The organism is Clostridium sp. AF32-12BH, from assembly GCF_003477935.1.
GTDB lineage: Bacteria > Bacillota > Clostridia > Lachnospirales > Lachnospiraceae > Brotaphodocola.
On record NZ_QUEH01000005.1, the window covers coordinates 174,325 to 231,995 of the forward strand.

Genomic DNA, 57,671 nt, shown 5'->3' on the forward strand with positions numbered 1-57,671 from the left:
ATCCTTGGTGGGCATTATTTTTTTGCCTTTCGGTTCTTAAAGCGTGACCTTTTGTTCTTTCCCAGTAGAGGACAGACAACTCGATATGCACCCTTGGAACGGAGGTCACAGTAAGTGGAACCAGTCAACGGTGCGGAGTATTCTTACTAGTGAAAAATACAAGGGCGATGCTCTGCTGCAGAAGTCCTACACAGTAGATTTTCTGACGAAGAAGACGAAAACTAATGAAGGCGAAGTGCCGCAGTATTATGTAGAAAATAACCATGAGGCAATTATTGATCCGCAGATTTTTGAATTGGTACAGGCTGAAATTGCAAAGCGAAATAAAGGGAAAGAACGCTACAGCGGAGTCAGCATTTTCTCTACCAAGGTGCAGTGTGCGGAATGCGGCGGCTGGTATGGTTCCAAGGTGTGGCATTCCAATGACAAGTATCGCCGCATCATCTACCAGTGCAATAATAAATTCCGAAACAAGACAGGCTGCTCCACTCCGCACCTGACGGAGTACGAAATCAAAGAATATTTTATAAAAGCACTGAACCGGCTGATTACCGAGAAGGACGAGATCATTGCCAACACAGAAATGATACGAAAGATGCTTTGCGATAATTCTGAACTGGAAGCCAAGCGTGATGCCCTGCAGGAGGAAATCGCTGTGACGGTTGAACTTACGCAGAATGCGGTAGCAGAGAACGCACGAGTGGTGAAGTTGCTTTTATCATGCAGCTTGGAGGACTTTTGGAAGAACTTACAGTTGCGAAGGCAAGAGCCGGTATTGAGAAACTGGTACATCTCACACCGCAGACTGCACGTGTGATTGCAGATGGAAAGGAATCTGTAATATCTGCACAGGAAGTAAAGCTTCATGATGTACTGAAGGTGTTGCCGGGCGAAACGGTTCCGGTGGATGGAATGATTATTTCCGGGCAGACATCTGTCAATCAGGACGTTATGACAGGAGAATCACTTCCGGTTGATAAGACGGTAGGTGATGAGGTTTCTTCCGGTACAGTAAATCAGTGTGGTGCTTTTGAGATGCTTGCAACAAAAGTTGGTGAAGATAGTTCCATACAGAGAATGATACGCCTTGTTCAGTCAGCAGATGCAGGAAAAGCAAAGATTGTGGGGATCGCTGACCGATGGGCGACATGGATTGTCGTGATTGCTCTCAGCGCAGCTGTGCTTACATGGCTTATCACAGGAAAAATCATACGTGCAGTGACAATTCTGGTTGTTTTCTGTCCTTGTGCTCTTGTACTGGCTACCCCTACTGCAATTATGGCTGCAATCTGTGCTGCAGCGGAAGCTTCATCGGAGCATCCACTGGGAAAAGCAATTGTCAGATGCTTCACAAGCGAATACTCTTCAAAAATTCCGGAAGCTTCGGATTTTAAGATGATACCGGGCAGAGGTGTGTCGGCAAAAGTGGAAGGTTATCGTTTGCTTGCAGGAAACAAAGCTATGCTAACTGAAAATAATATAACCATTTCACCGAAAATGATAACGCAGGCAGAAGAATATATTAATCAGGGCTGTACGGTTATTTATCTGGCTTTAGACGGTATTTATACCGGTTGTATTGTGCTGTCTGATACAATACGAAGTGAAAGTGCAGGCACAATAAAGGCATTAACAGCATTAAATGTACAGCCGGTACTTCTTACCGGTGATAATGAAAAAGCTGCTGCGGCCATTGCCGACCAGCTTGGTATCTTTGAGGTTCATGCAAACTGTCTTCCAGAGGATAAATTAAAATACATAAATGAATATCAGAACAGGCAGGAAGCTGTCTGTATGATCGGGGATGAAATCAATGATGCACCAGCCTTAAAAGCAGCTGACGTCGGTATTGCTATGGGCGGTGTCGGAAGTGACATTGCTGTGGATGCGGCAGATATCGCCCTGGTGGATGATGAGGTAAAGGAATTTCCGCATTTATTGGCACTTTCTAAAAGAATGATGACAACGATAAAAATCAATATGTCATTTTCCATGGGACTGAATTTCATAGCCATCATTCTGGTAATCATGGGCACGCTTGACCCGGTTGTCGGAGCACTGGTGCATAATGCAGGATCTGTCCTTGTAATTACAAATTCAGCGTTGCTGTTAAAATGGAGGAACATGAGATGACGAAAATTGTTGGACAGCTGATTGGATTATTAATTTTTGGATTTGGACCTTATTATCTGATAAAAGAAAAGGTACGTTCCCCATGTTATAATGTTGGTACGAAAGGCAACACTGGGGGGATGGTCATTGTAGCTGTTTTGGAAAATTACTTCTGCTTCTGCAGAAGCAAAAAATCGCGGAAAGAGTATGGCAGACAGAATGTGTAAAGGAAACTATAAGGGTGAAATTATGACGATAAAAGAAAAAGCGGAATGCATTGTAAAAGATATCAAACAAGAGACGGGGACCAGCCCGGTCCAAATTTTTAAGGACATTGCGGAAAAAGATTATATCAGCATGCACGGGCCAGAGCATCATATTCTGGACGGAGCCAGTCTGCTGGTTGCTTATAAAAATGCAGGCGGAGACATCGACATTGACCAGGCTTTGGACAAACTTATGGCAGAGGGACTCCGGATGCCGGGAGCTATGTGCGGATTATGGGGAATCTGTGGTGCCATCACTTCCATCGGTGCTGCGCTTTCTATCATTGATGGGACTGGACCGCTCTCAACCGACGGAACCTGGGGAGATCATATGCAATTTGTATCAAAGGCAATCGGAGAATTAGGCGCGGTAAATGGTCCGCGATGCTGCAAACGTGACGCAATGATCGCATTTAAGAACGGGATTGCGTATGTCAATCAGCATTATGGTGTCACGTTACAATATGAATCTCAGAAATGTGAATTCACCGACCGGAATGAGCAATGTATCAAAGAAAGGTGTCCGTTTTATGAATAAGAAGAAAGTAGCGTTTATCGGCAGACCGTTCGACGATAACTGGGGACTGGAAGATCCGACTGGAAAAAGTGATGCTGAGTTTCAGATTATTATGGAAGAACTCAGGAAGAAAATCCTGGTTCTAATTGATGCGATGAAAGCAACTGCCGGTTGCTTGCTTCCACAAACCCGGTAAGATAAAATGGAATGTGGAAGGAGTGATTGCGCGTGGAAACAAAAAATATTATTTACAAGCTTCGTACCCAGAAAGGAATGTCGCAGGACGAGCTGGCCGGAAAAATTATGGTAACAAGGCAGGCGGTATCGCGCTGGGAAAACGGGGAAACCATTCCGAATACGGAAACCTTAAAACTTTTATCCAGGGAATTTGACGTGTCGATCAATACCCTTTTGGGGGAACCAAGAGAGCTGATCTGCCAGTGCTGCGGGATGCCGCTTTACGATGATTCCGTCATCGGCCGGGACCAGGACGGTGATTTAAATGAGGATTACTGCAAATGGTGTTATGCCGATGGAACCTATACCTACCATAATATGGATGACCTGATCAATGTCTGCGTGAAACATATGGTAAATGAGAATTTTACAGAGGAGCAGGCACGGGCTTATATGAAAGAACTGCTTCCGACGCTGGATTACTGGAAACGATATGAGAAACTCAGTGATCACGGACAGTTTGAGGAATTTAAGAAACAGCTGATCGAGGAAATCAACGACCTGCACATAGAAGGATTGCCGAAAGTCGAAACATTATATGCACTTGTCGGGAAGGATATCAATCTTGCGTATCCGCTTCCAAATGGCAATGCAGTTCCATTTCTGGATGACCAGAAGACGTATCTCGGAAACCAGCTGGAATGTGAATTTGGCGGGGAACGATGTTTTGGAGTTCTTGCAGGAATGGATTTTCTGCTGATAGCTACTTACGAAAAAGACGGAATAAATCCAGAACTGGTATTATACAAAAAGAGATGATCTCATGCTTTTCAGGCATAAAGAGGTGTAGAAACGAAGTATTTGATATATCCTGTATCCCTGTTTATAATGTATGTGCAGAAAAAGATGAAAAAATTCAGGCTGCCAGTGAACAGGAAATGGAAGAAACCATTCACTATGCACTGGAGCGTGGAATCAATTATTTTGATATGGCATCCGCTGAGGCAAAGCCTTTTGTGGCCTATGGACGGGCGCTCAAAGGCAACCGGGATAAGGCATATTTCCAGATCCATTTTGGAGCCAATTATGAAACCGTTACCTATGGCTGGACAACAAACATGGATACCATCAAGCGGTCTGTGGACTGGCAGCTTCTGGATGCGAAAACATCTCCCTTCGGTCAGGCGCTTACGGAGTATCAGTGCCTGCAATATGCCCTGGATAAGACTGGGGTGCTGACAGTTCTGCCAGGGATTCGTGGAAAAGCAGATTTAGACCGGATTCTTGGTTTTCTGGAAGCTAAACATATTTTGCTTGTAATATAAATCACAAGTTGAGCAGCAGAATGCGTAAGTCCGAACTTATCGCGCATTTTTGCTGCTCAATTTTTTTATTGGCAGTGAATCAGAGCCTATGCTTACATGAGATTTTGATTCACTGCTGGGACAACAAGTAAAATAACAGAATCGAGGAGAAAATTATGAGACGTAATTTAGCAGCAAAACTTTTACCAGTGCTTATGGCCTCTGCCCTGATGGCAGGATGCGGTTCAAGTCAGACGACCGCAGCAGAAACAACGACGGTATCCGAAAGCGATACACAAACAGCTGCATCAGAGGAACATACAGCACCGGATGCCGGTGAAAACGGACAGAAGGGTGACCGAGGACAGAAAGGTGACAGGGGACCGCAGGGACAGAATGAAAATGGTGAGAATCACACGGGTGGTGCACGTGTTGGTGACCGGGGTGGTATGAATCAGAAGGTGGTCCTTACAGACGCCCAACAGGAATTGATCGATGCGACGAAAGGAAAATTCGAGCAGGATTCTTATCAGGATGATGAAAATGGTGTATCCTTGGATTATGCCTTATACGTTCCGGCAAAGATCTGGGCACAGCCGGTTGCGGATGTGCTTTCGCTTGTGCTGGCTGCGGTTCTGTATTTCAGGAAGATTGGAAGTATGGTGCGTTCCCGAATAGAAATTTGCCCGACAAAAAATCCTGTATGACAGGAGATTTGATTTTTGGAAGAAAATTACTGCGCTGTTCTCATAATCATGGTAAAATCAGAAGAGAATTGTAATTGAGGGGAATAAAACAATTACAACGAATCAAACATGGAGAGGGAACAGGGTATGACAGATTTTCAAACGATTCTTATGGGAATGGAAATAGCGGGAATTATCGCGTTTTCCATATCAGGTGCCATGATCGCGATCGACGCAGGCGTCGATGTATTTGGGGTGATGTTACTGGGGCTGATCACCGCACTTGGGGGAGGAACTTTGAGGGACACGCTTCTTGGTATGGTGCCATCCGGAAACTTTTACAATTACCCGGAAATCGTATTGTCGGTCATGACAGCCCTTGCGGTATTCTGGATCGCATATACGCACAAGAGCTATTATGACAGTCATGCGGAGCTGCTTGACCGTCTGAACAATGTGGTGGATTCCATCGGTTTAGGTATTTTTTCTGTTTACGGGGTTCAGGCAACTCTGCAGTCCGGGTGTCCGCGCAATTTCTTTCTGGCGATTTTCATGGGAATGATCACCGGGGTCGGCGGCGGAATCATCCGGGATATGATGGTGCAGCGGATGCCCATGGTCATTTCCAAGCACATCTATGCGGTGGCATCGCTTGTGGGAAGTGCCTGCTATTTCTTTTGCGTACTCCATGGGATGCAGCAGAGCGCGGCGGCGTTGCTTGGAGCCGGACTGGTGTTTGGAATCCGTATGCTGGCAACAAAGCTGAAGCTTAATTTGCCGCGGATCCGGTAGAGCGGCTAATAGAGAATAAAAAACAGAAGTTACATTTTCAAATTCGAAAAAAAGAAAATGTGGCTTCTGTTTTTTGTTGAATTGCATATCGAGAAGGTATCAGTGGAGTGTCTGTTGATCATTGAGTGTGTGATTTATATTAAATACGTCCGCAAAAATGTAGACTAAAAATAAATAACGTCCGTAAAAATGTTAAATTAAGCGAAATAACATCCGAAAAAATGTTCTGTTATATGGTTTAACATCCGAAAAAATGTTATTATAGAATAAATCAGAGTGGAAAGTATATGTTGTATATGAGGAGGTTTCTATGGAAAGAGAGTTATTTGCCCGGCTGGAACGGTGGATGAAGAAACGAAATCGAAAACCATTAATCATACAAGGTGCAAGACAGGTTGGAAAAACATGGATCATGAAAGAATTTGGTGCCAGATTCTATGAAAATACAGTCTATATCAATTTTGATAATAACAAAGCAATGAAAGATGTATTTGAATTAGATTTTGACTTAAAACGGATTCTGTCAGCGATTAAAATTGAATATGGAAAAAGCTTTCAGGCAGAAAATACGTTGCTTATTTTTGATGAGATTCAAGAAGCACCGAAGGCATTGGCATCTTTAAAATATTTCTATGAGAATGCACCGCAGTATTCTATTATTGCTGCAGGCTCCCTGCTTGGCGTTGCATTGCATCAGGGAACATCATTTCCGGTTGGAAAAGTGGATTTTTTGAAATTGTCCCCTATGAATTTCAGAGAATTCCTTTTGGCTATTGGAGAAAACGGATTATATGAAACACTAAAGGCACAGGATTATGAATTAATAAATGCCTATGCCGGAAAATATATGGATTTGCTGAAAAAGTATTATTTTGTGGGCGGAATGCCAGAGGTTGTTCAGACTTATATTGATACAGATGACTTGTATGAAGTACGTGAAATACAGGAGAATCTTCTGACATATTATGAAGAAGACTTTAGCAAACATGCACCAAAAGAAGTGGTTCCGCGGATTATGATGGTTTGGAATTCTATTCCATCCCAACTGGCGAAAGAAAACCGAAAGTTCATGTATGGAGCATTACGGGAAGGAGCAAGAGCAAAAGATTTTGAACTTGCAATTCAGTGGTTGGAAGATGCTGGCTTAATCTTAAAAAGCTACAGAGTATCCAAACCGGATATTCCGCTCATCGCTTACATGGAAATGAATAGTTTTAAAATGTTTATGTTCGATGTAGGTCTTTTGGCTGCGAAAGCAGGTTTATCTGCCAGATTGCTGCTGGAAGGAAGCAGGATTTTTGAAGAGTTTAAGAGGGCACTCACAGAACAGTATGTTGCGCAGGAATTCCACGCATCCGGATATCCACTTTATTATTTTGCTACAGAACGTTCAACCGGCGAGATTGATTTTATTTTGCAGGGAGATCTTGATTGTATCCCAATCGAGATAAAAGCAGAACAGAACCTTCGGGCAAAAAGTTTAAAAGCATTTTGCGATAAGTATCACCCCACCACAGCAATCAGAAGCAGTATGGCTAATTATAAGAAAGAAGACTGGCTGATCAATGTGCCGCTTTATATGCTTGCAGAGTATTTGGACAATGTTTTGTGCGGAAAATGAATGACCCGAAAAAATGTGGAAAATAGATAGAATTAGGGACGAAAAAGTGTAAAGAACGGGCGAAAACAGGCCCGAAAAAATGTATGTATTACGGATATAAAACTTTATACAGGAGAACATTTCATGACGACTCATTTACCCGATTCCCAACCGGAATCACAGCCAAACTGGAAACACGGCACCCCGACCGCCATTCAGGTGCGCGGTGCACGGGTGCATAATTTGAAAAATGTTGATGTAGATATTCCCTTACACAAAATCGTGGGGATTGCCGGAGTGTCCGGCTCGGGAAAATCCTCCCTGGCGTTGGGCGTTTTATATGCGGAGGGCTCCAGGCGTTATCTGGAGGCACTTTCGACTTATACCAGACGCCGTATGACACAGGCAGAGAAGGCGCAGGTGGATGATCTGCGTTATGTTCCGGCGGCTCTGGCGCTGCATCAGCGGCCGGGCGTGCCGGGCATGCGCAGCACGTTCGGCACATCGACGGAACTGCTCAATGTGGTTCGTCTGATGTTTTCGCGTCTGTCCAGCCACGTTTGTCCGAATGGACACCGGCTGGAACCGACCATGAATGTAGCTGCCGGACTGGAACTGGTCTGCCCGGAGTGTGGGGAGCATTTCTATCCGCCATCCGCAGAAGAACTGTCCTTTAACAGCACCGGTGCGTGTCCGGCCTGTGACGGAACCGGCATTGTCCGGGTGGTGGATGAATCGACCCTGGTCCCGGATGATTCGCTTTCCATCGAGGAGGGCGCAGTGCTGCCGTGGCAGACCCTGATGTGGTCGCTGATGAAGGATATCGCGCGGGATATGGGCGTGCGGACGGATGTGCCGTTTCGTGACCTGACGGAGCAGGAAAAAGAAATCGTGTTCCATGGACCGGCGAAGAAGGTCCATATGCTGTATCAGAATTCCAAGACCGGTGCGGCGGGAGAGATGGATTTTACTTATTTTAATGCTGTTTATACGGTGGAAAACGCTTTGGCGAAGGTGACCGATGAAAAAGGAATGAAGCGGGTCGAGAAGTTTTTGCGGCAGGATGTCTGTCATGCCTGCGGCGGTTCCAGGCTTTCCGAGCGGGCGAGGGCGCCGCGCATCGAAGGCATCACGCTGGCGGATGCCTGCCGTATGACGCTGACAGATCTTTCAAAATGGGTGGACAGCATTCCGGCGACACTTCCGAAAGAGATGGTTTCCATGGCAGAAAGTATCTGCGATTCCTTCCGCGGAATGGCGGTACGCCTGCTGGAACTGGGGCTGGGGTATCTGACTCTGGACCGGGAAGCATCCACGCTTTCGACCGGGGAGCGGCAGCGGGTACAGCTGGCACGGTCGGTGCGCAACCGCACAACCGGTGTCCTCTATGTGCTGGACGAGCCGTCTATTGGTCTGCACCCGTCTAATATCGAAGGACTGCGTGGTGTGATGCGAGATCTGATCGCAGACGGAAATTCGATTGTTCTGGTTGATCACGATACCCAGATCTTAAAAGATGCGGACTGGATGATTGAGATGGGACCGGAAGCCGGAGAGAAGGGCGGAAACGTCATTTCCCAGGGAACGATCACGGATGTGGCGGCAGACCCCAATTCCAGGATCGGCGGCTTTTTGTCTGGTGCCAGATCGATGCTGGTGCGGGAAAAAGCAGAATCGGAAAGTATGTTTGAACTGGGAAGTATAGAGATGACGACAGACCAGATCCACACGGTAAAGCCACTGACCGTGAAGATTCCGAAAGGGCGGCTGACGGCAGTAACCGGTGTGTCCGGTTCTGGAAAAACGACGTTGATCCTGGAAAGTCTGATCCCGGGTCTGCAGGCGCAGGTGCGTGGAGAGGCACTTCCGACGCATGTAAAAGCCGTGTTGGCTCCGGGCATCAGCCAGGTGAAGCTGATCGATGCGACCCCGATCGGTATCAACATTCGTTCTACCGTGGCAACCTATGCTGGAATCCACGATGAACTGCGCAAGATTTATGCGAAAACGCCGGATGCAAAGAAAGGAACATACAAGGCAGGGGACTTTTCCTACAATACAGGAAAGCTGCGCTGCCCGACCTGCGATGGAACCGGTTCGATCAGCCTGGATATCCAGTTTCTGCCGGATGTGGAGGTTGTATGCCCGGACTGCGGCGGCTCCCGCTACAGCAAGGAAGCTTCCCTGGTGCATCGTGTCCGGGAAGATGGTACATCCAGCACGCTGCCGGAGCTCATGAGCATGAGCGTGGACAAGGCACTTCCTGTATGCGATGACTTAAAGCTGGTGTCCAGACGGCTGCAGACTCTTTCGGATCTTGGACTTGGCTACCTGACCCTTGGCGAGGCAACCCCGAGTCTTTCCGGCGGTGAGGCACAGCGTTTAAAACTGGCGAGTGAGATGGGGAAAGGCCAGTCAGACACGGTCTTTGTCTTCGATGAGCCGACCATCGGCCTGCATCCGCTGGATGTACAGACGCTTCTTGTGGTATTTCAGCGTCTGATTGACAGCGGTGCGACCGTCATTGTCATAGAACATGACCTGGATCTGATCCGTAATGCCGACTATGTCGTCGATATGGGACCAGGCGGCGGAGAAGAAGGCGGTCAGATCGTGGTGTGCGGCACACCGGAGAAAGTGAAGGCGTGTGCGGAAAGTGTAACGGGAAAATATTTGTAGTAAGTAGGGAGTTTCCGGACTGAAAATCCCGTATGATACAGTCGTGGGAGCAGCTTACTTTTTCGTTCAAAAGAAAATCCCACGCAACCGCCGCCAGCCCTGTAACACCAAGTGCGAGCGCATCATCATCGGTATTGAATTTTGCGTGATGCTGCGCATAATTGGTCCCTTTGATTTCTTCATCTTCCAGAATCAGCTGGGCACCGGATTTTGGACAGTCTTCGCTGAAAATCAGCTCTTCGCAGGGCTGGAAGAGCAGGCGTACATTTCCGGGAATCTGATCTTTGAGCTGGAACAAAAGCTTTGCGGCACCAAGCAGCATGGCGATGTGGGCATCGTGCCCGCAGGCATGCATGACATTTGGATTTTTCGAAGCATAGGAGACTCCGGTTTCTTCACAGACAGGGAGCGCATCGATATCGGCACGCAGGAGAATACAGCGGCCGATGCGGCCAGGATGTAAGTCGGCGATGACGCCCGTGTCTGGAGCCATGGGAATGCCGATCCGTTCACGCTGCTCCATAACAGCGGCTACGGTGGTGCAGCTTCCGGCCTCTGCGATATATTTTTCTTTCCGGGCCATAAAACTCACGGCCCTTCCAATCGATTCTTCGGAAACGGAGATGAGATTATCTGCATAATCTTTCAGCATCTGGTAGCTGAGTGCCCCGACCCCACCGATGAGGGCATCACAGACCGAGCTTTCACAGGGATAATCTTTATAAAATACCCCGTCTTCATAGGATTTGATCATGGCAGGACAGGCTTCTGTCTGCACTCCGATGATCCGGATATCCGGTTTGATCGTTTTTGCGGCGACCGCGATTCCGGTGATGAGGGCACCGCCCCCGATCGGCACGACCATGGTGTCGATGTCCGGATTTTGTTTCAGGATTTCGATGCCGATGGTTCCCTGACCGCCGTAAATCTTCGGGTCATCGTAGTAGGCATCAATGTAGGTCATGCCGTGGACGTTGATGTAGTCCATGCCGAGGGCATGGGCTTCGTCATAATTGTTCCCCATGAGAAGCACCTCTGCACCGAAGTAACGGATCTTGTCCAGCTTGCTTTCCGGCGTTGTCCTGGGAACAATGATCTTTGCGTTTGGAATCCCAAGAAGCGATGCGGCATAGCTGACAGAGCTTCCGTGGTTCCCGGAAGAGATGGTCGCAATACCGCGGGACAATTCCTCCGGTGTCAGGGTCAGAAGCTTATTATAAAGTAATGATCTGTTTAAGTCCAGAATAACAAAACAGGCATAAGACCTCACCCCTCTGCCCGCTGGCAACCCTGACGGAGTGAAGTCCTATGCCTGTAACCCGGCACCCGGGGGTGCTGGAAGCATTCTGTATGAAAGTTAATATTTTTATAGCATGAATGGGCTGACTTGTCAATTGCGTGTGTTACTGTTCACATAAGTAAGCCTCGGGAATACTTGCATTTCACTGTTATTGGCAGTATAATACATTTGCTGCGCCGGTTCTGGGAGGAATGCGCATTTCGCGTATCGCCAGTGTCTAGGCTCACCTTTTCGAATATCCCGTAGAACACTCGGCGGCCGGAGCAGACTTGAAAAGATAATATGGTGGAATAAGCAGGGGCGTATAAGCTGCCAACCGGCAGCTTATACGCCCCATTAGAATTACAACAGCTTTTTTATGGCATCTACCAGATAAAAAATCCATGCCAGCACAGTCTATCACCCCGACTTTCTGATACTATAGTATATGCGAAAAACAGGTAAAAAAACGCGATACCTTGTGCGTGACAGAATGCAACGGGACTGCTATAATTAAGAAAAACGCGTTACAGATCGCGGGTATTTCCAGACCCATGAAAAGTCTGGCAAATCAGAATGCAGGAAAGGACGGTGAGGAGTATGAAGCCGAAGATCAGCATTGGAATACAGGATTTTGCTGTGCTGCGGGAACAGAATTGTTTTCTGGTAGATAAGACCGGGTTTATCAAATCCTGGTGGGAGTCGAACGATGTGGTAACGCTGATTACACGTCCGCGGCGTTTTGGAAAAACCCTGAATATGAGCATGCTGAATTGTTTCTTTTCGCTGCAGTATCAAAACCGGGGCGACTTGTTTGAGGGACTTTCTGTCTGGAAAGATCCGGCTTATCAGAAAATCCAGGGAAGTTATCCGGTTATTTATCTGAGCTTTGCAGATGTTAAACAGAATTGCTATGCGGACACTGTGCAGAAAATCCGCCATATCATAGGAGATACTTACCGGCAGCACCGCTACCTTCTGGAACAGAATTGCTTTACGGAAATGGAAAAACAGCAGTTTACCAAAATCATGAACTGCGACATGGATGAGGTGACAGCACAGGACGCTTTAAAAAATTTATCGTATTATCTGCATCATTACTGGAAAAAACGTGTGATCATTTTGCTGGATGAATATGATACACCCATGCAGGAAGCGTATGTTTATGGATACTGGGATGCATTTACCGGGTTTATCCGTGGTTTGTTCAATTCAGCATTTAAAACGAATCCGTATCTGGAACGTGCTGTTATGAGCGGAATCACCAGAGTATCCAAGGAATCCGTATTTTCCGATCTGAATAATCTGAAGGTTGTCACCATTACTTCAGACGAGTATGCAGACTGCTTTGGTTTCACGGAAACAGAAGTATTTGATGCACTGGATCTGGCCGGTCTTGCAGATAAAAAAGAAGAAGTGAAACAATGGTACGATGGGTTCACGTTTGGAAGCAGGAAGGATATTTATAATCCATGGTCGATCACCAATTATCTGGACACGGCAAAGCTTCAGCCGTTCTGGGCATCTACCAGTTCGAATGATCTGGTCAGTAAACTGATCCAAACTGCTTCTGCGGAAATCAAGGAAAAAATGGAAGAGCTTTTGCAAGGCGGTCAGATTACCGTTACATTTGATGAGCAGATCGTGTTTGACCAGCTTGGGAAAAATGAAAGTGCGATCTGGAGTCTGATGCTGGCCAGCGGCTATTTAAAAGCAGAGAATGTGGAATACCGTGGATTGCTGCGAGAACCATGGTATCATCTGAGTATTACAAATCTTGAGACATCCAGCATGTTTTCCAATATGTTCAAGGGCTGGTTCGGAGTTACACAGACCAGTTATAACCGGTTTGTGAAAGCATTGCTTCAGGGCGATCTGGATGCCATGAATTATTATATGAATGAAGTGGCGCTTGCGACATTCAGCTATTTCGATACTGGAAAAGATTCAGACAGTGAGCCGGAGCGATTTTACCATGGTTTTGTTCTGGGACTCCTTGCAGATCAGGCAGAGCGTTATGATATCCGCTCGAACCGGGAAAGTGGGTTTGGACGTTACGATGTGATGATGATTCCAAAAGAAAAGCAGCGAATGGATGGACCGGCTGTGATTCTGGAATTTAAAGTCCACAATCCGCGAAAGGAAGCATCCCTGGAAGAAACGGTGCAGGCAGCATTGCAGCAGATCGAAGAAAAACAGTATGATGCAGAATTATTGGCGCAGGGAATCCGAAAAGAACAGATCCGGCATTATGGATTTGCGTTTGAAGGGAAACAGGTACTGATTGGATGATGGTCAGTACCTGTTTTTGCGGTGGTGCATCTGAATATAGCGGAAAGACATAGGAATAAAAATATAGGGTATCGGAGAGAAAGATGATTACAGATTTGACGAAAGAACATCCGGACCGGACTTTGTGGCGCTTTTTGCTGCCAATGATGTTCAGCGTGATGTTTCAGCAATTTTATAATATTGCGGATAGTATGATCGCGGGAAGGTTCGCCGGGGAAGCTGCTCTGGCGGCAGTTGGGGCATCGTATCCGATTACGGTAATCTATATGGCATTTGCGGTAGGAATGAATTTAGGCGCATCGGTTGTGATCTCGAGGTTATTCGGCGCTGGAGATAAGGCGGGGCTGAAGCGGGCTGTGTCTACAGCGTTTCTTTCGGTTTTGATCCTGGGAGTGACACTGAGTGTGTTTGGATATTTTGGCAGCAGCGCTATGATGCGGTGGATTCACACACCGCAGGATATTATGGCTGATGGCGTTCTGTATCTGAAAATCTATGTGTATGGACTGGTTTTTCTTCTGTTTTATAATGTGTGTACCGGGATTTTTACAGCGCTTGGAGATTCCAGAACGCCGTTGTATTTTCTGATGGGATCCTCTGTTGGGAATATTTTTCTGGATTATTTGTTTGTAGCCCGGTTTGGCTGGGGTGTTTCCGGTGTAGCCTGGGCTACGTTTCTGGCCCAGGGTGTATCTGCCGTGCTGGCTTTTGTAACGTTGTGGCAGCGGCTTCTGGAATTTACAAAAGAAGAAGGACGGCAGCCGCTGTTTGACAGAATTCTGTTCTGGCAGATCATTGTCATTGCCGTGCCCAGCATTCTGCAGCAGAGCGTTTTGAGCGTTGGAAATTTGTTTGTACAGGAAATTGTCAATGGGTATGGATCCTCTGTAGTGGCGGGATATTCTGGCGCGATCAAGTTAAATACGTTTGCGATTAACACCTTTATGACGCTTGGATCCTGCCTTTCCAGCTACACCGCCCAGAATCTGGGTGCCGGAAAACCAGCCCGGATTCCACTTGGCTTCCGGACAGGAGTGAAACTTTCAGAACTTGCGGCGCTTCCGTTTGTCGTGTTGTATTTTGTGTTTAGCCGCAGGATGATGGGGCTGTTTTTGACGGCAGAAAGCGAAGCGGCGATCCGCGTCGGAATGGCATTTTTGAGAATTGTCTCGCCGTTTTATTTTATGATTTCAATCAAGCTGATGACAGACGGAATCATCCGCGGATCCGGTGCCATGGCATATTTCGTGGCAGCCACCGTGCCGGATTTGATCCTGCGTATTGGATTTGCACTGCTTCTGACTCCGAAATTTGGAAGCACCGGAATTTGGATGGCATGGCCGTTTGGATGGTTTGCTGCAACGGCACTGACGATTTTGTTTTATCAGAGGGTTATAAAGGAACATATTGCAGATTAAGGAAACAGGTACTGATCGGGGAGAATCAGTACCTGTTTCTTTGTCAGATATTTAAGTTTTCCATTATCTTATAGAAGCGCCAGAGTGTAGAGCGACTGATACCGAGCTTTTGCGCGATCAGCGTCTTTTTGCCGTGGTAAAAGCGGTCCAGCTCCCTTAATTCTTCAAAGGTCACATTACGTCCTTTGATCAGAATTCCCGGCTGCGCAGCCGGAACAGAAATGTCGGAGTCTGCTTTTGCAAGCGGCGAGTCGTGGAGCAGATGCTGGTAAAAAGCAGTGTCGTCTGGAATAGACAAAGACTCTTTCCCGGTAAATACAGCATCCGGTTCGGAAAGAAGAACCATGCGCTGAATCAGGCTTTCCAGCTGCCGTATGTTTCCAGGCCATGCTTCCAGTGTAAGCTTTTCACAGAATTCTGGAGTATCGTTACAGCTTTTTTCATACAGCTGATTAAAGTATGAAATCTTATTGTGAGCGAGAAGTGGAATATCTTCGCGGCGCTGTGCAAGGGATGGAAGCGGCAGGATCAGCGAGTTGACTAAGTAGTAAAAACCAGAAGTCAGTAATTTGGAGAGATCCTGGTCAGAGCCGAGCATCAGGCGCAGTCGAAGCGCTTTCCGGGTCTGCAAATCGAGCCGTACGGAACCTGTCCGGAGCAGATCAGAAAGCGTTTCCTGCATGGAAAGGGAGAGTCTGTGTGCATTTCGGATATAGAGCGTTCCGGTGTTGGCTGATAACAGATCGTCTGTTGTGAGGAGGGAGGCTTCCCGGCTCACGAAAATTTGTGGATTTTGCGGGTCGAGGTGATGCATGCACCGGGCAAAGGTCTCTTTTCCGGTACCTTCTTCTCCAATCAGAAGGACCGGCATGGAGCGTTTTGCATAGCGAATTCCAAGCGAAATTGCGTGCTGAAACAGCGGGTGCGTTCCGGTCAGTTCAAAAAAGGAAGAAAAATCCCCTTTTTCATTGTCCTTTGCATTGCTTTGCATGCTGGTAAGACCATGTTGATGCATCCGCTGCTTTGCAGAATCTGGTCGGAAGTGTGAGCTTTCAGGAGAAAAGGTTAGTACAGCACCACGGCAGCTGCTGCCGGCAAAGATTGGGTTTATGGAGAGTTGAAATGTCTGATCATTCAGAAAAAAAGAATGATGAGTAACGGATTGACCAAGGGTAAGGCATTTTTGAATCAGCTCTTTTTCCGACTGTGGAAACAGCGGAGCGAACGACTTCCCGCATAGGTAGGCGGAAGAACTGCCAAAGTATGTCTTAGCAGCGGGGTTGCAGACCGTGACTCTGCCGGTTTCATTGATGCTTAAGATTCCGTCTGTAATCGAGTTCAGGATAAGCGTACGTTCCTGGACTTTTTTTCGTTGGAGAATGAAGCCGCGTTGTACTTCCAGTGCCCGTTCATAAGCCTCTTTTACAGAAGCAAGGGAACTTTCGAGGAGAACGCAGTCCAGACCGGCTTCAGCAGCAAGCTGCTGTGTATAAATTCCTCCAATCACAACCTTTACTCCTTCCCTTTTGGCACGCTGAATGCCGGTTCGGATGTCCTGGCTGCTGTTGATCGGATAGAGGCGGATCTTGCAGTGCATGAGGTTTAAAAATTCGCGGACAGACTGTAGGACATCTTCGATTCCAAGATAGGCAATGGATGTGTCTTTGGCATCGTATGCTTGTTTTGCAGACTCGATCGACTGGATCAGTTCGGAGTCCTGGATCGGTATGGTTACGATCGGTATGGAAAGATGAGCGGCTTTGAGAAGCTTTGCTGTGTTTCCGCGGGCAATCAGGACATCGGTATCACTTGGAAGCTGATTTTTGGCATAGTTGACAGCTTCTTCCATATAGCAGTTGACGATGGAAAGATTCTCTGGGGCAGGAAGTGTTTTTCGCAGCATTTCTGCGTAATGGGCGATTGAGGAACCGGCGGTGATTAAGACAATATTAGACATAAATATGCTCCTTGAACAGTTATGTTTCATAATAAGACAATTATAAAACATAACTGTCGAATATACAACGAATTTGAAACGAAAATGGGCGAGAAACAGGGCGTAAGTTGACGGTATTTGAGAGAGCAGATAAAATGAGACCATCCAAAGCACAAAGCGTTGCGGAATGTACTTCATTTTCATGAGGCAACAAAGGCACAGGAAACATCAGATAAAATAAATCAGAAGGGAAATCAGAAAAAATCAGAGAAATAATCAGAAGGAGGAAAACGAGATGTTCCCAATTGACAAAAACGAGAAATTTACATTTGCAAAAGCGGTTTACCATAATTTTCGTCCGATTCCGGTGAAAAAGCCGTGGAGGGATGCAACCGGCGGATTTGGCAGTTTTGTACCGCTTCAGGGCTGGGTGGATATCTATGATTCCGAGGGTTATCATGGAGGAACGTTTTGTTCATCCGGCCTGGTGCAGAACATTCTTCCGCTGATCCTGACTGGCGAGACGAAAACGTATGAGGAATGGTATCATTCCCTTTACTGGAAACTGAGAAACTTCGGATTTCAGAGTGGACAGATTGTCGATCTTGGACAGTTCGATCTGATTATGCTGGAGATTATGGCACGGAGACGTAATTTGCCGCTTCACCGTTTCCTTGGTGCGAAAAAAGACTGGGCTGCAGCATACAAAGGCGGCGGTTCTCTTCTTTCCAGCGATGAGGATCTGGTGGCAGACATGGTGCGCTACGTAGAAGAAGGTTACCGAACCATCAAATTCAAGGTTGGAAGTGACTGGGGAAAGAACATGGAGCGGGATGTCCGGCGCATGGAAAAGGTAAGAGCAGCGGTTGGAGACGATATCGAGATTGCCGTGGATGGAAACCAGGTATGGGATCTGGAAGATGCCGTGAAATTTGCGGATATGATTCGTCCTTATCATCCGGCCTGGTATGAGGAACCGGTACATTCTCACGATATGAATGCGATCAAAGAACTGAGAGAACGTGTTGGCATGATGGTTGGTTATGGTGAGTCGATGCGAAACCGTTTCGCATTTGAAACATATGTAGAAAAAGGTGTGGACCATCTGATGCCGTTGGTGGGCCGGATGAGCCGGATGAGCGACCTGCTTGTGATCCGCGATATGGCAAGAAAGAACGGGCTGCGGTTTTCTTCCGGTGGAACCGTGTGGATCAATGCAGCGTTCGGCGCGCTTTATGAGAAAAACGAGATGCTGGAAAATCATGAGCCAATGACCGAACCGATCGGAGACTGTCTGTCCGTGAAGCCAGAAGAGAAGGGCGGAAAGCTGTGGCTTCCGGACATTCCTGGAAGCCCGATCCGACTGAATCTGGAGAAACTGGAGAAAGACGGAACATTGGAGAGCACCCGGTATTTCTATGCGGATTCCGCAAACCACAATTTCGCGGTGCGTGCAGCATACTAAGATTTTGGGAGGAATGAAATGTGTCGAAGCTTGAGGATATGCTGAAGGATTATCAGATACCTAAGGTGAAAAAGGTAGAGCAGATTTTTGATGCTACCCGTCTCGATGAACCAGAAGAGAAGCTTGAATATCTTTGGAATGAAAAGAAAATTCCGATTAGACCTGGCACCAGGATTGCTATTACCGGAGGAAGCAGAGGCATTGCCGGATATCAACGCATCATGAAAAAAACTGTGGACCTGGTGAAAGCAGCAGGTGGAATACCGTTTATCGTTCCGGCTATGGGAAGCCATGGGGGTGGAACGGCAGAAGGTCAGAAAAAAATGTTGGAAAACCTGGGAATTACAGAAGAAGCTGTGGGAGCACCGATTATTTCTTCTATGGAAGTTGTAGAAGTAAACAGGACGGAACTTGGACTTCCGGTATATATTGATAAAAATGCATGGGAAGCTGACGGTATCATTCTTTTAAATCGTGTCAAAACTCATACTTCTATCCGGGAGGAATATCAGAGCGGTCTTCTGAAAATGATGGCAATTGGTCTTGCCAAGCATAAAGGTGCAGCTATGACGCATAGCCTTGGGACCCCAAATCTGGGGCCCAACATGGTGAGAGTGGGAAAGGCGGCATTGGAAAAGCTTAACGTAGTGGCAGGAATTGCCGTGATTGAAAATGGATATGAACAGCTTGCAGATTTGTATGTCCTTTGCAAAGAGGAAATTTTGGAAGAAGAGCCAAGAATTTTGAAACGGGCAATTACAATGGTACCAAGAATTTTTGTGGATGACATTGATTGCCTGATCGTTTATGAACAGGGAAAAGATGTTAGTGGAACCGGCATGGATCCAGCTATAGTGGGGCGTCCCATAAACCGCAGACCGAATGATGGACCAAATGTGGAGACACTGGGAGTCCTCCGATTGACTGAAAAATCGGATGGAAATGCAAGTGGATGTGGTATGGCAGATTTTATATCAAAAAAACTGCGGGATGCAATCAATGAGGAATATACCTGTGTAAATTCTTTAACGGGTATGCACCCTGAAATTGCTGCAATCCCAGTGACACTTCCGACAGATAAGCTAGTCTTTCAAGGCTGTGTCAAAGGGTCAGGCGTGTTGGATTATCGAAAGGTAAAACTGGTAATTGTTCGAAGTACAAAAACATTGGAGGAAATCTATATGTCAGAAGCAGCGCTAGAGTCTGTGAAAGATAAAAGTCGGTTGAGAGAATGTTCTGAATATATGGAAGTCCCTTTTGATGATGAAGGCAATTTATGCTTATATAGTTAGATATAGTATAGTGGGATTTTTTCACAATTCATTTTAAGTGATAAAAGAAAGTGAGGAAAAGGTATGTTTAAAAAGGGTTTAGCAGTAATTATGGCAGCAGTTATGGCATTTTCTGTAGCAGGATGTTCTGGAAATGCTGTAAAGAGTGAGAGTTCAGCTTCAGCGAAGAGTGAGGCGGAAACGCAAACTAAAGCTAGCGAGACTGCCGCAGCATCTACTGCGGAGTGGCCGAAAAATGTAGAAATTATTGTTCCGGCAAGTGCAGGTGGAGATACCGACTTCAACGCACGTCTTCTGGCGCAAAAGCTTTCTGATAAACTTCCTGCAAATTTCGTGGTTTCAAATGTAAATGGCAATGGAGGTGCAACCGGTACAAGACAGGTCAAAGATGCGGCAAATGATGGAAGTTCTATTCTATTTTATCATACCGCGTTTCTGGTAAATAAAGCTTGCGGAGCAACGGATTATGGTTTTGATGCATATCAGTTTGCAGCAATTGCTGGTCAGAGTGTAGGTAACGTAGTGACTGTAAATGCTTCTCTGGGAATTAATACTTTGGAAGATTTACGTAAATATACGCAGGAACATCCAGGCGAGTTGAAGATGGCAGCACAGACAGGAGCTACTTCTTATGCAGTTGCGCTTCAGATGAAGAATGCAGGTTTTGATGTAAATATTGTAGATGCAGGTTCTGCTGCTGACCGTTTAGCAGCAGTTTTGGGAGGACATGTAGATGTTATTCTTGCAGCATATGGTGCAATCAAAGATTATGTGAAAGAAGGAACGCTGGTCCCGTTGGCAATGGATGGAGACAATGATCTGACAGTTGCTGACGAGAATATCGATATTAAAGCTATGAAAAATCAGGGCTACGATATCGAGCTTCCGTTCTATTATTTCTTTGCATTTCCAGCAGGAACTAATGATGCATTGGTAGATGAGTTCAACACGGCACTTAAAGATATCATTGAAAACGATACAGAGTATCAGCAGAAGATTTACAGTTCTTATTATCAGCAGCCAACTTTCTTACCTGGTGAAGAAGGACTTGCAAAATACGATGAAATTGACAAATTGCTTCAGATAGTAGATTTTTCTGCCAAATAAACACGAGAGAGGCGTAAAGTATGAGTGGAAAAAAATTATCAGAGACTCTGGTGAACTTAGTGCTGGTAATTTCAGGTGCCGCCTTATGGCTGTCCGCACAGACAATTGAAGTGGGGGCAGCTATGGGACAGGGCGGAGATTTTATGCCGAAACTTTGCAGTTCTATTTGGTTCGTGATCGCGTTGCTTTTATTTGTATTTGGATTGCGGACGAGAGATGCTGAAAAAGGTGAGGCACCTGTTAGCATAAAAGGATTTCTTGCAACACTGGTATTGCTGTTTCTGTATGTACTGCTATTAAAGCCGATTGGTTTTGTTATCACTTCTATCGTTTATATGTTTGCTCAGATGCTTTTGTTTGTGCCGTCTGAACTGCGCAGTAAAAAGAATTATATCATTTTTGCGATTGTATCAGTGGTATTGCCAATTGTAGTTAATATGCTGTTCGTGAATGTATTTTCACTGATTCTGCCGACGGGTATTTTGTAAGGAGGAACAGAAATGGCTATTGAAGGATTGCTTTCTGTATTAAACGTCCATTGTGTTGCGGTCATTTTGATTGGTGTAGTAATCGGAATTATTTTTGGTTCCATTCCAGGACTGACCTCCACTATGGGAGTGGCATTGTGCTTGCCGTTAACATTTTCTATGTCCCCACTTGATGGCATATCAATGCTGGTTGCATTGTATGTAGGTGGTACTTCTGGTGGATTGATTTCTGCGATTTTGTTAAAGATTCCAGGAACTCCGTCTTCGGTTGCGACTACCTTTGATGGTGGTCCTATGGCAGAGCATGGGGAAGGCGGAAAAGCATTGGGAATAGGAATTCTGTATTCTTTCCTAGGAACGGTGTTATCCATCATTGCGCTGATTTTTATTGCCCCATCCTTGGCAAAGATTGCTTTGAAGTTCGGTCCGTATGAGTATTTTGCAATTTGTGTGTTTGCTTTGACTATGATTGGTGCTATGGTAGGAGATAATCTGTTAAAAGGATTGATGAGTGGCATCGCAGGCGTGACGTTTTCATTGTTTGGAATTGCTTCTATCGGTGGCGCGGAGCGTTTTACTTTTGGAATCCAGAGCCTGGAGAATGGCTTTCAACAGCTTCCGGTCATGATTGGACTGTTTGCAGTGGCTGAGATTTTAAAAGTAGGTGCAGATGGGATCGCTGCAAATAAGGCATCCATTATGAGCTGCAAAGTAAAAGGATTTGGAATTACGTTAAAAGAATTCAAAGAGCAGTTTGTGAATTTCATCCGTTCAGCATTGATTGGTATTGGAATTGGTATTCTTCCTGGTATTGGCGGATCCACCTCTAATATTGTTGCTTATAGTGTTGCAAAACAGCAGAGTAAATATCCTGAAAAGTTTGGAACCGGTATTATTGATGGTATTATTGCAACAGAAACTTCAAACAACTCAGCAATTGGTGGTGCCTTGATTCCGTTATTAACTCTTGGAATTCCAGGTGATACAGTAACTGCTATGATTCTTGGTGGCTTAACACTTCACGGCATTGCACCGGGCCCGCTTTTGTTTAAAAATAGTGGTACGTTGGTTTATGGCATTTTTGCAGCATTCTTGATTGCTACAGTGCTTATGCTGGTTGTCGAGTATGGCGGTATTCGTCTGTTTATCAAAGTACTTGCAGTACCGAAATATATTTTGCTTCCAGCAGTGCTGATTTTATGTATTGTAGGTACGTATGGAACCAATCATAATATGTTTGATGTTTGGACTTCTTTGATGTTTGGTGTGATCGGATACTTTATGATGCGTCACAAATTTCCGCAGGCTCCAATGATCCTTGGTTTTGTGCTCGGTTCTGTGGTTGAGGAGAATCTGATTCGTGGATTAATGTATACCAATAATAATTTCTGGGCATTTTTTAAATCCCCAATTGCAGCAATTTTTATGATTGCAGCAATTGCAATGGTAGTCTGGACCGGCTATAAACAGATAAAAGGTTATTGTGCGAAAAAAGCATGAAACAGTTACTGATATGATACAATTATTAAAAATATCCTCAGAAAATCCGTCAGCTGACGGTTCTCTGAGGATATTTTAGGTTGTGTGTCTGAAAAATTTACTAGTGCAGGTTCTTTAGACTACTTGATATTGCTAAGCCCTGCATCCCATCAGCTTCTCAAAATCCCCATGGCACATAGGCCGGTAGTAGAGAAATCCCTGGATTTCGTCGCATCCTTCCTGCCTTAAAAAGTCTGCGATTTCTTTGGTTTCCACACCTTCGCAGACGATGGTTTTCTTCATGCGTTTGAGCATATGGAAAATCTCCTGCAGGACGATATGGGCATTTTCGGAAAGAGTGTCGCCAAGGAACATCCGGTCAATTTTTACTTCGTCGAACAGCAGATCTTTCAGCGTGTTTAAGGAAGAGTATCCGGAGCCGAAGTCATCCATGGAAATCTGGATACTGCGGTTCTGAAGACTGCGGATCACCTGGTTGACAGCCAGCGGGGGATTGACGTAGGTGGATTCCGTGATCTCAAACGTGAGCAGGGATGGATCGATACCATAAGAGTCGATGAATTCCTGGATCTTCTGGATGAAGGTCTGGGGCTGTTCGAAATGAACCGGAGATACATTTAAGGATACACGGAATTTTTCAGGAAGCTGATCTGCATATTTGCGCAGCCACTGAAAGGTCTGTTCGTAAACGTAATAATCCAGATCGATCACGAATCCGTTTTGTTCAAAGAGCGGGATGTAAATATCCGGAAACCAGAGCAGCTTTCCGTTCTGTATCCAGCGAACCAGGACTTCGGCGCTGGATACAGTCTGGGAAATGGTGTTGACCTTAGGCTGAAAATAAATTTCAAATTCATGGTTTTCCAGGGCACTGTGGAAAGAATGCAGGATCTCCGCCTGCATTTTTTCTTTCCGGTCGATCTCATCGGAGTAAAGACAGGTGTGGCTGATGAGTTTTTTGGCAATCCGTCTTGCCACGTTGGCACAGGAAATCATGGTTTCCGGCTTGGTTTCCTCTTCCGGGATTACATAGATGCCGGAGTTTGTCCGGAAAAAGCTGATGTGGTAGGTGTCCCGGATACGGCTGCAGATTTTCTGGTCGAGATTCTGAATCTGTTCCCGGAGTGCGTCACCAGTTTGCCTGCTGACATCGGCAATGCTGATAAATACATCGGAGAAAAAACGTGCGGTGAACAGGGAAAGCGAGGAGGCAGTAAGCTCCTCGTAGACAATGTTTAAAATTTCATTTCCGAGCGGATAGCCGTATTTATCGTTGATGAAGTGGAAGTTGTCGATATCAGTAGAAATTAAGGCAATCGGAAGGTTGCCGGATGCCTGGGTCTGGAACAGCCGGATCTTTTCGGCGAGAAATTCGGAGGATACTGTCGGAATCACCGGATTGTTTTTGGTTTGACTCTGCGCTTCGCTGGTATTCTTGGAATTCTTTTTATAAAATTTGTCCTGATACATGCGTTTATCGGCTGCGTTGACCAGGTCATCTATCATAAAATAATGGTTCCGGTAGCTGACTTCATAGCCCACTGCGTAGCTTAATTCCTGGAGTTTTTTCTCCAACGATTTTTTGTTGTGGATTCCGGTCACATCCCGGTAGGCATTGTTGAGCAGACGGGCCAGAAGTTCTCTCTGGATCAGGGCCAGAACAATACAAAGAACCAGAAATGCCAGTGTCATACACAGGGACTGGTACATGGCTTTGTAAGAAAGGTCGGGATCGACCAGAAGTTTGGTGAGATAAAGATTTAAAATCAGAATCAGCATGAGCACAGCGAGGATGATCTCGCAAAGATGCAGGATGCTCTTGTTTCGTTTCATAGTAGGTCTCCTTGGTAAAAACATTGCGATGCGCGAAAAAAAGGATAAGGCATCGTGCAACTGCGTCTTTTCGGGAGCGCAGTGCTGTGATGGGCAGATTACTCTGCCTGTACGATGATCATTTTGGCAAAATCCGCGCTGATGCCGATCTTACTCTCCTTGATCATGACAATATAGTAGCCGAAAAAGGCAGACAGAATGCGGACAGCGGCATTTTCTACAAATCCGAGAGTTTCCAGATAATGGCGCTGCTCCTCATCTCCGCATATTTTTTGAACCGTATATTGCTGATTGATCTCAGCTAAATTCAGTGGCATAAATTCCTCCTCTGGAACATTTTAATAGAAAGTTAGCTATAGCTAACATCATAGCATAAATCCCAATGCTGTCAATCATTTTCCATAGGAAAACGTCCTTCGTTTCCGAATAAAAACAGCAAATTTGAAGATACTGAGAAAACGTGATCAATAAGGATGATTTACAGAAAAAGTGCCGTGTGGTAGACTGTGGTTGGTTAGCGATAACTAACTTAATGAGGCACAGGCAGGAGGACATGACTTATGATGTATCTGGAAATTGAAAAAGTAATTGGAAGAGAGATTATCGATTCCCGCGGAAATCCAACCGTAGAAGCAGAGGTGTATTTAACGGATGGCACCGTTGGCAGAGGTGCGGCACCAAGCGGCGCATCCACCGGCGAGTTTGAGGCACTGGAATTACGGGATCAGGATAAGAGCCGCTTTGGCGGAAAAGGCGTTTCCAAAGCAGTGGAGAACATCAATACCGTCATTTCAGATGTTCTGTGCGGCATGGATCCGTCCAATGTTTATGCGATCGACCAGGCAATGATCCAGGCCGATGGCACAAAAGATAAATCTAGGCTGGGTGCGAATGCAATCCTGGCAGTTTCTATCGCAAGCGCAAGAGCAGCGGCAAATGCTATGGAAATGCCGCTGTATCGTTTCCTTGGCGGCGCAAACGGCAACCGTCTGCCGCTTCCGATGATGAACATCTTAAACGGCGGCGCACATGCAGCCAATACCGTGGATGTGCAGGAGTTTATGATCATGCCAGCAGGCGCACCGAGCTTCAAGGAAGGGCTCCGCTGGTGTACCGAGGTGTTCCATGCACTGGCAGCCCTGTTAAAATCCAGAGGACTGGCAACTTCCGTCGGTGATGAAGGCGGCTTCGCACCGGACCTTGGCAGCGATGAGGAAGCAATCCAGGTGATTCTGGAGGCAGTTGAGAAGGCTGGATATAAGCCGGGTACCGATTTTGTCTTGGCCATGGATGCTGCATCCAGTGAGTGGAAGAGCGGGAAGAAGGGCGAGTATCTGCTTCCGAAGAGCGGCAAGAAGTTTACTTCCAAAGAGCTGGTAGAGCACTGGAAGAACCTGTGCGAGAAGTACCCGATCTACTCCATCGAGGATGGTCTGGATGAGGAAGACTGGGAAGGCTGGCAGATGATGACCAAAGAACTCGGGGATAAGGTTCAGCTGGTTGGTGATGACTTATTCGTAACCAACACCGAGCGTCTTGCAAAGGGCATTGAGCTTGGCTGCGGCAACTCCATCCTGATCAAGTTAAACCAGATCGGTACTGTATCCGAGACTCTGGAGGCAATCAAGATGGCACACAAAGCAGGCTATACTGCAATTGCATCCCATCGTTCCGGTGAGACCGAGGATACCACGATCGCAGACCTGGCTGTGGCTTTGAACACCTGCCAGATCAAGACCGGTGCACCGAGCAGAAGTGAGCGTGTGGCAAAATACAACCAGCTGCTCCGCATCGAGGAGGAGCTTGGCGTGGCAGCACAGTTCCCGAGGGTGAAGGCGTTCAATATTAAGCGTTAGTCGTTTGCAAGAATTTTCAAAAGCACTTCCTGCAGGGCCAGGGCCGCTTTCGAGTGGTAGCGCCCAGGTGGAAGTGCAGTGGCAAGCTTTACGGAGGCTCCGTCCGAGCCGAGGGACAAAAATTTTGCATCCCGGAAATAATGCCGGGAACTATAGTAAGTAAATGCCAGCCCATGACCGGCAGCGGCCAACGCGGCAGCAAGCAGTGCTGTCAGCGATTCGTTGCAGGTGATGGGCTGGAGTCCGTTTTTATGGAAAATACGGCGTCCTTCCTGCCCAAGGATTGTGTCATAGCCGCTTAAGAAAAATTCGTATTGGATGGCATCGGTCAGATTGACATAGCAGGGAATGCGGGAAGTCGTCTGGTCTGCTTTGGAAAACTGCTTTGCATCGTTCATAATCGGATGGTTTTCATGGGCGATCAGACAGATTTCATCGTTCATGACAAAGGTTGGGTCAAGCCTGGAATCGGAGACAGGGAGAACCAGGAGAGCTACATCAATCTCGCCGTTTAAGAGCATCTGCTCCAGTGCCATGGAGTTCTTTTCCACGATCTGAACCCGGATTCCGGGGTAATCCAGTTTAAAAGCATTGAGTACCGGGGGAAGCAGATAGGAACCGCGAAAACCGCTGATTCCAAGGATCACGCTTCCACTTTTTAGTTCTCTGAGATCCTGGATCTCATCTTGCGTTCTGTGATATTCGGACAGTGTCGCGTAAGCATATTTCAGCATGATATTTCCGGCTTCGGTCAGCCGGACGCCTTTGGAGGTGCGGACAAACAGTTTACTGTCCAGATTGCTTTCCATCGTCTGCAAAAACTGACTCAGGCTGGACTGTGCCATATAGAGCCGGTCAGCCGCTTTTGAAATACTTTTTTCTTCCGCGATCGCGATCAGATAATTCCATTCTTTGATTTCCAAAAAAATCCCCCTTTCAATAACCGATCGGTTTTTCCGATGGCAAGTATAACATATTTTGCCTTTTCCCGCTATCAAAAACTGAATACAATAAAGACACGCTTAAGCAGATGAGAATCAAAACAGAAAAAGGAGAGTATGGAATGGGAAAAGTATCCTTACAGGGCGTATACGATATGCATGTGCACACCAATCCGGATTTAAGATGGAGAGCTTACGATGATTTTGAGCTGGCGGATGCGGCCATCCGCGTGGGAGCGAAAGCCATTGTCATCAAATCGCATCTTGGCTTTACGGTGAACCGTGCGTATATGGCAAACCAGTATGTGAAACGGGTTTACGGGGAAAACACCGGATTTACCATGTATGGCGGCGTTGTCATGAATAAAGTGATCGGAGGAATCAATCCGGAGGCAGTGGAAAAAGGCTTGAAGCTGGGCGCAAAAGAAATCTGGCTTCCGACCCAGTCTGCGAAACGCCATCTGGAAAAAATGGGACAGAATCCGGCAAATGGAATTGAACTGGTGCGCGATGGCAAGGTAGTCCCGGAGCTTCTTACCGTATTCCAGCTGATCAAAGATTACGACGTGGTGCTTGGAACGGCACATGTTTCTCCGGAAGAAGCATTTGTTGTGATCGAGGCAGCAAAGCAAGTGGGGGTAAAGAAAATCGTGGTCACACATCCAGAGTGGTGGGTTGTGGACATGAGCATGGAAGACCAGATCCGACTGGTAAAAGATTACGATGTGATCCTGGAGCGCTGCTATGCCCAGAATATGGGAGGAGGAACGTATAAAAGTAATCTGCCGGACAATCTGGAGATCATCAAAGCAGTGGGATATGAACATGTGATGGTAGACACCGATGGCGGACAGACGGAAAACCCGCACTGGGAGCTGGCGCTGGAAGAATATATGCAGTATCTGGTGGATCATGGAATTCCGGAAGAACAGGTTGCTTACATGACAAGAACCATTCCATACCGGCTTCTTGGGATCGAAGAGTAAAAGGGGGAGAAGAGAATGTTAAGTGCAGCAATCATGTTAGCGATTGCCCTGGCTATCTTTCTGGGGTACAAAACGAAGATTAACACGGGACTTTTCTGTATCGTATTTGCCTATATCATTGGATGTTTTGTGATTGGCTTAAAGCCGAAACGGGTCATTGGCTACTGGCCGACCAGCACCATGTTTGTCATTTTATCGGTTTCGCTGTTTTACAATTTTGCGGCGATCAATGGAACACTGGAGAAAATGTCAGGTGCGCTCTTATATGCCTGCCGCAAATTTCCGGGGCTTCTTCCTTATGCGCTGCTTGCCGTAGCGGTGATCTTATCCGTCATGGGAGCTACCTATTTCACCGTTCTGGCATTCCTTGCCCCGATTACCCTGGTGATCTGTGATGAGTCCAGAATGGACAAATTGACCGGTGCAGTTGCTATTAACTGTGGCGCATTGGCTGGCGGAAACTTTCCGACATCCAACCTGGGCGTGATCTTCCGCGGTCTGGCAGATACAGCATTTGAGGCATCTTTGGATGTGCCAGCAGTCGAGACCTTCGGCATGGAAATGAAGATTTTCCTGTTTTCGGTTTTGTTTTCTTTGATTCTGGTAACCATATTCCGTTTCGGATTCAAGGAAAACCGCAATATCGGAAAAGGCGTTACTTTCCAGAAGCCGGAGGCATTCACAAAAGAACAGAAAATTACCCTCTCCCTGATGATGATCATGATGGTAGTTGTCCTGATTTTCCCGCTTCTGCAGGTCCTGATGCCGCAGAATGCAATGATCAGCTATGTCAGCAGCAAAGTCGATGTCGGTCTGGTAGCCATTATTTTTGCAGTAATTGCACTCTTGTTAAACCTGGCACCGCAGAAAGAAGCCATGGCAAGAATCCCGTGGAATACCATCGTGATGATCGCCGGAGCCGGTATGCTGATCGCAGTAGCCGTGGAGGCTGGAACGATCGATGCGTTATCGACCTGGATCGGTTCGAACGTGCCGAAGCCGCTGGTACCGATCGCATTTAGTATCGTTGGCGCGATCATGAGTTTCTTTAGTTCCACAACTGGTGTCGTAGCACCGGCCTTGTTCCCGCTGATTCCAAACCTTGCGGCATCTGCAGGATTAAGCGCCCCGGCCTTGTTTGCCTGCACTGTGATCGGAGCACAGTCCAGTTCCATCAGCCCGTTTTCTTCCGGCGGTTCCCTGATTCTGGGTTCCACTCCGAAAGAAGAAGACCGGAATATGTTGTTCAACCGTCTGCTGATGGTTGCAGTGCCGATTAGCGTACTGTTTGGAGCAGTGTTTAACTTTGCGCTTGCGATGATCTTATGACAATCTGATAATAAAGAAAAAACTGCCATTTCCTGTAGTGGAAAGTGGCAGTTTTTCGATTAGTTATTTTCAGTATTGCGGTACTTTGCATTCTTCTCCTTCAGTTTCGCCAAATATTCATTGGCTTCTTTTTCGGATTTGAAACGCATCTTCGGCCCCTGCAGGCTGAGTTTTAAGACGTAGCCGCCTGTATTTTTTCTTCTGAACATCGAATGATTCCATCCTTTCCCGAATGATCTTGTGGCTTGCGTCACTTGATTGCCTCGTCGTTCGCCATGACCGTGCAAGCACGTTCCTGGCTCTCTTGCACTCGTTATATTTTACCATGGCGAGGGAAAAATGAAAAGATTATTTGACGCCCTGGCCCTTTCTGTGCTATACTATCTCGGCTGTGGAGAAAGTTAAAAGTTATTTCTGCAGCAAAATGGCAGATATTTTCTGCCGACTGGTTCGGGAACCTCCCAGGATAAAAAACTAGGCAGACAAAAGAACAATCCCGTTGCGGGGTCACGTATGCGTGAACCGTGTGGGATAACCAAAGCACAGTTGTGGAAAACGTTCGCAATCCGTAACGATTTTGTGGATAATTATAACGAATCGCGGATCATGATAGCAATCGTTTCAATCTGCAAAGAACAAGGTGCTGTTTTTGTGTGTTTATCTGAGGTCCTCAGAAAATACGCAAAGACAGTGCCTTTTTTGTTGCCCTGTCTTTGCAAAGAAAGAGGGCAAAAAATGGAGAAAGAAAAGAGACGTGTGATCATTGACTGTGATCCCGGGATTGATGACAGCCTGGCTATCATGCTGGCATTGTCCATGGAGGAATTGCAGGTCGAAGGGATCACCATTGTCTGCGGCAATTCCCCGGTGGAGATGGGAGCAGGCAATGCGAAAAAAGTATTGAAACAGATGGACCGGCTGGATATTCCGGTGTTTCGCGGAGCGGCGGTGCCGCTCAAACGGGAGTATGTGAATGCCCTGGATACCCATGGAGAGGATGGTCTCGGTGAGAGTTTCCTTCCAGAAGTAGAAGGGTATGAACAGAGCCAGACGGCGGTAGATTTCTTATGTGAAAAGATACGTGCCTGTGCGGCAGAGGGCAGCGGTTGTTCTGTGATTGCGCTTGGACCGATGACGAACCTGGCGCGGATGATCGAAACAGACCGGGAAGCGTTTGGAATGATTGATGAGATCGTTTCCATGGGCGGAAGTTTTCGCAGCCACGGAAACTGTTCCCCTGTGGCAGAGTACAATTACTGGGCTGACCCGGATGCAGCAGCACTGGTCTATGAGACAATGGCGGAACTTGGAAAGAAGATTTTCATGGTGGGGCTGGATGTCACAAGAAAGATTGTGCTGACGCCGAACCTGTTGGAATATATGAAGCGTCTGGATGCGGAAAAGGGAAATTTTGTGCAGGCGATCACGAAATTTTATTTTGATTTCCACTGGGAGTGGGAGCATTTGATCGGCTGTGTGATCAATGATCCGCTGGCGGTGGCGTATTTTGCGGACCGTTCCATCTGCAGTGGGTTTGATGCCTACACGGCGGTGGAGACAGGCGGGATTTCGATTGGCCAGACGGTTGTGGATTCCATGCATTTTTACCGGAAACCGGCAAATGCACGGGTGTTGACCGAGGTGGATGTGCTGAAATTCTTTCAGCTGTTTTTTTCAAAAATTTTGAAGATACCGGTGGAGAAGCTGGATCTGCTGGAGATGCTTGTGGGCGTGAATGAGCAGATGCGGAATACGGTATGAGCGCATTGTGATTGAATAGATCGAATAACGAAGGGCAAGACAAAATTCTGAGAAAAAGAGAGGATTACACACATGAACCGAACTAGAAACATGACAACCTTACAGCTTTGCATGCTGGCTATGGCGGTGTGCATCAATGTGGCAGGAGGCCAGCTTGCGCTGATCCTTCGCCTGCCGATTTATTTAGACAGTATCGGAACCATTTTAACCGGTCTCTGGATGGGACCGCTCTGCGGCATGCTGCCGAATCTCTTAAGCGGCATCATTCTTGGTATGACAACCGATATTTATTCTTTGTATTTCGCACCGGTCGGTATGATCACCGGACTGATGGCGGGCATCGCCGGAATGGTTATGAAGAGTCTGCTCAGTGAGCGGAATGTACGCAAACGCCAGATTCTGACCGGAGCTTTTCTGATCACAGTTCCAGGAACGCTGGTAAGTTCTGTGATCAATGCCGTATTGTTTGGCGGTGTGACTTCTTCCGGGTCTTCCATTCTGGTGCAATTGCTTGCCAAAACTCCGCTTGGCATGACCGGAAGCATTTTTGCAGTGCAGATTTTAACGGATTATCTGGACCGGGTGATCGCGCTTGCGTTGGCTGTGGCAGTTCTGCAGGTGCTTCCGCAGGATCTGCGTACACTTTGGAAACGGAATAAAAAGGAAAGAGTGAAAGAGGGAAGTTATGGGAATTCCAACCGAACGATACAGTAAGATAACCAATAAGAACCAGAGAGAAATCTGTCTTTTACAGGGATTTCCCTGCGCCTGGGGAAAGTGTGCATTTTGCGATTATATCGCAGACAACAGCCGGGATGAAGCGTCTATGGTGGAGCTGAATCACCGCGTACTGGATCTGATAACCGGGGAATTCGGTGTGCTGGAGGTCATTGATTCGGCGAGCTGTTTTGAATTGCCGGAGCAGACGTTAGACCGGATTGCACAGGTAATAAAAGAAAAGAACATCCAGAAGCTGTTTTTTGAAGCGCACTGGATTTACCGGCATAAGCTGGATGAGATGCGAAAGCGGATGCCAGTGCCGATCGTCTTTAAGATCGGCGTGGAGACGTTTGATCACGATTTCCGGGAAAAAGTACTGAACAAGCATGCCGATTTTTCCGGTCCGGAGGAAGTGGCGCGATACTTCGATTCGCCCTGTCTGATGGTAGGAATCAAAGGGCAGACGAAAGAGATGATCGCCCGGGATATCGAGTACTTAAAACGGTATTTCAAGCTGGGCACCGTGAATGTCTACAATAACAATACTACTCCGATCCGACGGGATGAAGAACTGGTGCGATGGTTTATGAAGGAATACCGGTGGCTCCTGGATGATCCGGCGGTAGAAGTGCTGTATGAGATCACGGATTTCGGTGTGGGTTGAGTGCAGTTATTGTTCCAAGGCAGAAATTTTGCCGATTGTATAAAATTGACAAAGAAAAAACGAAAACAGGTTGACGTGTTGTAGATAATGTGGTAGAGTTAAGACAACATAAATATAACAATTTTGGATTGTTACTGGGAAGCAGGCAAAACCAATTTTGAACAGTATTTGATAGTTTGTGATGCAGATATTTGTTCAGAATTGGTTTTTTATTTTAAATGGATCAGGACAATGTGAGAGGGAGTGTTGCTGGACGCGCATGTGTGAACGGCAGAGCGTGTACTGGTCTATGTGGGGTTATGGGTATGACAGTAGAGAAAGTGATCAACAACAATGTGATCAGTGCTTTGGAAAATGGCAGAGAAGTTGTTGTGATGGGACGCGGAATCGGATTTCAGATCCGTGCCGGTATGGAAATTCCAAAAGATCAGATTGAGAAAGTGTTCCGGCTGGAGAATCCAGACGTCATGGATCAGTTCAAAAATCTGGTACAGAAGCTGCCGCCGGAGCGTCTGCAGATTTCTGCCGAAGTGATCCAGTACGCGAAAGGCGTTATGGACAAAAAATTAAATCATAATATTTACCTGACATTGACGGATCATATCAATTTTGCCATTGAGCGCTATCAAAAAAAGATGATGTTTGCCAATCCGCTGCTGGGCGAGATCCGGACATTTTACCGGGAGGAATATGTCATTGGCATGTTCGCCATTGACCTGATCGAGCGCAGACTGGGAATTTCATTTCCGGTTGATGAGGCGGCGTCCATTGCGCTTCATATTGTAAATGCGGAGTATAACACCCGGATGCGGGACACCATCGATATGACGAAAATTATTCACGATGTACTGCAGATGGTAGAGGAATATTTTCAGATAGAAATGGACCCGAACTCAGCAAGCTATGGTCGCATGGTGACCCATCTGCGTTTCCTGGCGCACCGGATCTACAGTGGAGAGTCGCTGGAGGAAGGGACCGGGCTGGAAGAATTCCATGCCATGATCCGGCAGATGTATCCGGAAGAATATGCCTGCGGCAGAAAAATCCAGGAATTTATCCTGCAGACCTATGGGCATCGGGTGTCAGCGGAAGAAATCTCGTATTTGTCTGTTCATATTAGAAGGATACGGTTTAGCGGCAGCGAAGATAAAATCTGAAATACAGAATCATGTGATCTCATCAGAAAAAACTGGGATCATGTTTCAAAAAGAAGGGGGACTTGTTATGTTTCAGGCATTAAAAAAGATGTTTGGAGGAAAGAAAGAACAGGCAGAGGTGTTATCTCCGGCAGCGGGAAAGGTGATTCCGTTAAGCGAAGTAGCGGACCCTGCTTTTGCACAGGGAATCCTGGGAAAAGGCGTTGCACTGATTCCGTCAGAAGGAGCATTCCGTGCACCGGTATCCGGTGAGGTAACGGTGCTGTTTGAAACAGGGCATGCAGTCAGCATCAAAGCAGATAACGGTGCAGAACTGATCGTTCATATTGGTCTGGATACGGTTCAGTTAAAGGGTCAGTATTTCCAGACGCACGTAAAGCAGGGAGACCGGGTACAGGTGGGCGATCTTCTGATCACGGCAGACCTGGAACAGATCCGTACAGCCGGGTATGATGTGGTGACGCCTGTGATCGTCTGCAATACGCCGGATTTCCCGGATATGGTATGCAGCACCGGAATGGTGGTAAAAGCAGGAGATCCGGTTATTTCTTTATAAAAAGCAAGAATCAGATGTTCCATGCACAAATGCGGGTAACGAAAGGAAGACTGTTTTAGTATGAAATACACAACGGTACAGGTGGAAGATCCGGAGGGACTTCATGTACGGAACTGTGCACGCATTATGGCGGCGGCGACCAGGCTTGACGCGGACTTGTCGCTTATTTATGGGGAGAAAACGGCGCGTGCAGACCGTATCCTGGAGCTTATGGCATTAGAAGCGCCGTCCGGCAGTGTGATTGAAATTCATGCGGAGGGAAAAGAAGCGAAAACGGCGGTTGATACGATTGCTCAGATTCTGCGCACGTGATACAGCTGTGCAGATTGCCGCCTGCTTTCGCAAGCAAAAGATGATTTGCAGCCATTGGGGAGTGGTTCAAATACAAAAAGAAAAAAGCCGAAAGGCGAAAAAGAAAGGGGTTTTACATTATGATGAAGTTTTTCCAGAGACTGGGCAAAGCTTTGATGCTTCCGGTAGCATGTCTTCCGGTATGTGGTATCCTGATGGGAATCGGATACATTCTGGCACCTGCGGCAATGGCAGGTGAAGTTCAGGGGTTTACTGCGGGTGGCCTTGGCTATTCCATCGGTCTGTTCCTCATTAAGGCAGGCGGTGCCCTGATCGACAACATGTCCTGGCTGTTTGCCATCGGTGTGGCAGTTGGGATGGCAGATGATGCGGACGGTACAGCCGGTCTGGCAGGTCTTGTTTCCATGTACATGATCACCACGCTCTTAAGCAGCGGTTCCGTGGCTGGTATTACCGGGCATGAGGCAGCGCCGGCGTTTGGCAAGATCGTGAACCAGTTTGTTGGTATCGTATCCGGTCTGATCGGTGCAACCTGCTATAACAAATACAAAAACGTGAAGCTTCCGGATGCACTGGCATTCTTCAGCGGCAAGCGTGCCGTTGCAATCTTCACCGCGCTGTATTCCATCGTTGCAGCGCTGGTTCTGTTCTTTGTATGGCCGCTGGTTTACGGTGCACTGGTTACCATGGGTGAGGCCTTTATTGGCATGGGCGCTCTGGGCGCGGGCATTTATGCATTCCTCAACCGCCTGCTCATTCCGTTCGGTCTGCATCATGCATTGAATTCCGTATTCTGGTTTGACGTAGCCGGAATCAATGATTTAAGTAATTTCTGGGGCAACACCGGTGTTTACGGACAGACGGGTATGTACATGACCGGATTCTTCCCGTTCATGATGTTTGGTCTTCCGGCAGCATGTATCGCGATGTACCAGACTGCAAAGCCGGGCAAAAAGAAAATGGTTTACGGACTGCTTGCATCTGCAGCATTCTGTTCGTTCTTTACCGGCGTTACCGAGCCGATCGAGTTTTCTTTCATGTTTCTGGCTCCTGGCCTTTACGTCGTACATGCGCTGTTAGCAGGTATCACTGCCGGCATTACCGTTGCACTTCCGATCCGTGCAGGCTTCTCATTCTCAGGCGGTGCAGTTGATATGGTGCTCAGCTCCTTCACTCCGCTGGCAGAGAATCCGTGGATGCTGATCCCGGTTGGTCTGGCGGTTGGTGTTCTCTATTATGTTGTGTTCCGCTTTGTAATTACTAGATTTGATTTAAAGACTCCGGGACGTGAGGATGATGAAACAGAGGAAGCGAAAGTAACCCTGTCCAACAACAACTACACGGAAGTCGCAAAGATTGTTCTGGAAGGTGTTGGCGGTCCGGAGAATGTGGCATCCATCGACAACTGCATTACCAGACTCCGCCTGGAAGTCAAAGACTACACAAAGGTAAATGAAAAAGTCATCAAATCTGCCGGTGTGGCAGGTGTGATACGTCCGAGCAAGACCTCTGTTCAGGTCATCATTGGAACCCAGGTACAGTTTGTGGCAGATGAATTCAAGAAACTTTGCAAGTAAGCAGATCCTCCAGGTTTCCGAAAAGATGGCGATCCAGAAACGACTGCTTTCTGAAAAAGATCGCTTTCCGAAGATAGATACGCGAAAGGGCTTTCCTCTTTATGGGGAAGGCTCTTTTTCTTTCCGGAAAATAAAAAATGCAGCGATCTTTCACAGAAAGGTCATATTTGTCTGTTAGAATCAGGTACAGTGAAAGAAGAAAGATCCAGTCAGATGCCTGGGAAATCATAAAAAGTGAAATGGAAATCAGCACCTGAAACAGAATTGAGAAGAAAATTGAGAAGAGAATTGAAACCAGAAATCATTGCGGCCACGACAGAGAGAAAGAAGAGGGCGATCATTATGAAATTGAAACAGAAAGAATTGAAAAAGACCATGAGAGGAATTTTTGCAGGAGCATGTTTACTGGCAATCGGAAGTGCAGTTGTTTTTGCAGTGGGTACGGAAACCGAGATGAAAGCTTATGCGGCAGAGTGGCAGCAGGCTGAAAACGGGGACTGGACCTACGCAGAGGACGAGGGAAGTCATGCGACAGGCTGGCAGAAGATTGACGGCGTCTGGTATTATCTGGAGCCGGAGACCGGTGTCTGGAACAGTCATCCGGCGCTGGATCAGACTTCAGTCTGTTATCTGGTCGAGAATGCAGTGAACAGGCAGGGATGGTTTAACCGGAAAATTTCGGAGGACGTCGTTTTGCATTACAGAGTCGACAGTTCCAGCCAGTACCGATATACCGTCGTGCTGCAGGAGGAAGACCGCCCAGACGAAATTGGAAGCACATTGAAGACATTTGAGGTCGATAAACGGACCGGAACAGCGAAAGACGAGTCTACAAAAATCGTGCTGAACCTGTACGAATAAGGAAAAACAAAAACTTACAAAAACTAAGTTTTTGAAAAAAAGAATTAATTTTACTTATAACATTTCCTGCACTATAATGGGATTATCAACAAGGAGTTAAAGCGCTGCAAAGCATGGATGCGTGATGGAAAAATCGGAATCATGAATGAAAATCATGACAGAAAATACGAATTGTGCACTGCGTGGCAGCGTGAAACGAAGAAGGAGGAAATGTATGGCACGTTTGTATGTCAAGATCAAAGACCAGGATAACGTCGTTGTAGCCGTTCAGGATCTGAAGGCTGGAACAGAAGTTATGGAAGGTCTTGTGACCAATCAGGACATTCCGCAGGCTCATAAGATTGCCCTGTGCGATATCCCGGCAGGCGGCGAGATCATCCGTTATGGTGTGGTTCTCGGCTATGCAATCAACGATATCAAGAAAGGCGACTGGATCAATGAGCATATGCTGGATCTCCCGCAGAGCCCGTCTGTAGACGATATGGAGTACGGCACCAATCTGGTTCCGATGGAGGAACTTCCGATGCCGACCAGAACCACCTGGATGGGTTACCGTAACGCCGAGGGTCCGGCAGGTACGAGAAACCTTCTGGGTATCGTAACTACTGTTCAGTGTGCGGCTGGCGTAGTAAAGGTAGCAGTAGAGCGTATCAAAAAAGAACTGCTCCCGAAGTATCCGAATGTAGATGGTGTTGTAGCAGTGACCCATCCGTATGGCTGTGGTGTTGCAATCAATGCACCGTTAGCTTATATCCCGATCCGTGCGATCACCAATGTCATCCGTCATCCGAACTTTGGCGGTGAGATCATGGTAGTAGGCCTTGGCTGTGAGAAGCTGACCTATGACCGCGTACTTCCGCCGGAGGACATCACCCCGGAGAACGTTCTGACTCTTCAGGACTATGCAGGTCATGACGCTATGATGAACGCAATCCTGGAAATGGCAGAGAAGAAACTGCAGAAGCTGAATAAGAGAACCCGTGAAGAACTGCCGCTCAGCGACCTGCTGATCGGTATGCAGTGCGGCGGAAGCGACGCATTCTCCGGTATCTCTGCGAACCCAAGTGCAGGCTACGCAGCAGATATGCTGGTTCGCGGCGGTGCTACTGTTATGTTCAGTGAGGTTACCGAGGTTCGTGACGGCGTACATATGCTGGCAGCACGCTGCCCGGATGCCCACACCCGTGACCGTCTGGCAGAAGAGATGAAATGGTACGACAAGTACCTTGCAGAAGGCGGCGTAGGCCGTGATGCAAACCCGACTCCTGGTAATAAGGCAGGCGGACTTGCAAACATCGTAGAGAAAGCAATGGGAAGTATCGCAAAGAGCGGTACCAGCCAGATCGTGGAAGTACTTTCCCCGGCTCAGAAGCCGACCAAGCACGGTCTGATCTATGCAGCAACCCCGGCCAGCGACATTGTCTGCGGACCGAGCCAGGTTGCAAGTGGTATCGGCCTTCAGGTATTCATGACCGGACGCGGAACCCCGTATGGTCTGGATATCAGCCCGGTTATCAAAGTCTGCAGCCGTAACGAGTTGAAGAACCACTGGTTCGACTTAATCGATATCTCTGCAGGTGACGTAGCTACCGGTGAAAAGACCATCGCAGATGTCGGACAGCAGATCTTTGACATGATCCTGGATGTGGCAAGCGGAATCAAGCAGCCGTACAGCGATCAGTACGGATTCCACAACGACATGTGCATCTTCAACCCGGCACCGATAACCTGATCGAAACAAAATCATAATCGTGTTAATCTAACAGGAGCTGGTAAGCTGCCGAAAGGCAGCTTACCAGCTCCATTTTTGTATCTGCGAGACAGCAGATGTTTATTAGATAATAGAATATGCCGCGGTTTTAAGCCATATGCCCCTGATATCCCAGCAGGGAAGACATCTCCTGGCTGAGCGCAAGTAAAAGCTGGGTATATTCCTGGGTACGGTTCTGGTAAACAAGCTTGGATGCGCAGATATTGACAGCAGCAACAATTTTACCAGAGTAATCGCGGATCGGGGCAGCGGCATTGATTTCGAAGTTTGCGTATTCTTCTACCTCTACGGTGTAACCTTGTTTGGGAATCTTTTTTAAGATGTCCGTTAACTGATCTATATCGGTAACGGTAGAGGAAGTGTACGCATAAAGATTCTGGGACTCCAGAATCTTTCTCTGCTCTTCTTCCGGAAATTCAGAGATAAGAATCCGGCCGGAAGCAGTGCAATAGCAGGGATGGACACGCTGCTGGGAAAACTGGTTGCTAGAGCTGGCAAGCAGGGATGGCCATTTGGTAATGAAACGCAGTACTTTATAGTCCTGTTCCAACACCATGATGTTGATGGTATTAAATGGAACGCTGATCTGCGGAAGAATGTTGACCAGTAAGGTATCGCAGGCGAGCAGGTGGCTGTAGCGGATTCTGGCACGCGAACCGAGAATGAATACCTGATAACCCAGAAAATATTTTCCGGTTTCCGGATCGCGGGAGAGATAGTTCATTTCCGTCATGACGTTTAACATGGCATAGGCGGTACTTCTGGATATATTGAGCAGGCGGCTGATCTCGGTGACGGTGAGCGCAGTCCGGTTATCTGCCATAATGTTCAGCAGTTTCAAAGCACGTTCGATGGACTGCTGGGAGGAATTGGATTCTTTTTTTTGCATGGGATTAACTCCTTTGAAATGTATAAGTGTATTCATATTAGGACACAAATGTTGGAAAGTCAAGTCATGGAACTGTAATATGAAAGAAGCATATGATACACCTTTTCGATATCACGAAGCCTCTTGGATTTTGGATGATAAACGATCGCAAGATCATAGGTTTCTTCACATGGTGTCATGAGAAAAAAACGTTCATCATTCTGATTTGGTTTTGGAGCCCGACTGATGGTATTGTACTTCCCCTGTTCAGCCATCAGCATGATATAGGACATGTTGGAAAAAGAACAGGTAGAGGATGGGGTAATCTGATAACGTTTTAAAATCCGTTCAATACAAGCATGCATGCGGCTGCTGGCTGATGGCAGCGCCATAGGTTCCTGATTCAATGCGGAAATTGGAAGTACACGGTATTTTTCTCCGGGAACTGTTTGAGCCAGTGCTTCTGCGGGTGAACCTTTCCGCAGCCAGATGCCGAGCTTTTCACGATACACAATTTTGCAGGTTAGTCCGCTTGTGAGTGTCGGCAGCCGGAGTGTGGCAAGATCCAGAGTATGGTTTTGTACGGCGAGTTCCCGTTCTTTATTGGAATTGATTTCAACAAAATCATAGGAGGCTTCTGAAAAATCAGGATCAGAGTCAGAAAATGCACGCACGACCTGATTCCCGTAATGCGAAGAAATTCCAATACGAAGAGGTGACGTATTTGGCTCAAGAGTCTTCAAATATTCCTGATAGGTATCGCATATTTGCTGGGCTGTTTCAGCAAACTGCATTCCGCTTTCTGTAAGTTCAAAGGATTTTCCAGGACGGCGGATAAAAAGTGTAGTATGAAGTTCGGATTCTACCCGCCGGATGATCTGGCTGAGTGCAGGCTGTGTAAGAAATAGCGCATCGGCCGCTGGTGCAAGTCCATTTAGCTGGATGACTTTGAGTATGGCATCCATATCACTGATTTTCATTCGTAACATCTCCAATCATCGAAATACCCTTAACGTTTGCTTATGACACCCTTATTATATGGAAAATAGACAAAAAGTGCAAGGAAAAGTATAGTTATAGTATAAAAATACACAAGAAGAGGGGGCTTTTCTATGTCACAGGCACTTATTGTTTTAATCATAACGGTTGTTATGATCATCGCATTCTTTTCGAATGTCATACCGATTGCGGCAAGTGCATTGTTTGTTCCGATGTTTCTGCAAATGACGGGTGTGCTTTCCTTTAAGGAAGCGTTTGAAGGATTCTCCAGTTCCACAACGGTTTCGCTGTTCACATTGTTTATTCTTGGAGGAATCTTAGGACAGACTTCTTTTCTGGAACGATTACGGGTATTTGTTTCTACCAAAATTGCTTCCAGTAAAAATGGTAAAAAACATGTCCTTCTGGCCTCCATGCTGATGAGCATGGTCTTGTCTACATTTACAAACCCGTCCAGTGCAATGGCTATTATGCTTCCAATTGTAATTGCGGTGGCAAAAGATGTAAATCTTCCGGTTAAAAATACGATTAAAGCTTGTACGGATGTAGCAAATACCAGTAATAACGTATTACCGGTAGGTGGTGCTCTGACAGCATACCTCACGTTTAACGGATTTTTGGAGGCTGCAGGTGCAACGCAGCGCTTCCGCATGATGGATCCGTTTATTGCAAAAGTACCTACATTTTTGATTTATTTTGCGTTTATTTATTTTGTAGGATATAAGCTGTACTGCAAAGAGGGAAACACAGAAATCAATGAATCTGCGTTGGAAAGTAAAGGAAGCAAGGATGAAAAGAAAAAACGTCAGCTGACTCCATTTCAGGATAAACTTGGAATGTTTTTGTTCTTCGGTGGTGCGGTATTCATTATTGTAGGATCTGCAGTCTTTGATATTGATGTCTATATGATTGCAGGCTGCTGCATTCTGGTAGGACTTCTTACTAAGGTGATTACTTATAAAGAAGCGTTAAAGGCAGTTCATTGGGATACTCTGTTTGTTTATGGAGGTACGGTATGTCTTGGTCAGGCCATGACAAATGCAGGAATTAATGATCTGATTGCAGACTGGTCTTCTTCTGTACTTGGCAGTGTAAGTAATCCAATTCTTGTAACTGCATTAATTTTTGTAGTAACCTTTGTGATTACGCAGTTTTGCAGTAACCGTACAGTTGGTGCTGTATTCCGCCCATTGTCTGTTGCAATTGGCATGGCTTTGGGAGTTGATCCGAGACTTACCCTTTTAGCAGCACACTATGGCTCTTCTTTATCTACTTTAACACCAATGGCATCTTCTACACAGCTGTATGCGTTTACGGTCGGAAATTTTAAGATGAAAGAATACTTTCTTGGTGCTTTGATTCCTTCCATGGTATTTTTAGTATCCTTTTTGATCTGGTTCCCACTTTGCATTCATCTTGGATTGGTATAAATAAGAAGTTCCTGGAATCAATGATATGAACGAAATGAGGAGGCTTGACAACAATGGAGATAAAAAAATTTCCGGATGATCTGTCCGGAGCCTATGAGCTGATTGATAAACAGGATCCATACAGAATCCTTTTCCAGGGTTTGTATCAGCGCAGTATTCCGAATGGAGAGAATACGGAACAATATTATGTTTACATTCCGCAGAAAGCATATCATTCTGATCGTGCTGTACTGATTGTGATGGATCGGGAAAGTTCGGTGGATGAATGTTTGAAGAAGACTGGATGGCTGGATATTGCAGAGAAAGATTCGGTGATTCTTTTGCTTGCGAAAGGAAACCAGGGGGAAGCGTATTACCATAAATTCTTTGAGGAGAGAAGAGATCAGAAATATTATACGATCAATAAGGCAGTCTGTTATCTGGTTGGATACGGAACTGGAAGCCTGGTCGTGCAAAAAGAAATTGTTAACAGACCGCAGCTCTGGGCTGGTGCTGTCTGTTTCCAAAATTTCGGATTAGATCAGGAATATCTGGTGGAAATAGGAAGTCAGGAATCTGATGTATCCTTCGTGAAAAAAAATCAGGTTCCGATGCCACTCTGGTTATGGACTGATGAGATGACAAAAACGCAGGAACAGGTAGTTCATTACTGGAAAGAGGCAAACCAGATTGGAACGGAAGAATACATCGATGAAACTACGATTCATTATCATCCGGCAGCGAATACGCTGAATTCATTGATCAATGAGCAGACCGGAGCAGATTTGTATGTGACGGTAGATGTTGGAAGAAGTTTTGAAACACCGGAGTGTACGTCCCGAATCTGGGAGTCATTTCTTTCCAGAACAATCCGGACTGTAGCTATCTACAATGGTGACCTTCGTCCGTACCGCACAGCAGAAGACTGGCATGCACAACGGCAAACCATTGATCTTGGAGGTTATTGCAGAGAATGGTATGAGTATATTCCGACAGCAGCAAAAAGAAATCCAGATCAAAAAATTCCGCTTGTAGTTTGTTTTCATGGGGGTGATAACAATGGTTTTACAGCTATGTATCGCACAGAATGGATCAAAGTGGCGGAATGCAGAAATTTTGCAGTCGTATTTCCAACAGGTGCGTTGCGTCGTCGGGCGGAAAAAAATGCAGTGCCCCATCCGGCATGGAATGCCTGCGGAGCACAGGATATTGAGGATGATGTGACTTTTGTCCGTACTGTAATTGAAAATATTGAAGGGCGCTATGCAATAGATGCTTCCCGAATTTATGCGACAGGACATTCTATGGGGGCATGCATGTGCCAGAGAGTACTACTGACCATGCCGGAAATATTTGCGGCAGGTGCAGCGACCGGTGGTGTGCTGAAGGGAGGTTTCTTCGGATATTATGATTCTCCAGGCGTAGTTGAAGGTTATAAGATGCCAATCTGGATCATTCTTGGGGAAAATGACCGCGGCGGAGGAGATTTTGCTACCAACGAAAAAGCGAGATTAAATATCGAATACTGGACAGAGCGCAATGAAACTTCTGCCTGGGATGACAGCTGCGATTATACCGATGGATTATACTGGAATAAAGTATATCTCGACCCGGTCGGAGTTCCGTTTGTACGATTTACAACAGTCCAATATAAACCGCACACCAGCATTCCACAGGACTCCTGGTTCTTTTACGATGAATTCTTTTCAAAGTTCAGTAGAAATGAAGCAGGAGAAAGTGTTTATATGAAAAAAATAATCGTAAAAAATTAAATCTTGAAAATTCCGAATGTTTGGACGTATTTTTGTGTTACAGGCAAAAATACGTCCATTTCAAAAAACAAACGTATTAATATTAATACACTAATGCATTTTAATAAATATATAGCACATAAAATATCGATACGCGTATATTGACAAAATAAAAGGCACGTTGTATATTGTGCATAGAACGATACGGAAATAAAAAGTCGATTTGTGAAAAATGAATAGAGAAAGAGGGGGAATACGTGAGACCTGAGGTTACAACCAAAAAAGGAATCTTTACGGGTGCCAGTGAACCGAATGGTGTTCTTGCTTTTAAGGGAATCCCGTTTGCAAAACCGCCGGTTGGAAAACTGCGCTGGCGGGAACCCATCGAATGTGAAAACAGTAAGCAGCATTTTGATGCAGGCACTTTTCGACCGATTCCGGTGCAGATTTACGATGAACGTTATGCCGGATTGGAACAGAGCGAAGATTGTTTGTATTTAAATGTTTACACATCGGATCTGGTTCGCACGAACAAGCCGGTTCTGGTCTGGGTTTACGGGGGCGCTTACATCAAAGGCGGAGCGAGCCGCGAGATGTTCCATGGAGACCGGATGATCGGGGAAAATCCGGATCTGATCCTGGTAACCATCAATTACCGGCTTGGTGTATTTGGAAGTCTGAATCTTTCGGAAATTGACAAGACCGGGGAATACCGTTACAGCAACAATCTGGCGCGCCTGGATCTGCAGGCTGCATTAAAGTGGGTACGGGAAAACATTTCAGCGTTTGGAGGAAACCCGGACAATGTTACGGTATTTGGACATTCGGCAGGATCGAGCAATATTTCCGCCCAGCTTCTTATGAAAGAGCCGGAGCGTTATTTTAAGAAAGCAATCATGCACAGCTCGTTTGCAGTGGATATTGGTATTACTTCCTGGGAAAACAGCCTCGGTGCGGCCAGGGTATTTTTGGATATTTTAGGGAATCCTTCCTTAGAGGAACTTTTAAAAATCCCGGCAGAACAGATTCTGGATGCCCAGATCAAACTTCAGCAATCTGACTTTTTCGATGAAGACCGGAAAGCATTTTCGGTTGTGGAAGATGATATCGTGATTCCAAAGCACAGTTTTGAGAAACTGGTCCAGGGAAATGCGGCAGGAATCACTGCCATGATCGGTACCTGCTGCGGCGAATATGACCAGCAGTTCCGGGATAAAAACATGGAGGAAAAACGAAAATTCCTGCAGAACCAGTGCGGAAAAAAAGTGCCGGATATGGAAGAAACAATCCGCTTCCTGCATGGACAGGAACCGGAAAAGCCGTTGGAAGAAATTTATATGGATATTAAGAATGACCTGTGGCTGAGGGTTCCGGCAAACCTGGTGGCTGAGGCAATGTCGTATCATTCGAATGTATACATGTTCCACACGCTGCTGCGGAAAGAAAATCAGATTCGTGCACACCATGGAAATGAGTATGAGATGATTTTTGGCAGGGGAGATCAGGAACTGGCAGACGAAGACACGGCACGCCGTATCCGCCAGACCTGGCTGAATTTTGTGCGATACGGACGCCCGGGCTACACGGACATGCCGCAGTGGCCGACTTATGACCGGGAAAAACGTCGCACCATGGTGGTGGAAAAAGAACCTTACGTTTCGGAGGGGGTAAGGTTAAAGGCATTGGAGCAGTTTTATCCTCTTTTTGAGGAACGAAAATATTTAAAGTAAAAGGAGAGAAGGTACTATGAAAAAACGTTTGACAGCAGGACTCGCAGTTGCAATGGCAATGGTGATGATGAGTGCATGCGGAGGCAAGACAGCCGCTCCGGCAGATGCACCAAAGGAAACGCAGGCAGCAGCTGCAGATAGCGGAAAAGGAGAAAAAGAAGAAAAAGCAGAGAGTACAGAGGCAGCAGCAGAGCTTCCGGCATGGCCATTTACGGATAAGGAGATTACGTTCTATACCAGAAATAATGCAGGTGCACCTACAACTCTGGCACAGCAGTATTTGATTGATGTTGTATTTAAAGATGGAGGAACCAATCTGCTCCTTTCTGATCCAACTTCTGGTGGTGCAGTTTGTATAGATAAGACTTATGAGGCAGGCGGAGATGGCTATACGTTCTACGTGTCCGGCAGTGAGATGGTCATTGGTGATGTGCTTGGAAGTTTTGACCATTCTCTGAAAAACGATTTCCAGGTACTTGGTATGGTTCCTTCCAACGGAGCACCAAACTTCTTAAGCGTTTCCAAATCGACTTTACCGGATGTTGACAGTGTAGATAGCCTGGTAGAGTATTGCAAGGCGCATCCGGGGGAAGTACGTTTTGCTTATGCACCGGATACCTTAGGAGAGGTTTATAGCCAGTTATTTGTAGATCATTTCGGGTTGGATGTTAAGATGACGATTTCAGAAGGAAATGATTCCAAGCCGAACCTGATGGGCGGTATTGTAGATGTTGTTTGCTGGAACCAGAATAATACCATTGAATATGCAGATTATCTAACCCCACTTGCTGCATTAAGCAATGAGCCGTCTACCAGAGACGAATTAAAGGATGTTCCGACTTACAAAGATCTGGATATGTCTGACTGTGTGGTACCGTCGGTTATGTTCTTGGTTTGCAAAAATGATATTGATGAAAATCTGGCTCAGGCAATCAACCAGAAGTGGAACGCAGCCATCGAGGATGTATTAAGCGACAACCCGAGCGAAGAGGGCAAGATCTTAAAAGAGCATATGGCAAGCCAGGATCAGACTCTGGAGCCGTTAAGCATTGATGAGTGCTGGAAGATTATCGATGATGAGTATGACAAGATTGGTGCTGTTTTAACGAAGTAATCGGAAAAACTTTTGAAATTGGAGGGCAGTGGCGGAATGAAATTAAGGAAAGACCGGCAATTGGGAATCATATGCCTTCTTCTCGCGGCATTTATTGTCTATGAGACAAGCCAGATTAAAATCCGAAGAGAAGAATTTGCAATCATAGGTCCCAGAACCTTCCCATTGATTGCCGCGGGAATCTTTGCAATCTGCGGAGTGTATTTTCTGGTTCATAAGCTGGAAGCAGAAGATAAGAAGTATATGACACTGGGACAGTTTAAACGGGCTATGATGATGTTTGGATGTTATGTGATCTATCTGGCCGGATTATATTTCCTGGGACTGAAGTTTGCGGCACCGATCGCGATCTTTGCGATGACCATGCTGTTCTGTAAAGGTAAGATTGCCTGGTGGAAGGCGCTGCTTTATGGGGTAATATTTGGTGCGGTATTTTACGGATGTTATGTATATCTGTTCCAGATCCGGGTACCCATGGGAATCTTAGGTATTTAGGAAGGGGGATTTGAAATGGACTGGACACCATTATTAGCTGCATTTGGCAGTATTTTCACACCGACCGGTATGCTGTATATCATCGGCGGCGGTGTACTGGGCATGATCCTTGGTGCAATTCCCGGACTTTCCGGCGGTACTGCGTCGGTCATCATTCTGCCTCTGACTTATAAGATGGATCCTGGACTGGCGCTGGCACTTTTGGCGAGCCTTTATATCGGATCCACATCCGGCGGATGTATCGGTGCAATCCTTCTTGGTATTCCGGGAACCGGTGCTTCCATCCCGACAGCCTGGGAAGGTTACCCGATGGCAAAAAAAGGACAGGCCGTGCGGGCATTAAGTATCGCGGTAACCTGTAACTTTATCGGAACACTTCCGGGTCTGATCATTGCCATGTTTGCATGTCTTCCATTATCCATGGTTGCCTGCAAGATGGGGCCATGGGAGTACTTCAGCCTGCTTCTTTTGGCAGTTACCATGGTTGTAGCACTTTCCAAGGACAACCTGATGAAAGGTTTTGTATCGGTTGCACTGGCGCTGATCATTTCCTGTGTGGGTTCTTCTCCGATTGACGGAGCAAAGCGATTCACGTTCGGAAGTACCTATCTGATGGGTGGTGTCGGCATGATCGTGGCAATGCTTGGAATTATTGCAGGTCGCATGATCATCGAGGCATATGCATTCGATAAACAAATCGATGCCTCCATTGCGGGAAAAGTTTCAAAGTACAAATTCCCCAAAAAAGATCTGGGTGAAAACAAGGGAAATATTCTCCGTTCTTTCCTGGTTGGTATTTTTACCGGATTCCTTCCGGCACTGGGCGGTGGTGTTGCATCCATGATCTGTTATGCAAACGAGAAAAACCGTTCCCCGCATCCGGAAACCTTTAACGATGGTGTAACCGGAGAGCCGGCTGGAATCATTGCCTGTGAAACGACAAACAATGCGGTTATCGGCGGTGCGTTAATTCCGATGATCTCCATGGGTATTCCGGGATCTCCGCCGCTGATCTACATGATCACGGCATTATCCATTCACGGAATTTCCTGTGGTCCGACCCTGATGCGTGATCATCCGGATGTAGTATATCTGCTTTACATCGCATGTATTTTTGCAGCAGTAGCGGTACTGGTTGCACAGACAGTTGGTATGCCGTTATTCCCGCTTCTGTTAAAGGTACCGTCCCATTTCTTATATCCGGCTATCATTGTCGTTGCATTTTTGGGCGCATTTATCAGTCAGGGCAACCTGTCTGGCGTGGTGATCTGCCTGTGCTTCTGCCTGCTTGGCATGGCAATGCGCTATTTTGAGATCCCGGATGCACCATTCATGCTGACTTACTGTCTGGCGACTTCCATGGAAACCAAGTTAAGACAGGGACTGGTAAACGGATATAACGGATTCTGGGATTTCTTCACCAGACCGATCTCCTGCCTGTTTATTATTCTGGCTGTCGTCAGTCTGTTGTATAACCTGTATGGAGATAAGATCAAGGCAAAAATGAAACGTGCAAAAGTGTAGTGCGGCAGAATAAAGGAGACGAGAAAACATGATGCAGAAAAGTATTACCTTAAAGAGCGGTGTGACGCTCGGCTATAATGAATTTGGAAGCGGAGATCGGTATCTGTTGAGCTGTCAGCAGTATCATAACAGCAAGGTTGCCTATACCATTGATTTGGCTGAAAAGTACGGATTTCATGTATTCCAGATCCAGATTCGCGGATATGGACTTTCCGCGTCAGAAGCAACAAAAGACTTCGGCGGTTCCTGGTATGACGTATGGGCTCAGGATGCCTGTGACTTTGCAGATGCCCTTGGCATTGACAAATTCTTCTATGGCGGTATTTCCCATGGATCCGGAATTGGCTGGCACATTGCAAGACGCCACCCGGAGCGTATGAGAGGTTTCTTTGCCGGAGTTCCGGGACCGCACAGCAAGGACGGACATGAGACCGGAGAAGCCCGCATGATGACCATTAACGCATCCAAAGATCCGGTTTACTGGAAAGAGTATGCAACGGCAAAGGTAAACCGCCAGGCAAAACCGCTTCGGGAACTGGCAGAGCGCGGTCTGGCTGCACCGGAAAAAATTGAGGCAGCGATCGAGGAAATGATGGAGTTCTGGGTAAATATGAGCCCGGAGACCGCACAGCTGGATCCGAAGAAACCGTTTTCTGACTGTCCGACGGAGGAAGCGCTCATCGAAGAACTGAAAAAGATCACGGTTCCGACCATTATCATTGGCGGTATGCAGGATCCGATCAGCACCATCGACAATATGGTGCGCTCCTGTAAGGCATTGAAAAACAGCGAGATGGTAATTTTCGAAGATGGTACCCACAATGTTCTTTTGGAGCACCGGGATGAAGTCGTAAGACATATCATGGCATTCTGTGAGAGCAGAAACCTGTTGTGATGAAAAAATTGGAATGATGCAGAAAACGAAATGATGTAGAAAACAAAATAAGACAGGAAAAGAAGGCTTTCGGTTTGTTAACTGAAAGCCTTTTTCTCTAAGAAAAAGGGGGATCTTATGGAAACAGCAACAGAAAACAAATCGATTTTTAGCATTCCGTTTCTGGTACTGGTTGTATGTTACACGCTGGGGTGCCTGACGTACCAGTTTCTTGCAACACTGTTTGTCAGCTATGGCGTTGGACTTGGCTATGAAAAAGTGGCTGTTGCAGGAGCCATGAGCATGACTGGTCTGACGGGGCTTATCATGCGTCCGGTTTCTTCGCTGATCCTTGCAGCGGTCATCTATGGTTTTTCTTTCGGAGGCTGTATTCCGGTACTTCAGGCAGTCGTGATCCGGGCGGTCGAAGCGCAGTATAAGGCATCTGCGACTGCTACAAAGTCCATCGGCGGAGATATCAGCCTGATGGCAACCAATACCGGACTTGCTGCACTTGCGACTGCTTTTGGAACGTATAAGGCAGGATATTTTGGGATCGGATGTATCGGTATTGTTGGACTTGTTTACATCATTGCATATTTTACTTATTATAATAGAAAACATCCGGGCAATCCGTTGCACTGGTAGTACCTGATTTATAAAATGGTTCGGAACACTGTTATGTCAGTGATCCGGACCATTTTTGCGCGGAACATTGCGGGTAATCAGTCTAGTCAAGACTTGCATGAGAAAACCAAATATGAAATAATAAAAGAAAATAAGTTACCGGCCTTGTGCGTAAACAGTAACAAAAATAACGAAAGAAGAGGCCAAAATGCCATGATGACATTACAGCAGATTCAATATTTTATAACCGTGTGCAAATACAAGAGTTTTACCAAAGCAGCCGAAGAAATGCATATTTCCCAGCCCGGCATTTCTTCTGCGATGAAAGAACTGGAGCGGGAATGCAAGGTGACATTGTTTGAACGTCGCAATAACAGCCTGTATATTACGGATGCCGGTGTCCTGTTTTTGCGGGAAGCGAAAAAAATGCAGCGTCAGTATGAGTCGATGGAATCAGCGGTGAAAACGCTTTCTGAGGGACGGGAATTTGTGCGGATCGGTCTTGCGACCATGTTTGGAAATGCCGTATACCCGAAACTGCGGCGGATGTTCCGCCAGCAGTATCCGGAAATAGAAATTTTTTCTGTGGAAGATACAGTGGATGCGCTGTTTCAGCTTCTGGAGCAGGGAAAAGTGGATCTGGTCTGCTGCGGAACCGGGGAAATGGTGGCAGGAGCGGATTGTGAAAGTTTAAATATCCGGGAGTCGCGGCTGATGTTTTGCGTAAACCGGGATCATCCGCTGGCGAAAGAAAAAGAAGTGACCTGTGAGATGATTGGCAGAGAACCGTTGGTTATGCTGACCGATCAGTTTTATCAGACGCAGCGGCTGAAAAAGTTGTTTGAAGAGCAGAACATTCCGCTTCATATTATTCATAATACCAATCAGGCATACACGGTGCTGCGTTTTATCCGGGATGGTGTAGCGGCAGGCTTTTTGACGACGGACATCATAGCGGAGGATGAAAAGCTGGTTGGCTTTTCCGTTCCGGGGGACCAGGTCTACACAATTGCCCTGTACTGGAAAAAGGACGTATTCCAGTTCTCTGCGGCAAAGAAGTTTATTGAAGTTACCAGGGAGTATGTGAAACAGATCCATAAGTAAAAGTTAGTCAGCCTAATTTAACACCGTTTGCGAAAATCAATCAAACTGTTATCATAATAGTAGATGTTGCGAAAACAATTCATTGAAAGGTTTATGAGGAGGTATTCATTATGGTAACACACAAAGTAGCGGTCATCGCCGGAGATGGCATTGGTCCGGAGGTCCTTGCAGAGGGCAAAAAGGTGTTGGAGAAAGTCGCTGAACTGGATGGAACGTTTCAGTTTGACTTTACGGATTTTCCGTGGGGCTGTGAGTATTATTTAAAGAATGGACGCATGATGGCAGAAGATGGCATTGAGCAGCTGTCAAAATTCGATGCGATCTTCCTTGGCGCAGTTGGCTATCCGGGCGTGCCGGATCATATTTCTCTTTGGGATCTGCTGCTGATCATCCGCAAGAAATTCGACCAGTATGTAAACTTAAGACCGGTAAAACTCTTAAAGGGTGCTCCGTGTCCGTTAAAAGATGTAAAGCGTGAAGATATCGATATGATGTTTGTCCGTGAAAACAGTGAGGGCGAGTATGCAGGAAGCGGAAGCTGGCTGTTCCCGGGCAAACCAAATGAAGTTGTGATCCAGGATGGCGTCTTCTCCCGTGTCGGCTGTGAGCGTATCATCCGCTATGCATATGAGCTTGCAAGAAAAGAGAAAAAGACCCTGACCAGTATCAGCAAAGGAAATGCATTAAATTATTCCATGGTATTCTGGGATCAGATCTTTAAAGAGGTTGGTGAGGAATATCCGGATGTGGAAACCCATTCCCTTCTGGTAGATGCGGCAAGCATGTTCATGGTAAAAGATCCGAAACGTTTCCAGATCGTAGTTACGTCCAACCTGTTTGGTGACATCCTGACCGACCTTGGTGCTGCGATTTCCGGCGGTATGGGACTGGCTGCAGGTGCGAACTTAAACCCGGAGCGCAAGTTCCCGTCCATGTTTGAGCCGATCCATGGTTCTGCACCGGATATTGCAGGTCAGGGTAAGGCAAACCCGCTGGCAACCGTATGGTCTGCAAGCCAGATGCTGGATTTCTTCGGACATCCGGAATGGGCAGCACGCCTGATCGATATCATTGAGGAAATGCTCGTAGAAAAAGCGGTCCTCACCCCGGATTTGGGCGGAACCGCTAAGACAAACCAGGTTGGCGATGAAGTTGTGCGCAAGCTGGCTGAGAAAAAATAAGTTGTTACTATAATTTGATAGAATCCCCCTATATCCGGACTGTGTGAAGAAAGTTAGTGTGTCTGTCCTTCCGCAGTCCGGATATCGTTTTCATAGCTTCCAATTGCCTGGATCGCAGCTTCGATGCCGCGGGCGATATCGTGCAGGTTCATGGATGGAGCCGGTGCAGGTCTTCCAACAACCTGTTCTGGAATGAATGGAACATGCATGAAACCGCCGCGCACACCTGGATAGTTTTTCGCCAGGGTGTAGAGCACACCGTACATTAAATGGTTGCAGACAAAGGTACCTGCAGTATTGGAGACACTGGCCGGAAGACCTGCTTCGCGGATGTTCTGGACCATGGCTTTGATCGGCAGGTCAGAAAAATATGCCGGAGCACCGTCTTCATAGATCGGCAGATCAATCGGCTGGTTCCCTTCGTTATCCTGGATGCGGGCGTCATCTAAGTTGATGGCTACGCGTTCCGGGGTGATGTCGTAGCGGCCGCCTGCCTGACCGATACACAGGACGGCATCCGGCTTTTCTTTTTCAATGGCAGCAGCAACAGTTGCGATGGATTTGCGGAATACGGTAGGTACTTCTACTTTTACGATTTCCACGCTGTCGACCTGGGAAGATACCAGTTTTACAGCTTCCAGTGCCGGGTTGACTTTGTCTCCACCGAATGGGTCAAATGCGGTTAAAAGAAGTTTCATGAGAAAACCCTCGCTTTCGTTTGTATTTGTCTGATGGAAAAGAATGTCAGGCCAGTCTTTCCCAAAAAGAAATTTGATGAGTGATATCGGAATGCCGGGAAACTAAAATGCCAGGAAATACATCAACAAAATGTGGATCACCAGCATGGTGAGTGCCACCGGAAGCTGGGATTTGATGACAGCGTATTTGCTTTTGGTCTCCAGAAGTGCCACCGGGACAATGTTGAAGTTTGCAGCCATCGGCGTCATAAGGGTTCCGCAGTAGCCTGCAGTCAGTCCAAGTGTACCGACAACAACCGGGTTTGCACCCTGGGCGATCAGAAACGGGATACCGATGCCGACGGTGATGACAGAGAAAGCAGCGAAGCCGTTGCCCATGATCATGGTGAAGAGAGCCATGGCGATGCAGTATACGGCGGTTGCGGCAAACAGGTTATTGGCCGGGATCACGGCGCTGACACCGTGTGCGATGACGTCACCGACACCGGCTGCCGTGAACAGGGAGCCGAGGGCAGCGAGAACCTGAGGCAGAATGCCGGTTACGCCGACATTGTCTACCAGACGGGTTCCGTCGGTCACTGCGTAGGAAGGTCTGGTCTTGAAAAGCAGCAGTGCCACGATCAGTGCAATGGCACCGGAGATACCGATGGCGTTGTTGGCGCCGAGTACTTTTAAGAATGTTGCAACAAGGACGGCGCTGATAGCCAGGGTAAGCGGCGGAATGAAAACGGAGTAGCCGATTTTGTCGGCTGCTTTTCTGGTTTCGGCTGCGTCCGGAACATCGCTTCTGGACGGTGCAACCAGATGGAAAGCGGTCAGGGCAGCCATCAGTACGACGCAGGCGCCTGTGATCCAGCGCGGAAGGTATGCTCCGGCAATGAACGTGAATGCCAGGATAAACCAGAAGAGTGCGGTGGTCACGCGTTTTTTGCATTCGGAATCTTTTAATGCCTTGACGCCGTTCGAAACGAAGAAAAGGCCGATGATGCAGTAGAAAATTTCTGCAACAATGGTGCTTACGGTCCAGGTCATGTTAGTTTTCCTCCTGTTTCTTCCGGCTTGCGAACCGGCGTTTTAAGATCTGGTCAAAGATCAGTGCGTAGATGACGCCTACGATCACGGAAATCACGGCGATCGGGACAGACTGTCCAGCAATCTGGAGTGCATCGACCGGGTATCCCTGTTCGCTTAAGGTAGAAACGATCAAAAGCGTACCGGATGAACCCATGAAACAGTTCTGGGCGAAAAAGTTCCCGTAGTTTTCGCTTCCGGCACACATGCCCTTGATCTCGTCTTCTGTTTTTTCATCCAGTTCCCCGTACTGTACAACCGCTGCAGCCTGCGCCATCGGGTTGATGAGAGGACGGATAAACTGCGGATGTCCGCCGATACGCAGGGAAAATGCAGATGCGATGGTACGGATGAGCTGCCAGATGGCAATCAGACGTCCGGTCGTTGCATTTTTTAATGAGGTAATAAAGTCTACGGCTTTATCTTTTAAGCCGCATCGCTCACAGATGCCGATCACAGGCAGTGTGAGAATGAAAAGTGTGGCGGTCCGGTTTGTAATAAACGCGGTACCGAGTGTGTCCAGGATCTGCATTGGGCTCATGCCGGCTACGAGTCCGGTAGCAAGTCCGGCTACGACAACAACAGCGAGTGTATCCAGCTTTAAGATAAAGCCAATGATAACGATCAGGACACCGATCAGTTTGATCACTTCCATGGAAAGAATCCTCCTTATGATATTGTAAGTACGAAACTGCTCACGGACAGGAATGTTCCGGATGGAGAAGCCTGTTGCTGGTCACGGTATGGGAAACGTAACGAAATGCCGTGTGAAGCAGCATCTGAAATTTTATCATAAGGAAGGAAAAGTCACAATGCTATTTTTTTTCCAAACGTATTTTCAGACAGGACCTTGTCTGCCGGAATGTTTATGTGTTCACGTGTTTTCACGGATCGATGATGGATCCTTCATTCCTTGCTTGCATTATCAGTAAACTATGCTATAATAAGTAGTAATAAAAACTATGTGAGATGGAGGCGCGCTGTATCTGCAAAGAAAAAGATGACCGGACAGGTATCTGTGTCCGGCAGCAGGGAAAGAGGCAGCGGGACGGTTTGGAGGAGAATATGAGCTATAAGATTTTTGGCGACAGCTGCCTGGATTTAACAGAGGAATTAAAAAAAGATCCCAGATTTGAGATGATTCCCCTGACACTTCAGGTGGATGATCATATGGTAATCGACGACGAGACATTTGACCAGAAAGCATTTATTAAAATGGTAAAGGAGAGTCCGAACTGCCCGAAAACGGCATGTCCGTCCCCGGAAGCATTCAAGAAAGCCTGTGAGTGCGATGCAGACGATATTTATATCATTACCTTATCCAGTCATTTAAGCGGAACTTATAACAGCGCCGTACTGGGAAAGCAGCTTTATGAGGAAGAGCATGGCGCAGGCAGCAAGAACATCCTTGTCATCGATTCCGAATCGGCTTCTGCAGGAGAACTCAACGAAGCGCTTACAATCCGCGATATGTATGAGGAAGGACTTGGGTTTGGGGAAATCTCAAAACGGATCCTGACCATGCGCGACGAGCAGCAGACGTATTTTGTTATCGATACACTGGAGCCGCTGCGCAAGAATGGCCGCCTCACGGGGCTGCAGGCATTTTTTGCAACGGCATTAAACATTAAGCCGGTCATGGGCGCTGATCATGGTGTGATCATCAAACTGGATCAGGCAAGAGGCATCACAAAAGGTCTGGCCCGTATGTGTGAACTTGCCACAAAACGTGCCGGAAATCCAGAAGAAAAGCGTGCGGTGATTGCCCACGTGAACTGCCCGGAGCGTGCACTCCAGGTAAAGGCAGAGCTGGAAAAACGCGGGAACTACCGGGATATCGTGATCACGGATACCGCCGGAGTTGCAACGGTATATGCCGGGGATGGAGGAATCATCCTGGCGGTTGGTTAAAAATATAACAACATAATATCGATTGGTACGCTGAAACAAAGGCAGAAAACAGGGCAAAGAAGTTGACCATGAAGAACGTCTTCTTTGTCCTGTTTTTTATTTCAGAACAGATCGGGGGAAGACCTCGTTTTTGTATCATCGTTTTTGGGCTCTATGGATGCTTATCACTGCACAAAACAGAAAATAGGATCAAATCATACAAAAAGTAAGGTTTTGCGTCAGGACAGAAAAGAAAATCTAACAGAAAGTATACAATGAGCACAAAAAAAATCAAAGATTTGAGAAAAAATTATCTAAAACACTTGCATTTCCCCCATAATATGTTATGATAAAACTAACAAAAATATATTTAGCAAAAATAAAAAAAAGTAAGGAGGGGAGGCACAGACGGACTGAAGTCTGGTTGGGGGCTGGACTCGTTGCTCAAGCTAAATATCTGTTTCTTTTGTTGCTACGGACAGAATGAACAGTCCCGTTCGTTTGTACCTCAAAAAAAGCATGAAGGAGAAGACAAAAGAAACCGGAAACGGGAACGTATTGTTTGACTTTTATGGAAAAGCACCGGAAACATCCAAGCTGATTCCGTTAAGTTTACAACACGTTCTGGCAGCAATCGTCGGTGTTATCACACCGTCCATGATCATCGCAGGGGTATGCGGTCTGACCGATGAGGAGAAGACCATGATGATCCAGGCAGCGCTTATTTTCACCGCGCTGGCGACATTTTTGCAGCTGTTTCCGCTGTTCCATAAAATTGGTGCGGCACTTCCGGTTATCATGGGGACCAGTTTTGCTTACGTACCGACTCTGACTGCCATCGGCGGTGAGTTTGGCATTGGCGCGATTATGGGCGCGCAGATTGTTGGCGGTGTTGTCGCAATCGTTTTCGCGGTCTTTGTAAAGCAGATCCGGAAACTGTTCCCGGACATCGTTACCGGTACGGTTATCTTTACCATCGGTCTTTCCCTGTATCCGACGGCAATCCGTTATATGGCAGGCGGTTCCGGACATCCGGAATTCGGTGGTTTAAAGAACTGGTTCATTGCGCTTTTAACATTTGCAGTTGTTTTATTCCTGAACA

Annotated in this window: 51 protein-coding genes and 2 pseudogenes (1 of these 53 running past the window's edge); 42 read left to right on the forward strand and 11 right to left on the reverse strand. The window is 46.7% G+C overall.

What is annotated here, in order from left to right:
* Positions 1–85 precede the first annotated feature (85 nt).
* The 11 genes and pseudogenes from DWZ40_RS06745 (at position 86) to DWZ40_RS19990 (ending at position 10,133) form a co-directional block, all read left to right on the forward strand.
* On the forward strand, positions 86–817 hold the full coding sequence (locus tag DWZ40_RS06745; RefSeq protein ID WP_118541996.1) for a recombinase family protein: 732 nt from the start codon (positions 86–88) through the stop codon (positions 815–817).
* Positions 700–2,133: pseudogene (locus DWZ40_RS06750) on the forward strand (cation-translocating P-type ATPase); the annotation flags it as partial. The gene DWZ40_RS06745 and the pseudogene DWZ40_RS06750, both read left to right, overlap by 118 nt.
* Entirely contained in the window at positions 2,130–2,339 is a 210-nt protein-coding gene (locus DWZ40_RS06755; RefSeq protein WP_118542000.1) for a hypothetical protein, read from the forward strand. The pseudogene DWZ40_RS06750 and the gene DWZ40_RS06755, both read left to right, overlap by 4 nt.
* The gene (locus DWZ40_RS06760; protein WP_243035241.1) at positions 2,320–2,916 is read left to right on the forward strand and encodes a DUF5714 domain-containing protein; all 597 of its coding nucleotides are present in this window, start codon (positions 2,320–2,322) and stop codon (positions 2,914–2,916) included. Before DWZ40_RS06755 ends, DWZ40_RS06760 begins: the two co-directional genes overlap by 20 nt.
* Positions 2,909–3,091, forward strand: a complete 183-nt coding sequence (locus DWZ40_RS06765) for a hypothetical protein (protein WP_118542002.1) — start codon at positions 2,909–2,911, stop codon at positions 3,089–3,091. The genes DWZ40_RS06760 and DWZ40_RS06765 overlap by 8 nt, the downstream gene beginning before the upstream one ends.
* Positions 3,092–3,123: 32 nt before the next feature.
* Complete coding sequence (locus DWZ40_RS06770; RefSeq protein ID WP_118542004.1) at positions 3,124–3,891, forward strand: zinc ribbon domain-containing protein; 768 nt, start codon at positions 3,124–3,126, stop codon at positions 3,889–3,891.
* Between the two features lie 119 nt (positions 3,892–4,010).
* The gene (locus DWZ40_RS06775) at positions 4,011–4,397 is read left to right on the forward strand and encodes a hypothetical protein (protein ID WP_147354143.1); all 387 of its coding nucleotides are present in this window, start codon (positions 4,011–4,013) and stop codon (positions 4,395–4,397) included.
* Positions 4,398–4,552: 155 nt separating this feature from the next.
* A complete protein-coding gene (locus DWZ40_RS06780; protein ID WP_118542008.1) occupies positions 4,553–5,083 on the forward strand; it encodes a hypothetical protein in 531 nt (176 codons plus the stop codon).
* Between the two features lie 126 nt (positions 5,084–5,209).
* A complete protein-coding gene (locus DWZ40_RS06785) occupies positions 5,210–5,854 on the forward strand; it encodes a trimeric intracellular cation channel family protein (RefSeq protein WP_182431644.1) in 645 nt (214 codons plus the stop codon).
* A gap of 310 nt (positions 5,855–6,164) precedes the next feature.
* Positions 6,165–7,475 (forward strand): ATP-binding protein, encoded by a 1,311-nt coding sequence (locus tag DWZ40_RS06790; protein ID WP_118542012.1) that lies wholly within the window; start codon positions 6,165–6,167, stop codon positions 7,473–7,475.
* A 123-nt stretch (positions 7,476–7,598) separates the two neighbouring features.
* The gene (locus DWZ40_RS19990; RefSeq protein WP_182431645.1) at positions 7,599–10,133 is read left to right on the forward strand and encodes an excinuclease ABC subunit UvrA; all 2,535 of its coding nucleotides are present in this window, start codon (positions 7,599–7,601) and stop codon (positions 10,131–10,133) included.
* Between the two features lie 187 nt (positions 10,134–10,320).
* On the opposite strand, the pseudogene DWZ40_RS19775 reads toward DWZ40_RS19990, so the two are convergent.
* Positions 10,321–11,403: pseudogene (locus DWZ40_RS19775) on the reverse strand (pyridoxal-phosphate dependent enzyme); the annotation flags it as partial.
* Between the two features lie 609 nt (positions 11,404–12,012).
* Here DWZ40_RS19775 and DWZ40_RS06805 point away from each other — a divergent pair.
* Together DWZ40_RS06805 and DWZ40_RS06810 are read left to right on the forward strand one after the other, a co-directional pair.
* Complete coding sequence (locus tag DWZ40_RS06805; RefSeq protein WP_118542016.1) at positions 12,013–13,704, forward strand: AAA family ATPase; 1,692 nt, start codon at positions 12,013–12,015, stop codon at positions 13,702–13,704.
* A gap of 83 nt (positions 13,705–13,787) precedes the next feature.
* Complete coding sequence (locus tag DWZ40_RS06810; protein ID WP_118542018.1) at positions 13,788–15,122, forward strand: MATE family efflux transporter; 1,335 nt, start codon at positions 13,788–13,790, stop codon at positions 15,120–15,122.
* Positions 15,123–15,165: 43 nt separating this feature from the next.
* On the opposite strand, the gene DWZ40_RS06815 is transcribed toward DWZ40_RS06810, so the two are convergent.
* Positions 15,166–17,079: a sigma-54-dependent Fis family transcriptional regulator gene (locus tag DWZ40_RS06815; RefSeq protein WP_182431646.1), complete on the reverse strand. Its 1,914-nt coding sequence runs from the start codon at positions 17,077–17,079 to the stop codon at positions 15,166–15,168.
* Between the two features lie 274 nt (positions 17,080–17,353).
* Here DWZ40_RS06815 and DWZ40_RS06820 point away from each other — a divergent pair, with 274 nt between their 5' ends.
* From DWZ40_RS06820 to DWZ40_RS06840, 5 genes are all read left to right on the forward strand, one after another.
* Positions 17,354–18,523 (forward strand): enolase C-terminal domain-like protein, encoded by a 1,170-nt coding sequence (locus DWZ40_RS06820; protein WP_118542022.1) that lies wholly within the window; start codon positions 17,354–17,356, stop codon positions 18,521–18,523.
* 20 nt (positions 18,524–18,543) lie between these two features.
* A complete protein-coding gene (locus DWZ40_RS06825) occupies positions 18,544–19,815 on the forward strand; it encodes a DUF362 domain-containing protein (protein WP_243035243.1) in 1,272 nt (423 codons plus the stop codon).
* Positions 19,816–19,878: 63 nt separating this feature from the next.
* Positions 19,879–20,922 (forward strand): tripartite tricarboxylate transporter substrate binding protein, encoded by a 1,044-nt coding sequence (locus DWZ40_RS06830; RefSeq protein WP_118542024.1) that lies wholly within the window; start codon positions 19,879–19,881, stop codon positions 20,920–20,922.
* Between the two features lie 20 nt (positions 20,923–20,942).
* Complete coding sequence (locus DWZ40_RS06835) at positions 20,943–21,410, forward strand: tripartite tricarboxylate transporter TctB family protein (protein WP_118542026.1); 468 nt, start codon at positions 20,943–20,945, stop codon at positions 21,408–21,410.
* A 12-nt stretch (positions 21,411–21,422) separates the two neighbouring features.
* Positions 21,423–22,910 (forward strand): tripartite tricarboxylate transporter permease, encoded by a 1,488-nt coding sequence (locus DWZ40_RS06840; RefSeq protein ID WP_118542028.1) that lies wholly within the window; start codon positions 21,423–21,425, stop codon positions 22,908–22,910.
* 132 nt (positions 22,911–23,042) lie between these two features.
* Here DWZ40_RS06840 and DWZ40_RS06845 read toward each other — a convergent pair whose 3' ends face one another.
* The gene (locus DWZ40_RS06845; RefSeq protein WP_182431647.1) at positions 23,043–24,743 is read right to left on the reverse strand and encodes a GGDEF domain-containing phosphodiesterase; all 1,701 of its coding nucleotides are present in this window, start codon (positions 24,741–24,743) and stop codon (positions 23,043–23,045) included.
* 98 nt (positions 24,744–24,841) lie between these two features.
* A complete protein-coding gene (locus tag DWZ40_RS06850) occupies positions 24,842–25,060 on the reverse strand; it encodes a FeoA family protein (protein ID WP_118542032.1) in 219 nt (72 codons plus the stop codon).
* Positions 25,061–25,303: 243 nt separating this feature from the next.
* Here DWZ40_RS06850 and eno point away from each other — a divergent pair, with 243 nt between their 5' ends.
* Positions 25,304–26,599 carry a phosphopyruvate hydratase gene (gene eno, locus DWZ40_RS06855; protein WP_118542034.1) on the forward strand — a complete coding sequence of 432 codons (1,296 nt, stop codon included), beginning with the start codon at positions 25,304–25,306 and terminating at the stop codon, positions 26,597–26,599.
* On the opposite strand, the gene DWZ40_RS06860 is transcribed toward eno, so the two are convergent.
* The gene (locus DWZ40_RS06860) at positions 26,596–27,522 is read right to left on the reverse strand and encodes a LysR family transcriptional regulator (protein ID WP_118542036.1); all 927 of its coding nucleotides are present in this window, start codon (positions 27,520–27,522) and stop codon (positions 26,596–26,598) included. The genes eno and DWZ40_RS06860 overlap by 4 nt on opposite strands.
* A 140-nt stretch (positions 27,523–27,662) precedes the next feature.
* On the opposite strand from DWZ40_RS06860, the gene DWZ40_RS06865 reads away from it, so the two are divergent.
* Complete coding sequence (locus DWZ40_RS06865) at positions 27,663–28,526, forward strand: DUF6282 family protein (protein ID WP_118542038.1); 864 nt, start codon at positions 27,663–27,665, stop codon at positions 28,524–28,526.
* Between the two features lie 15 nt (positions 28,527–28,541).
* Positions 28,542–29,855 carry an SLC13 family permease gene (locus DWZ40_RS06870; RefSeq protein WP_118542040.1) on the forward strand — a complete coding sequence of 438 codons (1,314 nt, stop codon included), beginning with the start codon at positions 28,542–28,544 and terminating at the stop codon, positions 29,853–29,855.
* Positions 29,856–29,914: 59 nt separating this feature from the next.
* On the opposite strand, the gene DWZ40_RS19425 is transcribed toward DWZ40_RS06870, so the two are convergent.
* A complete protein-coding gene (locus DWZ40_RS19425) occupies positions 29,915–30,064 on the reverse strand; it encodes a hypothetical protein (RefSeq protein WP_182431648.1) in 150 nt (49 codons plus the stop codon).
* Positions 30,065–30,590: 526 nt separating this feature from the next.
* Between DWZ40_RS19425 and DWZ40_RS06875 the strand changes: the two genes are divergently transcribed.
* The 9 genes from DWZ40_RS06875 (at position 30,591) to garD (ending at position 39,195) form a co-directional block, all read left to right on the forward strand.
* A complete protein-coding gene (locus DWZ40_RS06875) occupies positions 30,591–31,616 on the forward strand; it encodes a nucleoside hydrolase (RefSeq protein WP_118542042.1) in 1,026 nt (341 codons plus the stop codon).
* Positions 31,617–31,688: 72 nt separating this feature from the next.
* Complete coding sequence (locus tag DWZ40_RS06880) at positions 31,689–32,330, forward strand: ECF transporter S component (RefSeq protein WP_243035244.1); 642 nt, start codon at positions 31,689–31,691, stop codon at positions 32,328–32,330.
* Complete coding sequence (locus tag DWZ40_RS06885; protein ID WP_118542044.1) at positions 32,302–33,000, forward strand: radical SAM protein; 699 nt, start codon at positions 32,302–32,304, stop codon at positions 32,998–33,000. Before DWZ40_RS06880 ends, DWZ40_RS06885 begins: the two co-directional genes overlap by 29 nt.
* A gap of 305 nt (positions 33,001–33,305) precedes the next feature.
* Positions 33,306–34,157 (forward strand): PRD domain-containing protein, encoded by an 852-nt coding sequence (locus DWZ40_RS06890; protein ID WP_118542046.1) that lies wholly within the window; start codon positions 33,306–33,308, stop codon positions 34,155–34,157.
* Between the two features lie 67 nt (positions 34,158–34,224).
* Entirely contained in the window at positions 34,225–34,713 is a 489-nt protein-coding gene (locus DWZ40_RS06895; RefSeq protein WP_118542048.1) for a PTS glucose transporter subunit IIA, read from the forward strand.
* A gap of 60 nt (positions 34,714–34,773) precedes the next feature.
* Complete coding sequence (locus DWZ40_RS06900; protein ID WP_118542050.1) at positions 34,774–35,025, forward strand: HPr family phosphocarrier protein; 252 nt, start codon at positions 34,774–34,776, stop codon at positions 35,023–35,025.
* A 119-nt stretch (positions 35,026–35,144) separates the two neighbouring features.
* Positions 35,145–36,602 (forward strand): N-acetylglucosamine-specific PTS transporter subunit IIBC, encoded by a 1,458-nt coding sequence (gene nagE / locus DWZ40_RS06905; protein WP_118542052.1) that lies wholly within the window; start codon positions 35,145–35,147, stop codon positions 36,600–36,602.
* 342 nt (positions 36,603–36,944) lie between these two features.
* Positions 36,945–37,463 carry a hypothetical protein gene (locus DWZ40_RS06915; RefSeq protein WP_118542056.1) on the forward strand — a complete coding sequence of 173 codons (519 nt, stop codon included), beginning with the start codon at positions 36,945–36,947 and terminating at the stop codon, positions 37,461–37,463.
* A 214-nt stretch (positions 37,464–37,677) separates the two neighbouring features.
* Positions 37,678–39,195, forward strand: coding sequence for a galactarate dehydratase (gene garD / locus DWZ40_RS06920; RefSeq protein ID WP_118542058.1), 1,518 nt, complete (start codon positions 37,678–37,680; stop codon positions 39,193–39,195).
* 127 nt (positions 39,196–39,322) lie between these two features.
* Here garD and DWZ40_RS06925 read toward each other — a convergent pair whose 3' ends face one another.
* The gene (locus DWZ40_RS06925) at positions 39,323–40,123 is read right to left on the reverse strand and encodes an IclR family transcriptional regulator (RefSeq protein ID WP_182430463.1); all 801 of its coding nucleotides are present in this window, start codon (positions 40,121–40,123) and stop codon (positions 39,323–39,325) included.
* Positions 40,124–40,182: 59 nt separating this feature from the next.
* Positions 40,183–41,082, reverse strand: a complete 900-nt coding sequence (locus tag DWZ40_RS06930) for a LysR family transcriptional regulator (RefSeq protein WP_182431649.1) — start codon at positions 41,080–41,082, stop codon at positions 40,183–40,185.
* A gap of 132 nt (positions 41,083–41,214) precedes the next feature.
* Here DWZ40_RS06930 and DWZ40_RS06935 point away from each other — a divergent pair, with 132 nt between their 5' ends.
* From DWZ40_RS06935 to DWZ40_RS06980, 10 genes are all read left to right on the forward strand, one after another.
* Entirely contained in the window at positions 41,215–42,531 is a 1,317-nt protein-coding gene (locus DWZ40_RS06935; RefSeq protein ID WP_118542064.1) for an SLC13 family permease, read from the forward strand.
* A gap of 53 nt (positions 42,532–42,584) precedes the next feature.
* Entirely contained in the window at positions 42,585–44,282 is a 1,698-nt protein-coding gene (locus tag DWZ40_RS06940) for a PHB depolymerase family esterase (protein ID WP_118542066.1), read from the forward strand.
* Between the two features lie 236 nt (positions 44,283–44,518).
* Positions 44,519–45,991: a carboxylesterase family protein gene (locus DWZ40_RS06945; protein ID WP_182431650.1), complete on the forward strand. Its 1,473-nt coding sequence runs from the start codon at positions 44,519–44,521 to the stop codon at positions 45,989–45,991.
* A gap of 16 nt (positions 45,992–46,007) precedes the next feature.
* Entirely contained in the window at positions 46,008–47,105 is a 1,098-nt protein-coding gene (locus tag DWZ40_RS06950) for a tripartite tricarboxylate transporter substrate-binding protein (protein ID WP_118542070.1), read from the forward strand.
* A gap of 36 nt (positions 47,106–47,141) precedes the next feature.
* The gene (locus tag DWZ40_RS06955; protein ID WP_118542072.1) at positions 47,142–47,600 is read left to right on the forward strand and encodes a tripartite tricarboxylate transporter TctB family protein; all 459 of its coding nucleotides are present in this window, start codon (positions 47,142–47,144) and stop codon (positions 47,598–47,600) included.
* A gap of 15 nt (positions 47,601–47,615) precedes the next feature.
* Entirely contained in the window at positions 47,616–49,124 is a 1,509-nt protein-coding gene (locus DWZ40_RS06960; RefSeq protein WP_118542074.1) for a tripartite tricarboxylate transporter permease, read from the forward strand.
* Between the two features lie 28 nt (positions 49,125–49,152).
* Positions 49,153–50,019 carry an alpha/beta hydrolase gene (locus DWZ40_RS06965; protein WP_118542076.1) on the forward strand — a complete coding sequence of 289 codons (867 nt, stop codon included), beginning with the start codon at positions 49,153–49,155 and terminating at the stop codon, positions 50,017–50,019.
* A 117-nt stretch (positions 50,020–50,136) separates the two neighbouring features.
* Positions 50,137–50,646, forward strand: coding sequence for a hypothetical protein (locus DWZ40_RS06970; RefSeq protein ID WP_118542078.1), 510 nt, complete (start codon positions 50,137–50,139; stop codon positions 50,644–50,646).
* 192 nt (positions 50,647–50,838) lie between these two features.
* A complete protein-coding gene (locus DWZ40_RS06975) occupies positions 50,839–51,729 on the forward strand; it encodes a LysR family transcriptional regulator (protein ID WP_182431651.1) in 891 nt (296 codons plus the stop codon).
* A gap of 110 nt (positions 51,730–51,839) precedes the next feature.
* Positions 51,840–52,910: a tartrate dehydrogenase gene (locus DWZ40_RS06980; protein WP_118542082.1), complete on the forward strand. Its 1,071-nt coding sequence runs from the start codon at positions 51,840–51,842 to the stop codon at positions 52,908–52,910.
* Between the two features lie 53 nt (positions 52,911–52,963).
* Here DWZ40_RS06980 and pcp read toward each other — a convergent pair whose 3' ends face one another.
* The 3 genes from pcp to DWZ40_RS06995 all read right to left on the reverse strand — a co-directional run bounded on the left by pcp (position 52,964) and on the right by DWZ40_RS06995 (position 55,325).
* Positions 52,964–53,608, reverse strand: a complete 645-nt coding sequence (gene pcp, locus DWZ40_RS06985) for a pyroglutamyl-peptidase I (RefSeq protein ID WP_118542084.1) — start codon at positions 53,606–53,608, stop codon at positions 52,964–52,966.
* Positions 53,609–53,710: 102 nt separating this feature from the next.
* On the reverse strand, positions 53,711–54,640 hold the full coding sequence (locus DWZ40_RS06990) for a DUF979 domain-containing protein (RefSeq protein WP_118542086.1): 930 nt from the start codon (positions 54,638–54,640) through the stop codon (positions 53,711–53,713).
* A 1-nt stretch (position 54,641) separates the two neighbouring features.
* Complete coding sequence (locus DWZ40_RS06995; RefSeq protein ID WP_207664493.1) at positions 54,642–55,325, reverse strand: DUF969 domain-containing protein; 684 nt, start codon at positions 55,323–55,325, stop codon at positions 54,642–54,644.
* Between the two features lie 419 nt (positions 55,326–55,744).
* Between DWZ40_RS06995 and DWZ40_RS07005 the strand changes: the two genes are divergently transcribed.
* Both DWZ40_RS07005 and DWZ40_RS07010 read left to right on the forward strand, forming a co-directional pair.
* Positions 55,745–56,590, forward strand: a complete 846-nt coding sequence (locus tag DWZ40_RS07005) for a DegV family protein (RefSeq protein WP_118542122.1) — start codon at positions 55,745–55,747, stop codon at positions 56,588–56,590.
* Between the two features lie 498 nt (positions 56,591–57,088).
* Positions 57,089–57,671, forward strand: the 5' end (the start) of a protein-coding gene (locus tag DWZ40_RS07010; RefSeq protein ID WP_118542124.1) for a solute carrier family 23 protein. Its footprint extends 749 nt past the window's final position; 583 of the gene's 1,332 nt are visible here — the first part of the coding sequence; the start codon lies at positions 57,089–57,091; the stop codon falls past the right edge of the window.

Coding starts and splice junctions, on each gene's coding strand:
- DWZ40_RS06880 (WP_243035244.1), top strand. CDS start 31,689: ATGAACCGAACTAGAAACATGACAACCTTACAGCTTTGCATGCTGGCT.
- DWZ40_RS06840 (WP_118542028.1), top strand. CDS start 21,423: ATGGCTATTGAAGGATTGCTTTCTGTATTAAACGTCCATTGTGTTGCG.
- DWZ40_RS06865 (WP_118542038.1), top strand. CDS start 27,663: ATGGGAAAAGTATCCTTACAGGGCGTATACGATATGCATGTGCACACC.
- DWZ40_RS06790 (WP_118542012.1), top strand. CDS start 6,165: ATGGAAAGAGAGTTATTTGCCCGGCTGGAACGGTGGATGAAGAAACGA.
- DWZ40_RS06830 (WP_118542024.1), top strand. CDS start 19,879: ATGTTTAAAAAGGGTTTAGCAGTAATTATGGCAGCAGTTATGGCATTT.
- DWZ40_RS06745 (WP_118541996.1), top strand. CDS start 86: ATGCACCCTTGGAACGGAGGTCACAGTAAGTGGAACCAGTCAACGGTG.
- DWZ40_RS06990 (WP_118542086.1), bottom strand. CDS start 54,640: ATGACCTGGACCGTAAGCACCATTGTTGCAGAAATTTTCTACTGCATC.
- DWZ40_RS06845 (WP_182431647.1), bottom strand. CDS start 24,743: ATGAAACGAAACAAGAGCATCCTGCATCTTTGCGAGATCATCCTCGCT.
- DWZ40_RS06940 (WP_118542066.1), top strand. CDS start 42,585: ATGGAGATAAAAAAATTTCCGGATGATCTGTCCGGAGCCTATGAGCTG.
- DWZ40_RS06895 (WP_118542048.1), top strand. CDS start 34,225: ATGTTTCAGGCATTAAAAAAGATGTTTGGAGGAAAGAAAGAACAGGCA.
- DWZ40_RS06780 (WP_118542008.1), top strand. CDS start 4,553: ATGAGACGTAATTTAGCAGCAAAACTTTTACCAGTGCTTATGGCCTCT.
- DWZ40_RS06835 (WP_118542026.1), top strand. CDS start 20,943: ATGAGTGGAAAAAAATTATCAGAGACTCTGGTGAACTTAGTGCTGGTA.
- DWZ40_RS06975 (WP_182431651.1), top strand. CDS start 50,839: ATGATGACATTACAGCAGATTCAATATTTTATAACCGTGTGCAAATAC.
- pcp (WP_118542084.1), bottom strand. CDS start 53,608: ATGAAACTTCTTTTAACCGCATTTGACCCATTCGGTGGAGACAAAGTC.
- DWZ40_RS06955 (WP_118542072.1), top strand. CDS start 47,142: ATGAAATTAAGGAAAGACCGGCAATTGGGAATCATATGCCTTCTTCTC.
- DWZ40_RS06930 (WP_182431649.1), bottom strand. CDS start 41,082: ATGAAAATCAGTGATATGGATGCCATACTCAAAGTCATCCAGCTAAAT.
- nagE (WP_118542052.1), top strand. CDS start 35,145: ATGATGAAGTTTTTCCAGAGACTGGGCAAAGCTTTGATGCTTCCGGTA.
- eno (WP_118542034.1), top strand. CDS start 25,304: ATGATGTATCTGGAAATTGAAAAAGTAATTGGAAGAGAGATTATCGAT.
- DWZ40_RS06960 (WP_118542074.1), top strand. CDS start 47,616: ATGGACTGGACACCATTATTAGCTGCATTTGGCAGTATTTTCACACCG.
- DWZ40_RS06925 (WP_182430463.1), bottom strand. CDS start 40,123: ATGCAAAAAAAAGAATCCAATTCCTCCCAGCAGTCCATCGAACGTGCT.
- DWZ40_RS06850 (WP_118542032.1), bottom strand. CDS start 25,060: ATGCCACTGAATTTAGCTGAGATCAATCAGCAATATACGGTTCAAAAA.
- DWZ40_RS06935 (WP_118542064.1), top strand. CDS start 41,215: ATGTCACAGGCACTTATTGTTTTAATCATAACGGTTGTTATGATCATC.
- garD (WP_118542058.1), top strand. CDS start 37,678: ATGGCACGTTTGTATGTCAAGATCAAAGACCAGGATAACGTCGTTGTA.
- DWZ40_RS07005 (WP_118542122.1), top strand. CDS start 55,745: ATGAGCTATAAGATTTTTGGCGACAGCTGCCTGGATTTAACAGAGGAA.
- DWZ40_RS06870 (WP_118542040.1), top strand. CDS start 28,542: ATGTTAAGTGCAGCAATCATGTTAGCGATTGCCCTGGCTATCTTTCTG.
- DWZ40_RS06890 (WP_118542046.1), top strand. CDS start 33,306: ATGACAGTAGAGAAAGTGATCAACAACAATGTGATCAGTGCTTTGGAA.
- DWZ40_RS06950 (WP_118542070.1), top strand. CDS start 46,008: ATGAAAAAACGTTTGACAGCAGGACTCGCAGTTGCAATGGCAATGGTG.
- DWZ40_RS06970 (WP_118542078.1), top strand. CDS start 50,137: ATGGAAACAGCAACAGAAAACAAATCGATTTTTAGCATTCCGTTTCTG.
- DWZ40_RS06765 (WP_118542002.1), top strand. CDS start 2,909: ATGAATAAGAAGAAAGTAGCGTTTATCGGCAGACCGTTCGACGATAAC.
- DWZ40_RS06885 (WP_118542044.1), top strand. CDS start 32,302: ATGGGAATTCCAACCGAACGATACAGTAAGATAACCAATAAGAACCAG.
- DWZ40_RS19425 (WP_182431648.1), bottom strand. CDS start 30,064: ATGTTCAGAAGAAAAAATACAGGCGGCTACGTCTTAAAACTCAGCCTG.
- DWZ40_RS06900 (WP_118542050.1), top strand. CDS start 34,774: ATGAAATACACAACGGTACAGGTGGAAGATCCGGAGGGACTTCATGTA.
- DWZ40_RS06805 (WP_118542016.1), top strand. CDS start 12,013: ATGAAGCCGAAGATCAGCATTGGAATACAGGATTTTGCTGTGCTGCGG.
- DWZ40_RS06755 (WP_118542000.1), top strand. CDS start 2,130: ATGACGAAAATTGTTGGACAGCTGATTGGATTATTAATTTTTGGATTT.
- DWZ40_RS06820 (WP_118542022.1), top strand. CDS start 17,354: ATGTTCCCAATTGACAAAAACGAGAAATTTACATTTGCAAAAGCGGTT.
- DWZ40_RS06915 (WP_118542056.1), top strand. CDS start 36,945: ATGAAATTGAAACAGAAAGAATTGAAAAAGACCATGAGAGGAATTTTT.
- DWZ40_RS06810 (WP_118542018.1), top strand. CDS start 13,788: ATGATTACAGATTTGACGAAAGAACATCCGGACCGGACTTTGTGGCGC.
- DWZ40_RS06760 (WP_243035241.1), top strand. CDS start 2,320: ATGGCAGACAGAATGTGTAAAGGAAACTATAAGGGTGAAATTATGACG.
- DWZ40_RS06785 (WP_182431644.1), top strand. CDS start 5,210: ATGACAGATTTTCAAACGATTCTTATGGGAATGGAAATAGCGGGAATT.
- DWZ40_RS06775 (WP_147354143.1), top strand. CDS start 4,011: ATGGAAGAAACCATTCACTATGCACTGGAGCGTGGAATCAATTATTTT.
- DWZ40_RS06980 (WP_118542082.1), top strand. CDS start 51,840: ATGGTAACACACAAAGTAGCGGTCATCGCCGGAGATGGCATTGGTCCG.
- DWZ40_RS06965 (WP_118542076.1), top strand. CDS start 49,153: ATGATGCAGAAAAGTATTACCTTAAAGAGCGGTGTGACGCTCGGCTAT.
- DWZ40_RS06875 (WP_118542042.1), top strand. CDS start 30,591: ATGGAGAAAGAAAAGAGACGTGTGATCATTGACTGTGATCCCGGGATT.
- DWZ40_RS19990 (WP_182431645.1), top strand. CDS start 7,599: ATGACGACTCATTTACCCGATTCCCAACCGGAATCACAGCCAAACTGG.
- DWZ40_RS06815 (WP_182431646.1), bottom strand. CDS start 17,079: ATGTCTAATATTGTCTTAATCACCGCCGGTTCCTCAATCGCCCATTAC.